This is a genomic window from Halorubrum sp. SD690R (genome assembly GCF_005435035.1).
GTDB classification, from domain to species: Archaea; Halobacteriota; Halobacteria; order Halobacteriales; family Haloferacaceae; genus Halorubrum; species Halorubrum ezzemoulense.
In genome coordinates, this window is sequence record NZ_SGTV01000003.1 from 1 (window position 1) to 57,671 (window position 57,671).

A 57,671-nucleotide genomic window follows, 5' to 3' on the forward strand; every position below is an offset into this window, starting at 1 on the left:
GTCCCCGCCCATTTATATCCCAGTGCGCGGTCTCGCAGTGTATGACGACGCTCGCCTCGGTCCTCGGCGTGACGACCGTCGCCGGGGTCGCGACCGGGATCGGGGCCCTCCCCGTCTTCTTCCGGCACCGCGTGACACACCGGATCTACGACGGTGCCCTCGGGCTGGCGGCCGGGCTGATGGTCGCCGCCAGCGTGTTCGGCCTCGTGATCCCCGGCATGGAGGAGGGGACGCTCCGCGCGGTGATGGCGGGGGTGCTCCTCGGCGGGGCGACGCTGCTTGGCGGGAACTACCTCATTCCGCACCTCCACGCGGAGTACCGGGCGTGGTTCGTCGAGGGCGGCGCGACCGCAGACGACGCCGCGGTCATGGAGCCGCCGACCGGGGACTCTGTCACCAAGGGTTTCGCCACCCGGGGCTCCGCCGCCGAGGGAGGCGACGCGGAACCGGAATCGGTCGACGAGGACGCCGGGACGCTCGCCGAGCGCGAGTCCTCGCTCCGGAAGGCGCTGCTCATCGGCGGGGCGATCACCCTCCACAACGCCCCCGAGGGGCTGGCGATCGGCGTCGCGTTCGCCTCCGGGCTGGAGGAGGTCGCGCTGTTGCTCGCGGTCGTCATCGGCCTTCAGAACGTGCCCGACGGGTTCGCGTTCGCGGTGCCGATGGCGGAGACCGGGATGTCGAACCTCCGGGTGGTCTGGTACACGACCCTCTCGGGAGTGGTCCCGCAGGTCGTCGCCGCGGTCTTCGGCTTCTCGCTCGTGTCGGTCGGGGCCGGACTGTTCCCGGTGTCGTCGGGGTTCGCCGCGGGCGCGATGCTCGCGGTCGTCTTCCGCGAGCTGATCCCATCCTCGCACGGGCACGGGCACGCCGACGCCGCGACCGGCGCGTTCCTCGTCGGCTTCGTCCTGCTCGTCGTCGTCGACGCCGTCGTCGTGGTGTGAGCGGGCGCCGGACGCTGGAAGCGCACGACCGCGGCACAGGCCCGGGTGCGGGCGTCGGTCGCTACTCGTTGCGCGGGCTACTCGGGTGGTAATCGGTGTCGTACTGTCCCGGGTTGCCGTCGACGCGGTCCGGGTTGATCCGGCCGCCGAGCAGCATGAAGTCGAGCACCGTACAGTACAGCATCGCCTCGACGACGGGGACGGCCCGCGGCGGGAGGACGGGGTCGTGGCGGCCGACGACTTGGACCTCCTTCTCCTCGCCGGTCTCCCAGTCGGCCGAGCGCTGCTTCTTCGGGATCGAGGTCGGCGCGTGCCACGTCGCCTCGCCGTAGATCGGCTCGCCCGTGGTGATCCCGCCCTGGAGGCCGCCGTGGTCGTTGCCCACGGGGACGGGGTCGCCCTCCTCGCTCTCGACGTGGTCGAACGACTCGCCGTCGTCGAACGTCCAGTCCTCGTTGCGCTCGCTGCCCGCCACGTGCGTCGCGTCCTTCCCCAGCCCGTACTCGACGCCGGTGGTCGCCGGGATGGAGAACATCGCCTGCCCGAGGCGGGCGGGGAAGCTGTCGAAGCGCGGCGATCCGAGCCCCCGGGGGACGCCCCGGCACTCGAAGTAGATCGAACCGCCGATCGAGTCGCCCTCCTCCTGGTACTCCTCGATCAGCTCCTGCATCTCCGCGGCCGCCTCGGGGTCGGCGCAGCGCACGTCGTTCTCCTCGCTGTGTTCGAGGATCTGCCCGAAGCTCACCGGGGCGGCCTCGATGTCGCCGATGCGATTGACGTGCGCTTTGATCTCGACGTCGTGGTCAGAGGCGTCGAGCACCTGTTCGGCGACCGCGCCGGCCGCGACCCAGTTCACCGTCTCGCGCGCCGAGGAGCGCCCGCCGCCGCCCCAGTTGCGTGTGCCGAACTTCGCGGAGTAGGTGTAGTCGCCGTGCGAGGGGCGCGGCGCGGTGACGAACGGCTCGTACTTCCCCGAGCGGGCGTCCTTGTTCTGGATCACCATTCCGATCGGGGTGCCCGTGGTGTAGCCGTCCTGGACGCCGGAGTTGACGACGACCTCGTCGGGCTCGCCCCGCGAGGTGGTGATCATCGACTGGCCCGGCTTGCGCCGGTCGAGCTGCGCCTGGATCGCCTCCTCGTCGAGCTCGACGCCCGCTGGCACGCCGGAGACGGTGACGCCCATCGCGTCGCCGTGGCTCTCGCCGTAGGTCGTCAGCTGGAAGAGTCGGCCGAACCGGTTCCCGTTCATACCGGTACGTGTGGCCGGGGGCTTATAGGGGTTGCAATCCGCGCAACGAGCGGCGCTCGCCCGGACTTCGAGACGACGCGCCGACCGGCGCGCGACCGACGGCGGTATGTAAGGGGAACGCGTTGGTGGGTGCGTGCGTGACCGCTTCACCTCCGACCTCGGCGTGTACGCCCTTTCGGGGCTGTTCTCGCTCGTCGTCTTCGCCCTCGCGCTCGGCATCCTCTCGCGGACGCTCCCCGGCGGGCTCGCGAGCCGCCAGCTCGGAGGACTGATCGTCGGCTACCTGCTGTTCGTCGGCGTGTACACGACGGCGTGGTTCATCTACACCGGGATCGACAGCCGCGAAGAGGTCTGACCGTCGAGTCGCCGCCGCCCGCGGAGCCCCGCCTCCGACCGAGTCGGATCCGCCTGCCGAACCGTTTTCACGTCGCCGCGAGACGGGGCGGGTATGAGTTGGGACACCATCGCCTTCGACGTCGACGACCGCGGAGTCGCAACGATCACCGTCGACCGACCGGAGCAGCTCAACGCGCTCACCGCCGAGACGCTCGAAGCGATCGAGGACGCGCTCGACGAGGCCGCCGAGCGCGACGCTCGCGCCCTCGTGATCGCCGGTGCGGGCGACGAGGCGTTCGTCGCGGGCGCGGACATCTCGCACATGGTCGACCTCTCGACGCCCGAGGCGCAGGCGTACGCCGAGCTCGGCCACCGCGTCGCGGACGCGATCGAGACGTTCCCCGCGCCGACGATCGCCGCCGTCGACGGTTACGCCTTCGGCGGCGGGTGCGAGCTCGCCCTGGCCTGTGACCTGCGGGTCGCCGCCGAGAGCGCCGTCCTCGGGCAGACCGAGATCGATCTGGGGATCATCCCCGGCTGGGGCGGCACGCAGCGGCTCCCGGCGCTCGTCGGCGACGAGGTCGCCCGCCGGCTGATCTTCCTCGGCGAGCGCATCGACGCGACCGAGGCGGCCGAGGTCGGGTTCGTCGGCGAGGTCGTCGCGGACGACGACTTCGAAGACCGGATCGACGAGCTGGCCGGCGAGCTGGCAGCGAAGCCGACGACCGCGCTGCGCGCGGCGAAGGAGGCGCTGAACGCGGCCGGCGAGGGGTCGGCGGCGACCGGGCTCGCCTTGGAGCGCCGTGCGTGGGCCGGCCTCTTCGGGACGCACGATCAGCGCGAGGGGATGACGGCTTTCTTGGAGAAGCGCGATCCGGAGTTCGAATAACGCGGTAGCGGATCGCTGTCGGTGCTGTGCCGAGATGTGGTGGCGCGCGCCTTCGAGCGGCCGCCCTCGGCGGCCGCGAGAAGCGCGTGCGAGGGAGGCCGCGAACCGCCAACAGGCAGTGAGCGGTAGCGAGGCGCGACGCCTCTGGCAGCCGGCGGCGTGGCCGCCGGCGACGAGGCCGGGGAGGCGTGAGGTGCGGTCGCTGTGCTGGGCGGGACTCGAAGGGGCGGGCGCGAGGCGGGCGCAGGCGACAGAAGGACCGCAGGGCGGGAGCGAGTGACACGAGCGACTGACCGAGGACCGCAGCGAGCGTGCGCCCGCCTCGCGGCCAGGGGTTCGGTGGTGATCGTGTCGATCAGCTGCTTATAAATGATGTTGTCGTACGGCCTCGGAGCCGGGGTTTCGAGCCGATCCGGCGTTGGGTCTCGACCGCGTCTCGCCCGCGGAGAGTCGTCGTGCGATCGACTCACACCGCGATCCCGCAACCGCCACGCTTTATTAATCCGGCCGAGTACCCGCGACATGGACCAGTTGCGGCAGTCGCTCCTCGACGCGCCGATCATCGAGAAAGGCGAGTACCAGTACTTCGTCCACCCGATCAGTGACGGCGTCCCCATGCTCGAACCGGAGCTGCTCCGGGAGATCGTCATCCGGATCATCCGGAAGGCGGAGCTGGAGAACGTCGACAAGATCGTCACCCCCGCGGCGATGGGGATCCACATCTCCACCGCGCTCTCGCTGATGACCGACATCCCGCTCGTCGTCATCCGGAAGCGCCAGTACGGCCTCGACGGCGAGGTCCCGCTGTTCCAGGAGACCGGCTACTCCGAGTCGGAGATGTACATCAACGACGTGGAGGAGGGCGACCGCGTCCTCGTCCTCGACGACGTGCTCTCGACCGGCGGCACGATGAAGGCCATCCTCGACGCGCTCACCGACGAGGTCGGCGCGGACGTCGTCGACGTCGTCGCCGTGATCAAGAAGGCGGGCGAGAACGAGCTCGACGAGACCGACTACAACGTGAAGACGCTGATCAACGTCACCGTCGAGGACGGCGAGGTCGTCGTCGTCGACGCGCAGGGCGACGAATAGGTCGGTAACTGTCGACCCGGGGGGACCACCTCGAAGTTTCTACTCGCAGGTTTATTAGTAGTCGACGGCGGACCGGCGGTTAACACCTCCAAAGCCCCGCCCGCCACCGCACCGCGCCTCACGCCTCCCCAGCCCCGTCGGGCGCGTCTGTCGGACTCCCTTCGGTCGTCCTCGTCGCGCCAGCGACTCCCTCGCACGCGCTTCTCGCGGCCGCCGAGGGCGGCCGCTCGACGGCGCGCGCCGGTCGCGACCGTGACGTTTGCTTATAAACCCGACGCCGCCCTTTGGCGCTGCCGGGCGCGGGCGTCTTTTATATCGAGGTCCTCAATGGCGGACTACACATGACTGACGCGTTGTTCGTCGTGAGCGAGGAGGGGTACTGGGCCGAGGAGTGTATCGAGCCGCTGACGACGCTCGAATCGGAGGGCGTCGACGTGACCGTCGCGACGCCGTCGGGGTCGCCCCCGGTCGTCGACGAGCGCTCACTCGACCCCGAGGCCGCGGGCGGCGAGGAGCGAGTCGCGGAGCTCCGCGAGGTCGACGAGGAGCACCCCGAACTGAACGATCCGGAACCGATCGCGACCGTCGACGCCGACGGCTACGAGGCGGTCGTCTTCCCCGGCGGCCACGGCACCGTCTGGGACGTGAACCAAGACCGGCACGCCCGGCAGTTGCTGCTCGACGCGGTCGCTGGCGACGACGGCGTCGCCCTCGTCGTCTGTCACGCCGTCGGCATCCTCGCGTTCACGCGCGAGGCCGACGGGACGCCGCTCGTCGAGGGGCGCGCCGTCACTGGCTTCCCGAACGACTGGGAGGACGGGATCGTCGACGACCACGACGTGATGCCGGACGGTCGGAAGCTCCCGTACTGGGTCGAAGACGAGGTCCGGCTGGCGGGCGCGGAGTGGGACGCCGAACTCGACGCCGACACCAGCGTCACCGTCGACGGCGACCTGATCACGGCCCGCGGCCCGGGCTCGTCGGCCGAGGCGGCGGAGACGCTGCTCGGCGAGCTCTGAGCGTGCCCGATTCGATCACGCCGAGCCGAGCCGGTCGGTGTCGGCCAGCGACACCGCGACGAACGCGGCGGCGCTCGCGATGACGCCGGGGATGACCGGGTCGACCGCGGTCAGCGATCCGAGCCTGTCGACCGTCCACACTTCGGTGAGGACCTGCCACGCCGTTGCGGTGACGAACCCGACCACGACGCCGGCGAAGGCCCCGTCGCCCGTGGCCGCGTCCCAGTGAAGCCCGCCGAGGACGGGAACGAACAGGGTCGACCCGAGCACGGACGTGTAGAGCGCGACGATGAGCTGGACCACCCCGCCTAACGGACCGGGGTTGACGGCGAGAGCGGCGGGGACGACCGCCGCGCCGACGGTCGCGATCCGGCTGACTCGCCGCACGCGCGCCGGCGTCGGCTCCGGGACGAGGCCCAGGGCCGGCAGCGTCCGCTCGTAGATGTCGTGGGCCACGGCCGCCGACGTGACCAGCAGCACCGAGTCGACGGTGCTGAGCACCGCCGCGACGACCGCACCGAGCAGCAGCAGCCCCACCGCGGGACCGAACAGGTCGAGCGCGAGCCGGACGACGGACGCGTCCGGGTCGGCCAGCCCGGGGAACCGGACGCGCGCGAGCAGCCCCAGCGTCAGGATACACACGGCGATGACGGCCTGGATCGCGATGGAGATCGGGATCGCCCGCTTGACCGTCTCCGGGTCTCGCATGGCGTAGACCCGCGAGAGTTCGTACGGGGCCACCGCGATACCGAACCCGAACGACAGCGCCAGCCCGGTCGTGAGCGCTGGCGCCGAGGTGCCCGACAGCAACGCCGGGTCGATAGCCGCAGCCGCGTCGATGAGCGCCCTCGCGCCCCCAGTCTCGGCGACTCCGACGACGGCCGCCGCCGCGACGCCGAGGAGGAGGGCCGTGACCTGAACCGCGTCCGAATAGATGCTCAGCCGCATCCCACCGACGAGCGTGTACGAGAGCGCGACCGCGGCGAACGCCGCGATGCCGAGGACCCGCGGCACTCCGAAGACGGCGTCGAGGATGACCGCCCCGGCGACGTACTGGGCGGTCGTGTACACGAGGTAGATGACGCTGACGAGGGCCGCGGTCGTCCCGCCGACCACCTCGTTGTCGCCGTCGAAGCGCGCCGAGAGGAACTCCGAGACGGTGATCCCGCCGCGGGCGCGCAGGTGCGGCCCTACGAACAGCAGCGACGCGACCCAGCCGGCCCAAATGCCGAGCCACACCAGGCCGAAGCTCACGCCCACGGCGTAGTGGATCCCGATCGTGCCGATGAGCGTCCCCGCGCTGACCTGCGTCGCGGTCAACGACATTGCACCGAACACGCCCCCGATCCGGCGGTCGGCCGCGTAGAACGACTCGGCGTTCGACGGGTCGGCCTCGCTGTGCGCCTCCGAGGAACCGATCACGCTACCAACCTGCCCGAGCGAACGAATAAGCGATGTCCTCAGTTTCGCGGCAAAAGCGTCCGATATTATATACAACAGTTATTATGCGATCGCGTCTCGTGTGAACGCATGTCTATGGCCGACCGGCCGCCGATACGCGTCCTCTGCGTGGACGACGAGCCGGGGTTCGCGACGCTCACCGCGGACATCTTGGACCAACAGCACGATGACATCAGGGCCGTCGGCGTCACCTCCGCCGAGGCGGCGCTGGACCGGCTCGACGAGTCGACGTTCGACTGCGTGGTCAGCGACTACGACATGCCCGACGTCGACGGCCTCGAACTGCTCGATGCCGTGCGCGAGCGCTACCCGTCGAAGCCGTTCATCCTGTTCACCGGGCGCGGCAGCGAGGCCATCGCGAGCGAGGCGATCTCGTCCGGCGTCTCCGACTACCTCCAGAAGAGCGGCGGCCAAGAGCAGTACGAGCTCTTGGCGAACCGGATCCGAACGTGCGTCACGCGGCTCAGGGAACGACGGGACCGCGAGCGCGTCGAGGACTGGTACTCGCAGCTGTTCGAACAGCGGCTGATCGGCGCGGGGCTGTCACAGGACCGGAGCTTCGAGCTGGCGAACCGCCGCCTCGCCGAGATGCTCGGGATGCGGCGCGACGAACTCGTGGGCGAGCCGGTGTCGTCGATCGTCGCCCCGCACGATCGGGACCGAGTGGTCCGGGCGATCCGACGGCGAGAGTCCGGCGACGACGACCGCGTCAGATACACGATCGACCTCCTAGCGGCGGACGGCTCCACGTTTCAGGCGACGGTGGTCGGGAGCCGCGTCACCTACCGGGGCGAGCCCGCGATCCTCGGGCTCATCCAACCGACCGGCGCGGACGAGGCGGCGGCCTCGCAGGCGGTCCGCGGCCGCATCGAGGCCGCGAGCCGGATCCTCTCGCGCCCGCCGTCGGAACTGGACGCGCCGCTCCTGTCGACCGCGAACACGCACCTCGCCGAGGTCCTCGGAGCGCTCGACACCGGCGACTCGTCGCCGACTACCCCCGATCCGACCCGCCCCGTACAGCTCTCCGACGCCGTCGGCGAAGCGGTGTCACAGGCCGGCCTCTCGGCGACGGCGACCGTGACGGTGGACCCGGACGGGTCCATCGACCGCGACCGCGGGACCGTCGTCCCCGCCGTCCGGAACATCCTCCAAGCCGCGCTCGACGAGGCGGTCGACGCGGTCGCAGTCGACGCGCGAACGACGGCCGACGGCTTCCGAGTGCTCGTCCGCGACCCGCGGTCCGAGTCCGCGGAGGAGTGCTGCGTCGCCGAACTGCCGTTCGACGTCGGCCTCGCCGGCGACGCGATGTACGGGATCGACCTCTTCATGCGGCGGATCCCGGGTGGCGTTCGCTGCGACGCGGTCGTCGCGGAGGGGTGAGTTGCCGGGCGACCGCTCAGCGGATCACGAACGCAGGCTCTTCGATCCGTTCGCTCTTACACTCGGGGCACCGTGACGGCTCGTTGACCGGATCGTCGAAGCCGTCGAACCCGCACTCGCGACAGGTCGGCGGCGCGACGAGGAACTCCTCGTCGGCCCCGCCGTCGCTTTCTTCGGATCCGCTCTCGTCGGTAACGGACCGCGAGACGTGTTCGAGGTGTTCGTACACCGTCGGCGTCGGCAGCGACAGCGTCGCCGCGAGGTCGCTCGCGGTCCGCGGTTCCTCGCGGAGGGCGTCGGCGATCCGCTGGCGAGTCGTCTCCATACCCGACGTTCGGCACGGGCGAGTAAAACCGCCCGGTCGGCGTCCGACGCCGACACGGGCACAAGAGGTATGTCACCGGAGTGAGAGCGGGGGAGTATGAAAGCCGTCGTACTCGCGGGTGGCTACGCGACCAGGCTCTGGCCGATCACCGAACACCGGCCGAAAATGTTCCTCCCGGTTGGGGAAAACACCGTCATCGACGAGATATTCGAGGACTTGGAGGCCGACAACCGGGTCGACGAGGTGTTCGTCTCGACGAACGAGCGCTTCGCCGACACCTTCGCGGAGTACCTCGACGACAGCCCCTTCGAGAAGCCGACGCTCTCGGTCGAGGAGACGGTCGAGGAAGACGAGAAGTTCGGCGTCGTGGGAGCGCTCGAACAGCTCGTCGAGCGGGAGTCGGTCGACGACGATCTGATCGTCGTCGCCGGCGACAACATGATCAGCTTCGATCTGGGCGACTTCGCCGATTTCTTCGAGGACAAGGGAACGCCGACGCTGGCGGCCTACGACGTGGGCGACCGCGAGCGCGCGAAGTCGTACGGCCTCGTCCAGCTGGACGGCGACGAGGTGGTCGACTTCCAGGAGAAGCCCGACGACCCGGAGTCGACGCTCGTCTCCATCGCCTGCTACGCGTTCCCCGCCGAGACGCTCCCGAAGCTCACCACCTACCTCGAAGACGGCGAGAACCCCGACGAGCCCGGCTGGTTCCTCCAGTGGCTCCAAGAGCGCGGGGCGGTCAACGCGTACACCTTCGACGGCGCATGGTTCGACATCGGTACCGCCGACAGCTACCTCGACGCGGTCGAGTACGCGCTCGACGGCGGGACGCTCGTCGACGACGACGCGACCGTCGAGGGGAGCGACCTGGGCGACGTGGTCCACGTGATGGGCGGCGCGACGGTGACCGACTCGACGCTCGACCGCGCCGTCGTCTTCGGGGACGCGACGATCACCGACTCCGAGGTCCGCAACTCCGTGATCGACACGGGCGCCACCCTGGAGGGAGTCGACCTCTCTGGCGCGCTGATCGGCTCGCACACCTCCATCACCGAGGGCGACGAGTTCTGACCGCTTCGGGGCGACCGCCGTCTCAGTCGTCGACGCCGGCCTGCGCGTGCGTGTGGTGATAGCAGTCGAACGCGGGGTCGCTGCCGTCGGTCGCGGGGTAGAAACAGACCCGTTGGTAGCGCTCGTTGTCGAGCAAGTTCGCCACGAACCCGCCGGTGTGTCGGGAGACCGAGTCGTACGGGTCGCCGCAGGCGGGACAGTTCGCCGGCGGATCCTCGGGAACGTACATGCGGCGCGGTGGTCGGAGGTACGTCCCCGAGCCGGAAAACGACCGCGCCGAGCGGCGGCGGTCGGAGCGGCTCAGGACCCGTTCGAGGAGTCGCCGCTCCCGCCCTCGACGCCGAGCGCGTCGAACAGCTTCCGCCGGACCGCCTCCTCGGTGAGGTGGAGGAGCGTGTCGCGCTTGTCGCCGCTTGCCTCGATGCCGGTGAAGATCCCGAGCGGGATCTCGAGCGACCCCTGCGTGGAGTGGCCGGCGGCGTCGCCCATCTCCGAGAACGCCTCGTCGAGCACGTCGCCGATGTTCAGCCGGATGTCCTTCGAACGCGCCGCGAGGTAGATCTTCTCGTCTGCGATGCCCAACACGGCCGTCGTCGTGATCCCCTCTAGGTTGAGGAGGTGTTGCGCGGCCTGCGCGAGCGCCTCGCGGTCACGGATGAACCCGGCCGTCGAGAAGAGGTGGCTCCCCTGGACCTCGCGGTTCTGGATCGCCTCCGCGAGCACGTCCAGCGTCTCCGGACTCATCGACGGCGACTCCACCTGTTCGAGCGTGTCGTGGTTCGCGAACGGGTGGAGGTACGCCGCCGCGGTCAGGTCGGCGGGCGTCGTGTCCCGCTTGAAATCCAGCGTCTCGGCGCGGATACCGTAGAGGAGCGCGGTCGCGACCGCCTCCGAGGGCGACTGGTCGAACTCTTGGAGGTACTTCGTGAGGATCGTCGACGTTGAAGAGACGTTGGTCCGCACGTCGACGAAACGGGCGTCGAACGGCACCTCGGCCTCCAAGTGGTCGAGGTAGATGTCGACCGACACGTCGAGATCGAGGTCCTCGGCGGCGGCCTTCGCGAGGTCGACGGCCGCGATCGTCTCGTACTCGGAGAGCGGCGAGGCCTCGCCGCGGGCGAGCAGGTCGATCCCGAGGAGGTTGACGAACGCCCGGTTCTCTTGGTGGCCCACGTCGCCGGAGTAGATGATGTCGGCGTCGACGCCGAACGCCTCCGCGATCGCCTGGAGCGCGGTCGCGGACGCGATCGAGTCCGGCTCGGGGTTGTCGTGCGTGAGGATGGCCATCCGGTCGCCGCCGTCTTCGATGATCTCCGCCAGCTGGCGGGCCATGTACTCCAGCTCGCCGGTCTCCAGCGACTGGAGGGCACTGTCGGCGATCACCGTCGAGGGGTTGATCACCACGTCCGCGCCGCGCTCGCGCAGCTCGTCCTCGCTGACGGGGTCGGAGGCCCGGGCCACGAGGTAGTGGTCGCCGCCGGTCTCTCTGACCGCCGAGACGGCGGCCTTGTTCGCTTCCACGTCGCTGGCGAGGATCAACACGATGTCGCGGTCGGCGAGCTCGTCGACGACGTCCGGCTCGGCGATGTCCTGGACGCGCGCGTTGAGGTCCTGGTCGCGGAGCGCCTCGACGCGGCTCTCGTCGCGGTCGAGGATGAGGACGTCCTTCCCGCGCTCGGTCAGTTCCTCCGCGACGGCGTGACCGACGCTTCCACAGCCGAGGATGGCGTACCGGGTCCGCGCGGATCCGGATGCCCCACTACTCATTGGAGGGATTTCCGCGGCACGACACTTAACGAGTGCGCTCTCGGCGTCGTCCCCCGGCCACGAGGTCGCCGAGTCCGGCGGCTTCGCTCCCGAGAGACGCGTTCGGGTCCGAACGCGATACCGTCGCTTTCGTGCGATTGTACCGGCGTCCGCCGAGCGCCGACGGGGTCGAATGAAAAGGCCTTTTAGCGTGACCCGGGTACAAACTTGCGAGGGCCGGTAGCTCAGTTAGGGAGAGCGACGGACTCTTAATCCGTCGGTCGCGTGTTCAAATCGCGCCCGGCCCGTACACCGGCTGAACCTTCTTGATTCGACGGAATCGCATGATTGCGAGCCGATCATACGCGATTTGTCACTAACCGACGGTTTATTTCGTACACTCACTGTACGCGCCCCCGTGCCGTCTGGCATCTAGCATTATTTATCGCCGAGATCATGTCAGTGTTACGCCCTGACATGGCACGCGTCCGTCCGCACCGATGTTCAGTGTTCTACATGTGCGCGCGAAAAGTGCGACTCAACGGATCATGATGACAACCCCTATGTGCCGACTGCGGTATGACTTCGACTTCAGTCCGCTGCCATCCAAGCTGACGCACGTCCAAGTCAACGAATGCCTCGCGAATATCGCCTTTCAGTGAACGAAAGCGCTCTTGTTACAATCGCTCTCGGAGTTGCCTCGGAGTGTCTTGGTTCGCGTCGGACCAGTGGTTTCCACGGGTGTGGTTTGGCGCGTCGCAGTCGGTTCGAAGTCGCTACAGTAGTGCGACAGAACAGGTACGCCGGCTGTGAGTCGACAGGGAAGTTAGTCTGCCATCGTCGGCTCGGATTCGGCGTCACTGTCGGCGGACGTATCCAGCTCGCCGTCGCCTCCAGCATGGAGGGACCACTGATCGTTGCTTCGGAGCCGGCCTACTCGGCTGCCAGCTCGTCGAACTTCTCAAGCACGAGATCGAAATACTCGTCTGACATCCGGCGTGGATTCCGAACCTGATGGAAGTCGTCAAGGACAAACTCCGTCTGTTCGCGATTGAATCCGTATGCGTGAAACACGCCAGCGTCAAGTTCTGCCTGGATCCGTTCTCTCATATCGGGATCAGTTGCTGCTTCGATACCCAGACTATCTCGCATTTCGGCGAACGTATCTCCGTAGCAATTGAGCCTGGCAGCACGCGTCCAAATGTGCTCGAACCAGTCGTCCCCCTCTGTGAGATGAGGAATCTGTGATTCCTTGAATTTGTACATGACAACTGTATTATCAACTTTTGTACGCATTAGGAAGTCAAATGGAACGCTATTCAACATGCCAGCAACTACAAACAGCTCTTTATCAGTGAATATCCGCTCATAAGCGCTATGGAGGGTGTCAGTTGAAAGGTCCTCCTCGTTGGGGTTGATCTGATACGGACGGATAGTGTGAAGTTTGTTGTGGCAAACAACTCCTTTCGGGATTACAGAGGCAATAAGAGTCCGTTCATTCATTCTATCAGCAATATCTCGATAGACTATACGGTACTCTGAACAGTCGAGTTTCACATCTTCCTCAGAGAGTGGCTCTCCCCGGTTATCCTCCAACAAACTGTTTACGAAGGACTTCTGCGAGCCAGTACCGTCGAATTCATCATAGATCGCCCGTTTCAATTTTCGGTGATTCTTTTCCCGAATCCGCCTCTTCGCGCTTTCATCTGGATTCTCGTCCTCATCAACACTCCAAAACTCTGGGGAGTCAATGTCAACAAACGTTGGATCGTGACTGAATTGATATATGTTGCTACCACCGTACACTGGGTAATCTCCTAGCTCACGACTCTCTACGAACCTATCAGCGTCGCTTGTACGATGTAACTCAGCGTACGGGGTACAATACCACTCATCACCTATTTGCTCGCTGACTGGTTTGTGTTTGATGTATGTCCGTAGCAGCTCAACCTGCCGTTGAGATTCGAGGTGAGGGAAAACTCTGGCTTCAGGAGAATACCCAAGCAGAACCTCTGTTGGAATACTAAGTGCCACGTCGTCAAGATTTGTGAGAACATCTATCGACTGTTGATGGAATATACCCCGCAGATCGCCTGTACTACCTCCGTTCTTGAATGTGACTACTCCGAATTTGTACTTGTCCTCAATATTCGAGAAAATACCTCTGTTTTCGAATGTAACAATTGAGTCTACGTTTGTTTCACTCATTAGATGTACTCGTAGATCTTTCGTCGATGCTCCGCTAAATATTGCTCCAGGAAGTACCTGTGCGACTCTCCCGCCGTTTTTTGCTAACTGAAAAATACGCTCAAGGAACAACGCAGATAGATCGTTCTCTGTTCCCTGTGTTTTCCCATCGATCTTCGGCGTCTGTTTCGTATATTCGCCTGAATTATGGAAATATTCAGTTACAACCTCAATCTCGTGCTGATACTCGTCCCAACCACGTGCTATTTCATCGTCCTTGAGTAACTCTTTTTGTCGTGTCTCTTTCTCATCCGGTAATAGCGACGGGAATTTCTCGTCGTACCTAACAAAGAATTCGTCCCGTGTCGGACGCAACCGATCCCACGGCGGATTTCCAACGATGACGTCGAAGCCACCACCCGCGTACACCTCAGCAAATTCGAGCACCCAATGGAACGGCGTGTAGCTGTCTAGATCGTCGTCGGTGACACCATCGACGATATCCCGGAAGTCAGCGAGAATCTCTTCGTCAAGCTCCGCGCGGTACTCACGGAGCAACGAGAGCGCGTTCTGCCGGTGTGTCTCCGCTTTCTCTGGGAACGCCTTGTACTCCTCGTGGAGTTCGATCTCGTCAATGACGTCCTCGTAGCGTGAACGGACACTATTGTCCGTCCACTGTTCGAACGTTGCGATGCCGTCGTCTGTTTCCTCAGGGAAACCCACGTAGCCGATGAGCGAATTACCCTGTCGAAGATTGAACGTGATGTTCGGGAGTGCCAGCTGTTCGTGGCTCAGCTCATCGACGTCTTCTTCCTCAAGCTCAGACACGATTGAGAGCCATAGACGCAGTTTTCCAATCTCGACAGCAGGATCCATAATGTCGACACCGTAGATGTTGTTCTGGACCGTGGTCTGCTTTAGTCGGTGTCGACTTGGCTGATCGTCTCTATCGCTGTGTGCCCAGAGTTCATCCCGAACCTGTGTGAGTTCCTCGACGACAGACGTCAGGAAGTGCCCCGAACCCATCGACGGGTCGAGCACGTAGAACTCGTCGACGTTGTCAAGGAGCTTGTCAATCAGATCTTTCGAGCGTGGGATCCCGTCGATGAGCTCATAGAGGCCATCGTACTGCTCAACCTCAGCTTCTGGCCACCCACGCTCTTCGACGATTATCTCACCGAACCGCTCTCGGAGTGCTGGGCGAACCGTCTGCTCTGCGCTGAACCTGGTGATCTCCTTGGGCGTGTAGTATGCTCCCAAGTCAGCATTCTGATCGCCTGGATCTGTGGTGAGGTAGTTGATCGTCTTCTCAAAGACGGAGCCGAGTACGGAGGGATCAATATCAGCTGGCCCACCGTCGACGGAGAACTGGTAGCGTTCTAAGAGATTAATGATTGACTCAAGAACACTGTCGCGGACGTTGAACCCCCGCTCGTCAAGCTCGGACTCTGTGCTGAGTTCTGGCCGGAACAAGCCACCGTTCAAGTATGGAATCTCGCTGTAGAGATCGATCTGTTTGATCGAGTCGTCTCGGACATCCGGCTTGACGTTCATCACGTCATAGAAGAGCGGATCGAGGAACGACTTGTACATCGTCTGGGGATAGACGCCGTCTTCGTACGTCTCAACAATGGTACTCAGTAAGTCGGGCCGGACGATACGCTTGTCCTCCAAGAATTTGATGAAAATGAGGCGATTCATCAGCTCCACCGAGAACAGCCGTGTATCGCCACCGTCAGCCTCGTCCGGTGCGATGACGCCGTCGCCGACAAGACTCCGCGCCCGACGGTCCTCGCCGACGTCGTCCTCGTCAACTCCAAAGACGTAGCGAATGTAGTCGTCGTAGAACTCGTCCGTGATGGCTTCCTGTTTTTGTTTGAGTACATCGCGAGCGTCGCCGATGATCGAGCGGAAGTTGTCGAAGTTGAACGACTGGATGAGTTCCGCGACGAGCTCGCGCTGTTCGTCAGGGACAGCGTCGACTGGTGCCTTCGATGACGTCGTCTGATTCTCAAAGAGCGTTAGGAAAACGGGCTGGAGATCGACGTCAGCGACAGTGGTGTGGGTGTACGAGTCGGCGTCGTATCTGATGAACATCCACCGTAGTCCGTCAGTAGCGAAGCCGAAGTCGGATTCAAACTCGCGCTGGCTGAGCCAGGACTTGACTTGATCCGCACCATGTCCGCGATCTTCGAGGTGCTTCTTGAGTGGTTCTGCCTCAATCAGCAGCCGGCTCGACTCGACAGTATCGATGTCCCGGAGTGACACGGCGTAGTCCGCCTGCTCACCACGAGTGGACGAGAAATCGCCTGCCTCAGAACCATAGTCCTCGTAGCCCAGAATCTTGAGCAGCGGTTCGATGACACGATCCTGCGTTAGTGGTTCGGGGTCGAGCTGATCGCGGGTATAGTCCGAGCGGGGGACGTAATCGCCTCGATCCCGGGTAAATGTCTTGTCGAGATCATCGTCATCTTTGTACTGCTCACGGAGGCTGCGGATACACGAATCGATCGCGTTGATTACGAGATCGACGTCGTCGTCGGAAACGGTGGTGTCGAACTCGTCGAAGTTGAACTCCGTTTGGGAGTTCTGGGTAGACATAGCAAAGGCGTCGCCCCCGAACTAAATCAAAGTGTCTCTGTCGTAACGTGCTGTCTGAGGTTTGCTTGGATAGCAAGTGATGATTGTACGCTACTCAAGCATTAATTGCTTCAATTATAATCTCTAGTTCTCCACTAACATCCCCAGCCGGACTGAACCCGTCGAAATAGTCTGTATTATCTACGATCATATTCCATTCCCCGTATGTCTCAGCAAACACACGATCGGGGTTGCCGACTTCATCTGCTCCCTTTCGTGAGAAATATGGATTAAGTTCGCCATCACCGCGATAGCCGTATAGATCACGCTCATGTCCCAGAGCAACCTGTATTGAGCCTGAAACAGGCTGAGCATCAATATAGATCCAACAGTCAAAATCTACGTTATAGTCAGTACCTGCCCATTCTCCTTCAGCTAAATTGACATCATAAGTCAAAATCAGTACTTGGTTTCCCCCTGACGTAGTGGTGTACTCATTTGTCGTTGTCAAGCCGTCCTGGTTTTGTTCGTGGGAATTCCCGATTCCAACACAGCCTGAGAGGGCAGTACCACCGAGTATCGTTCCGAGCACAGCCCGACGCCTTGTCATAGCGTTGTACGATGCCTGATCGCACTTGTAGGTTTGTAACTTATAATTCAATTCTTGCGTTTGTTCGGACAGGGGCACGGTGGGCACGGAGCACACTCACAGCGACGGCGTTACCACGTGGTGGTGTGGGCATCGCGAGCTGTCGAGAACAAGCAGGCTCCGCCAGTAGTCAAGTCGGACAGAGGCCACCCTTGGCGCGGACAGGGGCTGGCCCCGAACGGAGCCCCGCCAGTCAGTAGTCGACGAGCGCTAGTTGGAACAGTATTGTAGATATCTACAATACTACTCCCAACAGATTCATGTAAGAAATAGTAGATAGTCGGGAGAACTGCGACAAGATCGTCGGCCTCGACGTCAGCCCTGTTCGCCACGACTGTAATCACGTTAGCTTTGGTAGGGCAGTCTGCGGTGGGACTAACGCCATGGTCCAGATGCGAGATCCACCGGTTGGACTGCGAGTGGCGCTGTCTACGGTGATACCGAAGCTAGTCACAGTAGGAGTAACGCTAGTTGGGGTAGCAGTTGAATGTGTTACTCCTATACGACTAAGCGTTGTTGGTGGATACTACTGCCTTACTTTACTGTACTGATCACTATACGACACAACCCTTACTGTGGCAACTGCGGTAGCTGTTGCTGTACACAACATCCAGAACTAGTTAGGTACTTACCTAAACAGCACAGCACCGCGCGAGGCAGTTTCGACTGCCGTCGGCTCATAGCCGGCTGTGTCGACGTCGGCTTAGAATAGATAGCAGTCCAATGGTGCTCAGTTCGATTCTAAGCCGGCTAGTGGCGACGCTAGGGCTGCCAGTGTGGGGGTGGATGTAGGTTGTAATCATATCCCCGCCAGAAACCGCTCTGTGCGCTGCTGAGAGGCTCCTGAAAGAGACAACTGTGTTACGTTCAGTCGTATAACGACTGCTTCTTCCACAATAACGCCATAGATAGCGTGTTAAGCGATTTGTGAGCCGAGATGATATGCCCTACTTGGAACCCGCTCAGGTGCCTCTCACGGCGCACTCAGCCGACGTCAAATCGATCTCAGATATAGGCAGAATAGCCACATTCCAGATACACTCAGTAGCCACCGACTGAGCGGAGCTGCGTCGAGTGACATTATGGACAGTCCTAAGTTGTATAAGATATCCGATAGACTGGGGACAGAGCACGCGGTGGTTGTTCAAATATTACACAATTCTTGAAGTTTTCTACAACTTTGCTCAGTTGAGCGGAACTGGCGCACGTTGGTGGACGTCGACAGCGTCAGCGTTGAGGGCGCGCTGTCCGTGCCGGCAAGCTACCTGGCGTTGGTAGACCAACAACCAACAGGGTGTAACGAGCCGTACCGATTCGACCTATGACCGACGACAGCGGTCCTCCACGGCCGGCAGGCGGTTCAAACGACACTGCGGTGTGGTTGCCGAGCGGTCGCGGTGATGGAGGGAAGGCTTCAGAGTGTATGCCTGCCACTGTATTTTCGAGCTACTGATTCGAACTATGACTCCGAATCAGGCCGAGCCCGCAACCACTGGAATTGGTAATCGTTCTAGAGAAAATTGGCACTACCCCCAGGATTACTGAAGCAAATTCATGAAGCGCCTGGCACATCGATTTTTTTACTCGACTGAATCGACGTCGGCTATAACACTGAGCAAACCGCGCGCGAAAATTGGTGGGTCTGTGAGTCAAACATGCCAACTCTTCCGATCCAAATGATAACGAGTCTGTTGCCATCCTACTCTCTGTGTGATCATAAACAGTAGTGGGAATGCTGTTTACAGCACCGGCGATTGTCCCAGCTCTAATGGTAGTTCACCGACATCAAAGCAATACGGATATCGTTTCCCGTGCCAGTTATATGTGTTAATCCTCTACGTATAGCCGAGTTCAGAGTGAGGGTGTACAACCCTCGTGCGGATCGTCGCAATGTCAGCAGAAAATGGCAGTGAAGGTATCGCCGATAGCATCGCACATGTTCCGAGCGGAGTAGAGATAGTTGACGGTGGATCAACCACGCTGGAGAGCTACGTTGATGAGGAGTGCTGGCTCGCCTATGTCGTCACAGACGACAGCAAAGTCCCCTGTGATCCGAACTCTGCTCGGCCAAAATACGTCAACGGACATGAGGCTACCGGGGCAACGACGTATCAAGACGCACTACACACAGTCCACGAGTCCCAGCATCGGTTAGGAGAGAGTCGTCGCCTCAACGGTGTTGGCCTTGCGCTCTCACAGACGGACCTCATCGCGATAGATCTTGATGATGTCGTCACTGATGACGGCTGTATAGCACCGGACGCCTCGGAACTCGTCTCTGATCTTGGTACGTACACAGAACTCTCACCGAGCGGAACTGGGCTCCATCTACTGCTGGCAGATGAGCGTGGGGTTAATGACTCACTGGATCAGAAGGCTCCGCTTGACGGTCAGGGAGAGATCGAACTCTATGACTCACGAATGATGACGTTTACCGGTGGAGCGCTTGAGTCGTTCTCCGATGATGTGGTCGAGTGTACCGGGCTAACGACAGCACTCCAGCGTGAGTACGTCGGCACAGAGGTAGAACAGAACAACTCTGAGACTGACTCAGCTATCGAGACTGTCGACTACACCCCCCGTGAAAACAGACTCTCTGATAAACAGCAGAGGCTTGTCAACGCGATGCTGGCGCATGATGATGACGCTACTGAGCTGTGGGAGCGCGGAAGTACCGCGTGGGATAGTGCCTCTTGGAGCCACGATCGCAGTCGGGCGGACGCCTCGCTCGCCAGCAAGCTGGCTTGGTGGGCATGGAAATCTAGTAAGTTCTCTGATACCAAGTTCACTGAGACTGAACTAATCGAGATCTTCTTGGAGTCGGATCTGGCGCAGAGAAAAAAATGTCAGAACAGGGATGACTATGTTCCGCGGACAATCCGAAGCGTGCGATAGGTACGATCCGTTATATCGTATCTCAAGCGTCGTCGAAGTAGCTCCGCCGTTTTTCCATCTTCTCAGTTTGTGTCATCTCGTTGTAGTGCTCATCAAGAACCTCCGAGCTCACATTGGAGCGATCAGAGACAGCTGGCTTCGGTGCGTCTGAGCGGAGTCGCCACGTGATTGATCCCCGCCGTACTGCGTGGGGCGACACAGCATCGTCGCATTCGTAGATGCGATTATACTGGTGCTCTGAGACGTCACAGCTACATTCCTCACCGACGAATTGAGGCGATGTCACCCAGTACGTCTGCCGGCGGATTCCACTTCGACTGATGCGCCCATAATCTGTCCCCAACAGCGGAGTCCGTCCGTAGTCGTCTTCAGTGTGGGAATGACGATCAGTGATCCAGTCATTGAGAACGTCAGCGGTGCCTTGACTGATGCTGATTAACCGTTCTGCGCGACTCTTATTTTTGAGTGGCGTTTCTGATTTGGGCCGGTGTCTCACTCGGAGATGTCTGTCGTCCAAATCCACATCGTCGACGTCGAGTCCCCGAGCAGTGCCTGTCCGAATGCCCGTTCGCCACAGGATGAGGAATATTACGTGTCGAAGTGTTGCGTATTCGTATTTTTCCAGGCGTTCCTGAATACGCTGCGCCTGCTCGTACTCGATGTGGACGGATCGTGCGTTCTCGCCCTTCTCAATCGTCGGCACGTCTACAGCGTCCGAGAGTCCCGTCTCAACGAAGTCAAATTGTTCGCACAATTGGACGAAGGCCCGGAGCGTGCTCATTTGCGTCCGCACGGAGACGCGGTTGAGATCGCCATCTTCGCGACGCCACAATCGGTACTCGTGAAGCCGACGTCCGGTGAGGGTGTTGAGGTTAGCAATGCCCTCGTTGTCACACCAGCGAACGAAGTGTTTGAGACGGAGTCTGTGCGCGTCCTGCGACGAGTCAGCCAGTTCATCCGCGCGGTGGCGGAGGTACAAGTCGACTGCTTCTTGTGGTTCAATTGGGTCGAGTTCGGACATGTCTACCAAGACGATGCCAGACAGTCCGGGGGCGTACGCTGGTTTTTGTCGGGAGCCACGTTCTCTCGACGGACTCTTAATCCTCGGACGCATCCGCGCCCTGCGGGACGCAGGCGCGGTTATAGAGGCTTTAAGAGCCTCTGAGTGTTCAAATCGCGCCCGGCCCGCTTCTCATAACGGTCCACCGTCTACTGACGAGTTCCCGCGTTGTGCCGCCGTCTCGAAAGGCGGAATCACGAACGGGGTAGAACGGCAGATCGGCGCCATCGAGGTGGCCGACGGCTCGGAGAACTAGCCGAGGGGGAAGAGTCGTGCCGAGACGGTTGATACGAACGTTGAACGGACGGCTCTGCCCGTCGACGGGACTCCTGGCGGACCGCACGGACAAACGGACGAGGGATCGAGCGCCACAGGACCGACACTCGATTCCGGCCCGCGGGGTGGCCGGAGTCAGACTGCGTGTGACACTCCTCACCCGTCTGGGAACTCAACGCCCGTGAACGCGAAGCGAGCGCCGCCCTCGGCGCTCTGCTCGACGCCTATCTCCCACCCGTGAGCGGTGGCGATCTGCTTGACGATGGTCAGTCCGAGGCCCGCGCCCCCTTCGCCCGTGGTGACTCCGTCTTCGAACAGTCGGTCGCGAAGGTCGTCTCGAATCCCCGCGCCGGTGTCTTCGACGTAGAACCCGTTCGGAATGGCTCCGACCCGCACGGTCACGTCCTCGCCGCCGTGTTCGACCGAGTTGCGGAACAGGTTTTCCAAGATCTGTCGCAATCGGCTCTCGTCGGCGGAAATGGCTATCTCTGTCTCGACGCGCAGCGATGCGTCGCCCGTGTCGACGCTCCCCCACGCCGACCGGCTGACCGCTTCGAGATTCGCGGGGGCGACTTCGTCGATCCGGTCGCCCGCCTTCGTCAACGAGACGAGGTCGGTGATCAGAGCCTCCATGCGAGTGAGGGCGGCGTCCGCCGTTTCGAGGTGTTCGCTGTCGGACTCCCTGCGGGCGAGGTCGATCCGCCCTTTCGCGACGTTCACCGGGTTTCGGAGGTCGTGACTGGCGACGTCGACAAACTGATCCAGCTGCTCGTTCCGCATCGTCAGGCGCTCGTTCGCCCGTTCGAGTTCGGAGACCGTCTCCGCGAGCTCCTCGTTCGTACGACGAAGCCGCGCCGCGTACACGCCGATGACCGTGCCGAGCGCCGCGCCGACGCTCAGCGATCCGGTCATCGAGAGCAGGATCGACGAGTCCGCTCGGGAGGCCATCTCCCCGAACCAGGCTCCGAGAATCACGAACGCGAGAAACCCGGTGACAGTCCATTTCAACACCGTCCGCTGGCTCGTCGCGGCGACCCCGTCCGATCGGAGCCGCCCGTACGACACCAATCCGACCCCGATGAGCATCGGAACCGCGGCCTGGAGTGCGAGTATCCCAAAGTCGACGTCCACGAGCACACTCATCACCCCTGTTACGACGATGATCGCCGCCCCCACGATAACGACGGGATTCATCTGAGTGTCGGGAGCCATTTTTGAATGTATTCCAGTATGCGATATTTAAATAATTTCGATATGTACGAGAGCCCTCGGCGCTCCGAGCGCCGGTCGAGGCCGTGATCGAGGGTCGAAACGAGCCCATGTGGCGCACTTATCCGGGCATTCAGCACGGCAGCGACCGAACAGATTATCCCGGCTACCCGCGCTGTGTTCGACGAAACACCCAGAAATAATCAATATAACGTCATTTCATCGAGGCTGACCTCCGGCGCGCGGAGCGGTCGGTCGAGACTGCCGTCTCGCTCGTCGAGGACCTCACGACCGTCCACCCGTTCTCCGTCGAGCCGAGGCGGCTCTCCGAGTCGATGCGCGAGCCGAGCGCCGCGCCGACGGAGCGCGATGAGTGACGCCACGCCGCGGCCGGTCGGGCGGTCGCGCCGAGCGGCCCGCGGTGGGTGATTCCCGTTGCGCTTCTCGCCTCGTCGGTCGTCGTCTGCGAGGCGAACAAGACCCGGGCCGACCTCTCCGGGCTCTGGCTCGACGAGTACGCCCCCGCCGAGGGCTGACGACCGCCCAGTTCGCCGAGGCGTTCGACGGCGGGGTCGCGGTCCTCGTGCCGGACGAGTCGCTCGGCGACGGGGCGGCCGAGGAGATACTGGAACGGTCGCGGTCGGAGGCGTCGCACTGTCGCGTGCTCTGCGTCAGGGAGCGGTCGGCCCCGGACGGGGATGCGCCGTACGACCGCGACATCGAACGCCCGGTGTTCGAGGCGGACCTCGTCGACACCGTCGAGACGCTGTTCCACCGGGCCGACTACCACCTGCTCTTGGACCAGCACTACCGGACCACCGTGCTCATCTCGGCGTACGAGTGGCGGGACGGCGGCGATCCGACGGACGACGGCCGGTACGGCCGACTCGTCGACCGGGCCGAGCGCTTCCAGGAGTAGTTGACTCGGCTGCGACGACGGATGAGCGGCGAGGACGTTCGCGCCGTCGCCGAGGGGTTCGCGGTCGGCGACGGCGACGGCGTCGCCGAGGAGGAGTCCGTCGAGAGCAAGTACCGCCCCGACGAGTGCGCCCGGCGAAGGAGCGACCGGACCGAACGGGTCGACGGCGAACGGGCGGCGGTGAAGACCGGCGCGTACGTGTGGCGGTGCGAGCGCTGCGGCCACGTGGACATGCGGGCGGGCGCGAACCACCGACGCGTCACCTCCTCCAACCGCTGAGGCGGTCGGCGAGCAGTTCGCTCAACCGCCCCTGCGCCGCTCGCCGCGGCGTGGGTGATTTATGTGCTTCGCCGACGACGACGCTGCGTACATGTCGAGTCTCGACGACGCGGCGGCGGTGATAACGGGAGCGAGTTCGGGAATCGGTGAGGCGACGGCGCACGCGCTCGCCGAGCGCGGGGCGAACGTCGTCCTCGTGGCGCGGCGGCGCGAGGCGCTCGAATCGGTCGCGGACGACGTGCGGTCCGAGCACGGCGTCGGGGCCGTGGTCGCGGACGGCGACGTGCGCGACCCGGCGACCTCGCAAGCGGCGGTCGAGGCCGCGGTCGACGAGTTCGGCGACCTCGACGTGGCCGTCGTCAACGCGGGCGTCGCCCGCGGGAGCGACGTGGCGACGATGACCGACGAGGAGTACTCGGTGATACAGGAGACGAACGTCGACGGCGCGTTCTTCCTCACGCGCGCGGCGCTCCCGCACCTCACGGAGAGCGAGGGCAGCCTGATCGCGGTCGGCAGCTTCGCCGGGGAGTACCCGCGGTCGTTCAACCCCGTGTACGCCGCGACGAAGTGGTGGGTCCGCGGGTTCGCGCACAGCGTCGCGGCGCAGGTCGGCGACGAGGGCGTGGCCGTCTCCGTGGTCAACCCCTCGGAGGTCCGGACGGAGTTCGGGAGCGAGGACGGCGAGCCGTTCGAGGAGCGGTTCGAGCCCGGGAGCGTCACCGAGCCCGAGGAGGTGGCTGAGGCGATCTCTTTCGCCGCGTCGCGGCCCGGCTCGACGGCCCAGGAGATCGACCTCTTCCGGCGCGACAAGTTCGCCGACACGCTGTAGCCGCCGCGGTCCGGGCGGACGAGCCGTCGAGCGTCGGGCCCCGACCTTCGAACCGTAACCCCTTTTGAATCACCGGACGGCGGACGCGTGTGAGCAACGCGACGGACGGACCGAAGCGATCGCAGTTCTGGGCGCTCTACCTCACTCGGTTCGCGGAGGGGTTCGGGTTCATCACGTTGCTGACGCTTCTGCCGACGTACATCAACGCGTTGGACCCGCAGGCGGTCACCGTGTTGGGCGTCACGGTCTCGGCCGGCTTCGTCATCGGGATGTACACCACCGGGTTCACGCTCGCGCAGACGGCCGCGGTGGTCCCGCTCGCGTGGGCCGGCGACCGGTTCGACAAGCGGCGCGTCCTCCTCGCCGTTCTCGTGGCCGGTGCGGGCGTGTACGCGCTGTTCCCGCTGGTCGACTCCTCGGCCACGTTCGTCGCCGTGCGCGCGCTTCAAGGGTTCGTCGTCACCGGCGCGGGGCTGATGACGCTCTCGCTCGTCGGCCAGATCGCCGAAGCGGGCACCCGGGCGGACAAGATCGGGAAGGCGAACGCCGCCTCGTTCGCCGCCTCGATACTCGGCTCGCTCGGCGCGGGCGCCATCTACGACGCCGTCGGCTTCGGGCCCGTCTTCGGGGTCATCACGGCGCTGATGGTGGCCGCGTGGCTCGTCACGTGGGGCGTGCTCGACGACGACCCGACGCGGATCGAGGGGTTCCCCTTCACCGACCTCGCGGTCAACCGCAAGCTCCTGACGATATCGACGTTCCGGGCGCAGTACGCCTTCGCGGTGACGATGGTCCGGACGTGGGTTCCCATCTACGCGGGGACGGCGGTCGGCGGCGGGGGGCTCGCGGTCGGGGCGACCGCGGTGGCGGTGACGGTCACCGCCGAGAAGGCGACCAACATGGTCGGGCAACTGTTCACGGGTCGGCTCTCAGACGCCTACGGGCGGTCGCTGTTCGTGTTCGGCGGCGGCGGAGCCTACGGGGTGATCGCGATGGCGATCCCGTTCTCGGCGCCGATCGGTGCCGCCCTCGGTAGCGGCGTCACGGTCCCCGTACTGGGCGCGCTCCCGCCGGCGTACCTTCCGCTCGTCTGCCTCTCGGGACTCCTCGGCGTCGCCGACTCGTTCCGGGAGCCGGCCAGCATGGCGCTGTTCGCCGACGAGGGGACCGACGACGGCGGCGTCGCCTCCAGTTTCGGCATCCGAGAGCTGGTGTGGCGGCCGGGGTCGGTGGCCGGCCCTCTCATCGCCGGCTGGCTCATGGTCGAGGTGAGCATGGCGTCCGTCTTCTACGTCGGCGGCGCGTTCGCGGTCACCGGCGTCCTCGCGTTCCTCGCGATCCTCGCGCGGGACCACGGTCGCGCGGCGCTGACGACGTGGTAGGACCGCGTGCGGCCCGCACACCGAGCGGCCACGTCCGCTTACCGCTTCCGCAGCGCGGCGCGGTAGTGCGGGCCGTCGCCGGAGCCCTCGCGGTCGACCGCGTCCACGACCCAGTCGGTCCCAACGGCGGCCTCGCGGAGTCGGTCCGGCGAGAACAGCCGGAAGTGGAGCGTCGGGTCCGTCTCCCCGTCGTACCGGAACCACATGAGGCGGTGCGCGAGCCCCGGCGTCGGGTCCGCGCGGTAGCCGAACAGGTCTGCCGCCTCGGAGTGCTCGGGATCGTAGCAGTCGACCACCGCGGTCGCGTCGGGCGTCGTCACGAACGCGAGGTCGCTGAGGAACGCCGAGAGCCCGCGCATCGACCCCGCCAGCCCGATCTGCGTCCCGATCGCGAGCGCCGACGCGAATCGGTCGCGCTCGAACGACTCGCGGAGGGCGAACATGTCGCCCTCCCTCGCGTCGGCGACGCCGCGGTCCCGCATTGTCTCGACGAGCGCCGGGCTGGCTTCGACGGCCACCGTCTCGAACCGCTCCTGAAACCGCAGCGCGTGGCGGCCAGCGCCGGCGCCGAGGTCGACCAGCGGGCACTCCAGCCGGGACGCTAGCCACGACCCCGCCTCGTCGTCGGGGTCGAACTCGGTGAAATAGAACGCCTCGATCGGATGTTCGCGGACCGCCTCGCCGTCTCCCTGGTAGAGCGGCTCCGTCCGGTCGCCACGGTTGTGGTCGCGGAGCGCGCGTCCGAAGGCGTCGGCCATACGCCGGACTGTCCGCTCACGGTGAAAAGCGGTCCGTGATATCGTCACGCAGTGACGCATCGGGTCGCACCTCGTGTCCGCCGGCGACGGGACCGGACGCAGTTGACCGTTCAGTCGTCGCCCTCGGCGGCCGACCCGCCGGTCGAGTTGGCGACCCGCTTCGTCTCGCTGTCCACGCTGATCCCCTCCCAGTCGTCGTCGGTGTGGAACCCCTCGCGCTCCTTCGCGCCGGGGGCGACGCGCATGAACTCGGCGCGCTCCCGGGCGCCTTCGAGCGTGTGCCCGCCGCAGTACGAGAGGCCCGAACGAATCCCCTGGCAGAACTCCTCGGCGACCGTCCCCACCGGGCCCTTAAAGGGCGTCAGCGCCTCGACGCCCTCGTCGGCGCCCACGTTCGCGCCTTTGTCGTCCCGGTCCTCGGCGGCGGCGGTCGTCGCCATCCCGCGCGACCGCTTGTACCGCGTCCCGTCGACCTCGACGACCGCCCCCGGGGCCTCCGCCGTCCCGGCGAAGAGGCTCCCGAGCATCACCGTGTCGGCCCCCGCCATCAGCGCCTTCGCCGCGTCGCCGGAGGTCCGAATGCCGCCGTCGGCGCAGATCGTCACGTCGAGGTCCGCGGCCGCGGTCGCGCAGTCGTCGACCGCGGTGAGCTGTGGGACGCCGGCCCCGGCGACCTTCCGCGTCGTACAGTGCGAACCCGGCCCGATGCCGACCTTCACGCAGTCGGCCCCGGCCGCCGCGAGGTCCTCGACGCCCGCCGGCGTGGCGACGTTGCCGGCGACGAGGTCCGTCTCCGGGAACTCCGCAGCGATCTCCTCGACGGCCGCGATCGTCCGGTCGAGGTGGCCGTGCGCGACGTCGACGACGATCGCGTCCACGCCGGCGTCGACCAGCGCGGCGCTGCGAGCGAGGTGGTCCTCGTTGATGCCGACCGCGGCCGCGACCCGCTCGCCGGCCGCGGCCACCCGCTCGACCTGCGCCGACTGCTCGTCGACGGTGAGGAAGCGGTGGAGGACGCCGAGCCCGCCGGCCCGCGAGAGCTCGATCGCCAGTTCGGCCTCCGTGACGGTGTCCATCGCCGCCGAGACCAGCGGGGTCTCCAGTTCGACGTTCGGCGTGAACCGCGTCGACAGGTCCACGTCGCTCCGGCTGTCGACGGGCGACCGCTGCGGGACGAGCAGCACGTCCCCGTAGCTCAGCCCGGTTCGTAGATCGTTCATACCCTTAGCGGGACGGGGGACGGACGGTGAAAAACCTCTCGATAGCCGGAGCGGGCGCGGTCGCGCTGCCGCGACGCGTCAGTACCCCTGCTCGGCCAGGGCGCCCTCGAGCGCCGCGAGGACGTACTCGACGTTCTTCGGGCGGGCAGAGTGCCCCATACAGCCGATGCGCCAGATGTCGCCCTCCAGGTCCCCGAGCCCGGAGGCGATCTCCAGGTCGTACTCGTCGAGCAGGCGGTCGATGACGGCGGCGTCGTCGACCCCGTCGGGCACCCGGACCGCGTTCAGACTTGGGAGCCAGTACTCGTCGGGAGCGTTCATTTCGAGGCCCAGATCGCGGAGCCCTACCTTCAGGTCGCCGGCGACCTCGCGGTGACGCGTCCACCGCTCTTCGATTCCCTCCTCGGCGACGAGGCGGAGCGCCTCGCGGAGCGCGTACACGTTCGTGATCGGCGCGGTGTGGTGGTACGCGCGCTCGTCGCCCCAGTACCCCTCCAACAGCGAGAGGTCGAGGTACCACGAGCGGGCCGGCTCCTCGCGGTCGAGCACCTTGTTCATCGCGCGGTCGTTGAGCGTGAGTGGGCTCGCCCCCGGCGGACACGAGAGGCACTTCTGCGGGCCGGAGTAGGCGGCGTCGACGCCCCACTCGTCGACGCGCATCTCGACGCCGCCGAGCGAGGTGACGCAGTCCGCGATCACGAACGCGTCGTGAGCGTGCGCGATGTCGGTCAGTTCGGAGACGTTCGGCTGGCGGACGCCCGTCGACGTCTCCGCGTGGACGAACCCGAACACGTCCGGCTGCTGTTCGTTGAACGCGCGCTCGACGTCGACGGGGTCGAGGGGCTCGCCCCACGGGGCGTCCACCTCGACGACCTCGCCGCCCGCGCGCTCGGCCATCGACTTCATCCGGCCGCCGAAGTAGCCGTTCGTCGGTACCAGCATCGTGTCGCCCGGCTCGACGAGGTTGCCGATGGCGGCCTCCATCGACGCCGACCCGGTCCCGGAGACCGGGATCGTCCACTGGTTGTCGGTCCGGAACGTGTAGCGCAACAGCTCCTGGACCTCGTCCATGATCTCGACGAACGACGGGTCGAGGTGGCCGACGAGCGGCGTGCTCATCGCCTTGAGCACGCGCGGGTGGACGTCGCTCGGTCCGGGCCCCATCAGGGTCCGGTCCGGCGGCGTCAGCTCTCCGACGTCCGGAGCTCCGTCGTCCGCGGTGGCCGTCATCGATCGGTTGCTCATACCCCACGCTCCCGCGGCGGTGACAAAAAACACGGCGGAAAACGAACAGAGCGCGCCGGCGGAGGGCGGCGACCCCGCGGCCGGTCGGGAGTCTACCACCGGTGATCCCGGGAAGTAAAGTGGCAGTAATACAGTCCGTATGTATGAACGATACACCCGGAGCATCGGCGCCTGACGCCGACCTCCGGGTGGTCCTCGATCGGATGGCGGACGGGTTCTTCGCGCTCGACGCCGACTGGCGGATCACCTACACGAACGAGACGGGCGCGGCGATCCTCCGCGAGGCGATGGCCGACGACATCGTTGAGTCCCGCGAATCCGTCGAGGGAGCGAACATCTGGGAGTCGATCCCCGAGGCCGTCGAAACGGAGTTCTACGACCGGTACCACGAGGCGATGGAGACCCAGGAGCCGGTGTCGTTCGACTCGTACTACGAACCGCTCGACACGTGGTTCGACGTGCGCGTCTCGCCCTCCGAGTCGGGCCTCTCGATCCACCTCCGGGATATCACCGAACAGCGGGAGTTAGAACGGCAACGGGAGCGAGACCTCAAAGCGGTCCAACGGCTGTACGCCGTCTCCTCCGACCGGAAGCGACCGTTCGAGGAGAAGCTCGACTCGCTGTTCGAGCTGGGCTGTGAGTACCTCGACGTGCCGAACGGATTTCTCACCCGCATTGACGACGGAACACAGTACATCGAGGCGTCACACGCGACACACGAGGCGCTCCAACCCGGCGAGAGCTGCCCACTGGCCGAGGCGTACTGTAAGCAAACCATCGGGCAAGAAGACCTCCTGACCGTCGTCGACGCGGCGGCAGAGGGGTGGAGCGACGACCCCGCGTTCGACCGGTTCAACCTTGGCACCTACGTCGGCGGCCGAGTCGAGGTCGACGCCGAGCTGTACGGGACGCTCTGTTTCGCCGACACCGCGGCCAGATCGGAGCCGTTTACCGACCTCCAGCAGACCTTCGTGCGGCTGCTCACCCGGTGGGTCAGCTACGAACTGGAGCGCAAGCGGGCAGAAGCGGAGGTCCAGCGCGAGCGCGACCGTCACGAGGAGTTCACGAGCGTCGTCACCCACGACCTCCGGAACCCGCTGAACGCCGCGATTGGCCACGTCGATCTCGTTGACGCCGACGGCGACGACCACCTCCAAGCGGTGAAGGACTCGCTGTCGCGGATGGAGACGCTCATCGACGACCTGCTGACGTTAGCCCGGGAGGACACGCAGGTCGAGGATCTGACGGCGGTCGACGTCGCCGACCTGAGCCGCGAGGCCTGGGGCACCGCCGAGACGAGGGGCGCCGACCTCACCGCCACCGACGACCGCGTCGTGGTCCGCGCCGACAGGTCCAAGCTCCGCCAACTGTTAGAGAACCTGTTCCGTAACGCGGTCGACCACGGCGGGACCGACGTGACGATCCGTGTCGCCCCCCTCGCCGACGCGAGCGGGTTCTTCGTGGAGGACGACGGGCCCGGAATCCCCGCCTCGGAGCGCGAAAAGGTGTTCGAGTCGGGATTCACGACCAGCAAGGACGGGACCGGGCTCGGGCTGCGAATCGTCGAGGAGATCGCGGCCGCCCACGGGTGGACGGTGACGGTCGGCGAGGGGAGCGAGGGCGGGGCGCGCTTCGAGATCGAGGGCGTACAGTTCGTCGACGACTGACCGCGGCCGACGACGGGCCGCTCGGGCCGGTTACTCGTCGACGAAGTCCGGCTCCGTCCGCTTCTCGTCGCGCTCGTCGACGAGGTGGTCGACGAACGTGTCGAGGTCGACGTCGCCGCGCTGGTTCTCGAAGCGGTCGCGCACCGAGACCGTGCCCGCCTCCTGCTCGTCGTCGCCGACGATGACCATGTACGGGAGGCGGTCGTCGTGGCCCGCGCGGATCTTGCGGCCGACGGTCCAGTCGCGGTCCTCGACCTCGACGCGGAAGCCCGCGTCTTCCAGCTCGTTCTTCACGCGGTGGGCGTAGCCCAGCGTCTCGTCGGAGACGGGGAGAATCCGAACCTGCTTCGGCGCGAGCCACAGCGGGAAGTTCCCGTCGAAGTGCTCGATCAGCACCATGAAGAACCGCTCGTAGCTCCCGTACAGCGCCCGGTGGATCATCACCGGCTGGTGCTCCTCATTGTCCTCGCCCGTGTAGGTCAGGTCGAACCGGTCGGGCATGTTGAAGTCGAGCTGGACGGTCGGACCGTCCCAGACGCGGCCGAGAGCGTCCTCGAAGCCGAAGTCGATCTTCGGGCCGTAGAACGCGCCGTCGCCGGGCTCGATGTCGTAGTCGTAGCCGCCCGATTCGAGCACGTCGCGGAGCTGCTCCTCGGCGGACTCCCAGATCTCGTCGCCGCCGACGGACTTGTCGGGGCGGGTCGCTAAGGCGACCTCGACCTCCAGATCGAGCGTCTCCACGACCTCGAAGATCATCTCGATCACCGACTCGATCTCCTGCCGGATCTGGTCGGGGCGGACGAACAGGTGGCCGTCGTCGATGGTGAACGACCAGACGCGCGAGAGGCCCGACAGCTCGCCGCGCTGCTCTTTCCGGTACACCTTCCCGTTCTCGAAGTAGCGCTGGGGGAGGTCGCGGTACGACCAGTTCTGCTGGTCGAAGATCGTCGCGTGGCCCGGGCAGTTCATCGGCTTCAGGCCGTACTCCTCGTCGTTCACGTCGAGGAGGAACATGTCGTCCTTGTAGTTCTCGTAGTGGCCGGACTGCTTCCACAGCTCCGTCCGGAACACGTGCGGCGTCTCGACCTCCTCGTACCCCTTCTCGCGGTTGAGCTCGTTCGCGAAGTCGGACAGCTCGCGCAGCACCGTCTTCCCCGGCGGGTGGTACAGCGGCAGGCCGGGGCCGGTCACCGTCGGGATCGAGAAGAGGTTCATCTCCTGCCCGATCTTTCGGTGGTCGCGCTCTTGGGCCTCCTCGCGGAGTTCGAGGTACTCTTCGAGGTCGGACTCGCTCGCGAATGCGGTGCCGTACACGCGCGTCAGCGTGTCGTTCTCCTCGTCGCCGCGCCAGTAGGCGGCCGACACCTCGAGCAGCGTCGCCGCGCCGATCTCGCCGGTCGACTCGACGTGGGGGCCCTGACAGAGGTCCTGCCAGTCGTCCTGGACGTAGAAGGTGACCTCCTCGCCGTCGGCCTCCTCGTCGAGTATCTGGCGTTTGTACTCGTTGTCGGCGTAGATCTCTTTCGCCTCCTCGCGCGAGCGGACCTCGCGCTCGATGTCGTAGTCGGCGGCGATTATCTTGTCCATCTCCGCCTCGACGGCGGCCAGGTCGTCCTCGTCGACGTCCACGTCGGTCACGTCGTAGTAGAAGCCGTCGTCGGTCGGCGGGCCGATCGTCAGCGTCGCCTCCGGGTGGAGCCGCTGGAGCGCCTGCGCGAACACGTGGGCCGCGGAATGGCGCAACACCGTGAGGTACTCGTCGGACTGGTCGGTGACGATCTCGATCCGCGCGCCGTCGTGGACCGCCGCGTGCTTCTCGACGAGTTCGCCGTCGATCTTCCCCGCGACGGTGTCGCGACCGAGCCCGGGGCCGATCTCGAAGGCGACGTCCTCGACTGTCGAGCCCGCCGGAACGGTGAGTTCTGATCCGTCCGGCAGGACGACCGTCACCTCGGCCTCCGCATCGGTCTCGCTCATACAGTGTCGGAACCGGACGACCGGCATAAGTGTGTTCGATCCGCGGCGCCGAGCGTCACGGTCGACCGGACATCGTTCGGCGCTCGCCGCCAGATCCCGGCAAGTCACGCCGCCGCTCTGGAGCCCCGGATCGGGAGCGAGCGATGGCAACACACAAATCACCCGGCAACGTTTGCCGCCCTATGACCAGTCATCGGGAGCCCCTGTCGTCGGTGTTGGAGGCGATCGGGGAGACGCCGCTCGTCGAGGTCCACGACGCGCCGACCGCGGTGCCGGTGTACGCCAAGCTGGAGTCGTTCAACCCGGGAGCGAGCATCAAGGACCGCATCGGGAGGTACATGCTCAAACGCATGCTGGAGCGGGGCGACCTCGGCGAGGGCGGCACCGTGGTCGAGCCGACCGCCGGCAACACCGGGATCGGGCTCGCGGTCGCCGCCAAGCAGCTGGGGTTAAACGCCGTCTTCGTCGTTCCCGAGCGCTTCTCGGTGGAGAAACAGCAGCTCATGCGCGCGCTCGGCGCCGAGGTGGTGAACACGCCGAGCGAGGACGGGATGGGGCTCGCGATCGACCGCGCCCACGAGATCGCGGCGGAGCTCGACGACGCGGTCGTCCCCCAACAGTTCTCGAACCCGCTCAACGCCGAGGCACACTACGAGACGACCGCCCCCGAGATCGACGAGGCCCTCGACGGCGAGGTCGGCGCGGTCGTCGCCGGCTGCGGCACGGGCGGGACGCTGATGGGGATCGCCCGCTACTTCCGCGAGGCCGACCCGGACACCCACGTCGTCGCGGTCGAGCCGGCCGGCTCCGCGTACCGCGAGTTCCTCGGCGAAGACGTCGACCACGAGGCGTACAAGACCGAGGGGATCGGCACCCACGACACCGGACGCAACGAGCTGTTCGACCCGGACCTCGTCGACGAGATCCAAGCGATCGACGACCGCGACGTCCACGAGGAGATGGGCCGGCTCGCGAGCGAGGAGGGCCACCTCGTCGCCTCCTCGTCGGCCGCGAACGCGATCGCGGCGAAGCGGGTCGCGCGGGAGATCCGCGACGGCAAGATAGACGCCCCGCACGACGCGGTCGTCACCGTCTTCCCCGACTCCTCCGAGCGCTACCTCTCGAAGGGCGTCTACCGGTCCTTCGAGGAGTGGGAGGGGTAGGTGGCGGAGCGGCGCGACGCCGCCCAGACTCCGGCCGGTACCGCGGCCGCCGCCCGGTCCGTTATCCGCGCAGCCGACCGTGTTCGACCTTGAGACAGTGGTCCTGAACGACGTCGATCCCGTCCTCCTCCGCGGCCGCGGCCGCCTCGTCGTGGCTGATCCCGAGTTGGAGCCACAGCGTCCCGGCGTCGCCGCGCGACGCGTGTCGCTCGCGGACGGCCTCGGCGATCTCCGGGACCTCCTCGCTCGGCCGGAACACGTCAACGATGTCGATCTCTTCTTCCACGTCGCCGACCGCGTCGTACGCCGGTTCGCCGAGCACCTCGTCCGCGAACGGATTCACCGGGATCACGCGGTACCCCCGGTCCTGAAGATACGCGGGCACGTCGTGCGCGGCCTTCCCGGGCGTCGTCGAACAGCCGACGACGGCGATCGTCTCGGCGTCGAGCAGGCGGTCGAGTCCGGCGTCGTCCGTGACGGGCATGGTCGACGATTCGATCGCCATGCGATTAAACGGATCCCTAGCCGCTGTGAAGAGAAGCGTGGTCGTCGGCTCCCGGTCAGGGGAGTCGGATCTCGGGGTCGCCGTCCTCGGGGACGGTGACGATGCCGTCGAACAGCTGTTTGAGCGTGTTCATCGCCTGGTCGTCGTGGGCGGTCGAGTCGATGCTGTACAGTCCCAGTCCGTCGACGCTCTGGACGCGGCCCGTGAACACGTGGAGGAACCGGAACACCGTCTGGAGGTCCGAGTACATCAGTAGCGTCGACAGCGAGTGGACCATCACGCGGTTCTGATCGATACCGCGGTCGCCGAACGCCTGGAGGAACTCGGAGAGCTTGATCCCGATCCCGGTCATGTCTACCGGCGAGGAGGCGTACTTGATACGGTCGGACTCGCGGGTCTCGCCCCCCTGCTGGCGGGTGACGCAGTCGACGACCGCGACGGGCTTCCCCTCGTAGGGCGTCCGCTCCTCGTAGTCGCGGAGCACCCGATCGGCGCCGTCCTTGGTGGTGACGACGATGGCGCCCTCGTCGCGATCGGTCCCTGCGGCGAGGACGTCCATCATTATCGACCGCTTCCCGCTGAGCGGCGGGCCGGTCAACAGAATGTTGGTCCCGGGATCGACCTCGGCGTCGAAATGCGGCGTCAGCTCATACATGGACGCACCTCGGGGGCGGCGACGTCGGCGCGATCCACTCGTTCGGCCGCGAGGCCGTGCGACCAAGACACATCTACTACCTGAATATGCCCGCTCCGAATAATATTCTTTTTGATCGGCCCCTGCGACGCGACGGCGCGTCTCGATCGGGCCGTGGACCCGATCGGACGGCGAATTCGGCCGCCAGTGGGGGGCCGAACGCCGCCGGACCGTGGAAATCTATCACGCAGGCGAATCGACCGATCGGCGACGCCGGGCCGGAACCGACGGACTGCGCGGCGCCGGTTTCGAATCGCGGGACTTAACACGCTCTCGGAAGTAAGCCGACGTGAGGGCGCTTAGCTCAGTTTGGACAGAGTGCTTGGCTTCGGACCAAGTTGCCACGGGTTCAAATCCTGTAGCGCCCACTCACTCGCGGTCCGTTGCCGAACTAGTCCTAATTCTACTGTAGAGTCTCGGATCAAATGGTGGGTGTGGAGAGCTTGTCGGATTCATCCCGCGCCTAAAGGCGCGGGTATTCTCCTTGCGTTTTATAAAACCGGCGTCACTCGCTTACCGTTCCGATCGGTTGCCGGTTACTAGAGACTGTGCGGAGCGCACACGAGACTCACAATTTCGGCCGCCGCTCGCGAGATCGGTGTTGAGTAGCGACGGGAACCGGACTCAGTCGGCTTCGAGGTGCTCTCGTCGCGTTCGCCAATGAGGGAGACTCGACCGCGATCGTGATACGACTGTCCCCCTGCGGGTCGTAGCGGTCCACGAGCCCCGCGTCCTCAAGCTTCGGAAGCCGTCGATCGATCGTCTGATCGGAGTCGAATACGTCGCACAACGGCGCCTCCGGATGCTTCCGGACTCGGCGAACCGATCGGCGTCCCCGCTATCTTTTTGTGACTCGTCCGGCTCCCGATAGTCGTGCCTATTCGGAGCGCGAAAGACGCGGCGTCGCTCTACGCGGAGGTCCGGGACTACGACCTCGTCGTGACGCCCGACGCCCCGCTCGCGAGCGCGATCAACCGCCGCCTCGACCGCCCGCACTTCGGAACGTTCGCGACCACGCCGCGCCGCCTCGCGGCCGGTCGCCGCGAGCAGGCGGAGGACCGCCGGGCGTTCCTCGAGATCGTCCGACAGACCGACCACGACTGGAAGGCGGTCGCGTACGCCGTCGGGAACGTCCTCCAGTGTTGGGAACACACCGGCCGGCTCGGCGCGGTCTTAGAGTACGACGCCTACGTCGACGACGCGACCCGCGAGGTCGTCGAAGTCATGCGGACGCTGCGGACGACCTCGAAGCGGCTCACGGAGTACGCGATCGACGACGGTGGGTCCGTCGCCGTCGTCGGGTACGACCAGCTGACCGAACTGGAGCGCGGCGTCCTCCCGGAGGCGTTCGATCGCGTCGACCTCTTCAGCGGGGAGGCGTTCGACCCACCGCCCTTCCACGTCTTCGAGTCGGCGACCGACATCGTCGCCGCGCTCCGCGATACGATCACGGCGCACAATGCGGACCGCGTCGCCGTCGTCCTCGACGGCGGCGGGAAGTACTCCTCGCTCGTCGAGTCCGCGTTCGAGGCCGCGGGCATCCCCTTCTACGGCGGGCCGGGGTTCGCGGACGACCCGCACCACCGGACATTCGTCCGGCTCCTCCGGCTCTGTTTCCGGGGGAGCGACGCGACCGTCGGCGACGCCGCCCCGATCCTCGCGCAACTGGGGATGGACGTCCCGACCGCGGACCGGGAGCGGCGGTTGGCGGCCGTCGACCACCCCGCCACGGAGTGGCTGCGGACGTTCCGCGACGGCGTCGGCGACCGGACGTTCGCGGCGGCGCTCGACGCCTACGCGACCGAGGCCGGCGTCGAACTGGACCGGCTCGACGAGGAGCTGCGGAACCTGGGGCTCGCCGACGCGCAAGTGACCGCCGGCGCGGTCGACCGACTCGCCTACTACCTCCAGACCTACGAGGTCCCCGTCGACAGGGAGAACGAGGGCGTCCTCCTCGCCGACGCGAAGTCCTCCGCGTACGTCGACCGCCCCGTCGTCTTCCACCTCGGAATGGGAGAGGAGTGGACGCACTCGGCGCCCCAGCGGCCGTGGGTGGACACCGAGACCCAGTTCGCGCGCTACGTCGGCGACTTCCAGCGCCTGCTCCAGAGCGGTGACCGACGGTACTACCTCGTTCAAGACGCGGCCGGCGGGGAGCCGGTCACTCCGTGCCTGTACCTCGGCGACCTCCTCGACGAGGAGTTCGAGCGGTTCAGCGACCTCGACTCGGTCGAACACCGGCCGCGACCGCGGTCGACGGGCGCGGGCTTCGACCGTGAACCGACCGGAGTGGACCCCGAGACGGTCGGGACGGTCAGCCAGTCGGACCTGAATAGCTACGTCAACAGCCCCCGGGACTACCTCTTCGGGCGGCTCCTCGACACTCCGGATCGGGAACGGTTCGTCGAGGGGACCCTCTTCCACGACTTCGCGGAGTTCTACGTGAACCACCCCGAGGCGGTCGCCGCGGCCGACACCGACGCCCTCGTCGACGCCATGCTCGCGGAGACCGAGGCGTTCGCCTCGGCCGCCGACGAGCCCCTCCGCCGCCGGAAGTACCGCATCGGACTGGAGCTGATCGCGGAGTATCTCGACGAGGAGGGGCCGGAGTCGGACGACTTCCTCACGGCGGCGTCGGGGTGGGGAACCAATTTCTTCGCGGAACACTTCGACGAGCCGGTCGACTCGCCGCTCACCGAGCGCTGGTTCGAGGACGATGCCCTCGGCGTGAAGGGGAAGATCGACCTCGTGCGGGCACCGACCGCGCTGCTCGATTACAAGAGCGGACGCAAGAAGCGCACCGCACAGGTCGTCGGCGACGCGGCGGTCGACCCGCCGGCGGACGCGCCGAACTTTCAGGCGGCGCTGTACCTGACGTACTACCGGTCGGTCCGTCCGAATGAGCGGCTGGAGTTCACGTTCTTCCACTTCCTCGAGCCGATGGCCGACGTGATCGCGGGCGACGCCGACCTCGGCGACGCGCTCACGACGGTCACCTACCACCCGGTCGCCTTCGACGAGTACGTCGGCTCCCGGGATGCGTACGAGCGGCTCCTCGACGGCTACACCGACTGTCGGGAGACGTTCGAGGACCTCGGCTACTCGGCCTACGAGCAGGTTGTGGCCCCGCTGACGTTCCCCGAGACGACCGACAAGGGCGAACTCCGCGACTCCGAGTTCGCCGAGCGGTTCACCGCCGCGGTCGACGCGGAAACGTCCGCGGCCGTCGACGCCGAGAAGGGCGCGGACCAGGCGATCCGAGAGCTCAACGGCGCCCGCAGGCGGGCCTTCTTCCGCGAGGACCTCGACGCCTTCGAGGCGTTCGTCGACGAGCACCTCGACGAACTCAACGCCCGGCGCGCCGGCGAGGAGCGGTTCCCGGTCGACGGGCTCGCCGGCGAGCCGAACTACCGGCGCGTGGACAACCGCGACCTGCTGTTGGAGGGGGACCGATGAGCGAGCCGACGCCGAACGAGGCCCAGCGGGAGCTCATCGAGAGCACGGCGGGGACGCACCTGGTCGACGCCGGTCCCGGGACGGGGAAGACGTTCGCCGTCACCCGGCGCTACGGACGGATCGTCGACCGGCCGGACGTGGAACCGGACGACGTGCTGCTGGCGACGTTCACGCGGAGCGCCGCGACCGAGATGCGAGAGCGGATCGTCGACCACAGCGCGTACGGCCTGCGGGAGCTGGCCGACGCCCCGATCCGGACGTTCCACTCGCACTGCCACGAACTGCTTCAGGAGCACGGGTACGCCGCGCCGACACACCTCGGCCTCGACGAGCGGATCACGGGGTCGACGCGGATCCTCGAAGACGAGCTGATCGAGGCCGAGCGGTTCCGCGAGTTCTTCGGCGGCTTCCGCGACGACCACCCGGAACACGCGGCGTTTTACCGCGCGCTCGCCGAACCGGGCGAGCTGCTCGACCTGATCGGAGAGCTCGCGTCGAAGGGGATCTTCCCCACTGCCGACGGGTGGTATCGGGGCGGCGAATCATACCTCGACGGCGACTTCGAGGCGTTCAGAGCGCGGTTCGACGCGGCGAACCGACCCCGGAACGACGGCCGGAAACAGTCGGCGCTGCGCAAGGACCTGAGCGACTTCGGCCGCCACAAGACGTACCGCTCGGACGCCCCGTCGAAGTCGGAGCTGCGCGGCGGCCGCGGGACGAAGCGCCTCGACGACGACGTGGCGCGCGCGGTCTTCGACGAGGACCGCGACGGGCTCAAGGCGTTCGTCCGCGACGTGTACTTCGAGTACCTGCGATTTGCGCTGCGCCGCAACTACCTATCCTTCAGCTTCCTCCAGCTGTTCGCGTTCGTCCTCCTCTGCGAGGACGAGCGCGCCCGCGAGGCGGCGCAGTTCGAGTACGTCATGGTCGACGAGTTTCAGGACACGAGTGAGCTCCAGTTCAAGCTCGCGCTGCTTCTGTCCGGGACCGAGAACTTCTGCGCCGTCGGCGACTGGAAGCAGAGCATCTACTCGTTCCAGTACGCGGACGTGCGCAACGTCACCGAGTTCGAAGCGCGGCTGGAGCAGTTCGCCGCCGAACTCAACGACGACGCCGACCGGGTCCCGTTCGACGCGACCGACCCGATCCGGATCGAACTGCGGGAGAACTACCGGTCGACGGCGTCGGTCATCGACCTCTCGGAGCGGGCGATCGCGGCGCCGGCTGCGAGCGGAGATACCGTCGCGGTCGACCCCGACGACGTCGTCGGGCTCTCCTCGAACGCTCCCTTCGACAACACGGTCGTCGAGGGAATCCGCCACGAGGACGAACACGAGGCGGTCCTCTCGAAGGTTCAGGCGATCGTCGGCAACGACGACTACGCCGTCGAGGGGGCGGACGGCGAACCGCGACCGCCGGAGTACGGGGATATCGCGGTGTTCACCCGGACCCGGGACTACGGGCGGGAACTCCTCGGCGCCGCCGACGAGTACGACTTCCCGATGGCCTACGACGGCGGGATCGAACTGTTCCGGACGGATCCGGCGAAACTGCTGCTCGCGTGGCTTCGGATCCTCGAAACCGACGCCGACCGCGGCTGGGCGGTGGTCCTCGAACGGGCCGGGTACGCGTTCGACGAGATCGGTCGCTTCCTGGAGACGGGGTCGTACCCTGACGACCCGGCGGCGTTCCGCGACGGGCTCCGCGATCTGGAGTCGGTCGGCGCGGTCGCCCGCCGCGTCCTCGACCGCTACGGCTTCGCGGGCGACGCGGCGGACGTGCTCCTCCACACGGTCCAGTCGGTCCACGACGCGACGACGGCGACTCGCGGCGAGCTGATCCGGTTCATGGAGCGCGGCGTCGAGACCGGCAGCACGGTCGACGTCGCCGCGTCCGCGGGCGACGACGCGGTGACCGTCCAGACGATTCACGCCGCGAAGGGGTTGGAGTATCCGATCGTCGTCATGGCGAACATGAACGCGGGGCGCTTCCCACCTCGAGCCGGCGGATCGAGCGTCATCGAGTACCGGGACCCGGTGGGGCTCCGACAGCAGAAGGTGTACTCGGCGGAGCGGGCCCACCCGCACGTGTACGACAACTGGCGGCACGACGTGATCCGGCGCTGCCTACCGCGGGCGTACGACGAGGAACGCCGGCTGCTCTACGTCGCGGTCACGCGCGCGGAGAGCCACGTCGTGTTCGCGGCCGGCGAGGACCCGAACACGTTCCTTGAGGAGCTTCCCGTCGCCGTCGAAGAGATCGAACCAGCGGTCGAGTCGCTCGACCGCGAGGAGCCCGCCGACGCGGAACTGCCGTTCTCGGTGACGGCGCCTGACGGCCCGATCGGTCACAGCCCACACTCGCTGATGGACGAGACCGTGTTCGAGGCGGCGGACGAGCGGTCGGAGGCGGGCGCCGAGGCGGCGCCCGAGACTCGCGGCATGGACTTCGGCTCTCGGGTCCACGACTTTGCGGAGGCGTACGCGCTCGGCGACGACGTGACGCCGTCGAACGACCACGAGCGGCGAGTCGTCGACCTACTCGACGGGCTGTCGGGCCAGCGGTACGTCGAGGAGCCGGTGACGCTCCCGCTCGAGGTCGACGGCCGCCGCGTCACGGTCTCGGGGATCGCGGACCTCGTTCACGTGACCGACGACCGGGTCGCGGTCGTCGATTACAAGACGGACTCGACGCGGCGCGCGCGGGCGGAGTACCGGAAGCAGCTCAGCGTCTACTACCACGTCCTCGACGAGTGGTTCGCCGAGAGAGCGGTCGAAACGAGCCTGTTCTACACGAGCGATGGGACGCGCGAGCGGGTCGAGCCACTCGCCGTCGAGGAGCTGCGCGCGCTCGTTCGAGCGACCGAGTCGCCGTCCGGGTGAGGCCCCGACCGGTCCGACTGGCGCTCCCGACTTGCTCCCTCGCTGGCGCCACCCGAGGTGAGTGACCGTCTCGCGCCGGCCCCGTGACGGGGTGGAATTTTTGTCGACGCGAACCGGACGACGCGTATGGCGCTCCCCGAGGCAGGACCGACCCGCGCCGGCGTCGACGACCGCGACCGCTCCGGAACACCGGGGGCGCCCCCGTGAGCGCCGGCGGCGACGACGCGGACGCAGAGGCGGATTCCGGGGCGCTGGACGGGTTTCGGCGACTCTTCGCGCTGGAGCGCGACGTGTTCGTGCTGTCGATCGCGATGTTCGCGTTCAGCTTGGGGTTCCAGATGACGAACCGGTACCTCCCGGAGTACATGGTCGCGCTCGGGGCGTCCGGGTTCGTCGTCGGGCTCTTCGGCACGTTCGGCAACGTTATCTCGGCGATCTACCCGTACCCGGGCGGCGCCGTCTCGGACCGTATCGGCTCGCGGTACGCGCTCACCCTCTTCGGGCTGCTGTCGACGCTCGGCTTCCTCGTCTGGCTGGTCGCGCCCGGGGTCGGCCCGATCGCGGTGGGCGGACTCATCGTGGAGCCGTGGGTCTGGATCTTCGTCGGACTGGTCCTCGCGCAGGCGTGGAAGTCGTTCGGGCTCGGCGCGACGTTCGCCGTCGTGAAGCAGGCGACCGACCCCTCGCGACTGGCCGCCGGGTTCGCCAGCACGGAGACGTTCCGGCGGACGGCGTTCCTCGTCGGACCCGTGCTGGCCGCCGTCCTCATCGGACTCCGCGCGGAGTTCACCGTCAGCTTCCAGTTCGTCCTCGCGGTCGCGGTCGCCTTCGGCGTCCTCGGCACGCTCGTCCAGCACGTCCTCTACGACGCGAGCGGCGACTCCTTCGGCGACTCGTTCGCGGGGCTCGACCGGGTCCGGCGCGACCTGCGGGAGATGCCGGCGCCGCTCCGGCCGCTGCTCGTCGGCGACACGCTCGTCCGGTTCGCGAACGGGATGGTGTACGTGTTCTTCGTCCTCGTCGTCACGCAGTTCTTCCAAGTCGGCCTCGACGCGACCGTCGCGCTGGGCGGGTTCGCGTACGACGTGGACCTCTCGCCGCAGGCGTTCTTCGGCTACCTCCTCGGCGTCGAGATGCTCGTCGCGCTGTTGATCATGGTCCCCGCTTCGCGGCTCGCGGAGCGCATCGGCCTCAAGCCGGTCGTCGCGGTCGGGTTCGCGGTGTACGCCCTCTTCCCGGTCGTACTGATCTACGCGCCGGCCCTCGCGGGGTCGGCGCTGCCACTGTCGGCCGTGATGATCGCCGTCTTCGCGTTCTCGGGGCTGCGGTTCGCGGGCCTGCCGTCGCACAAGGCGCTCATCGTCGGCCCGGCGGAGCAGGGGGCCGGCGGCCGCGTCACCGGGACGTACTACCTCCTCCGGAACACGGTCGTGATCCCGAGCGCGGCGGTCGGGGGGTACCTGTGGGACTTCGTCAGCCCCGAGGTCGCGTTCACCGTCGCGGCCGTCGTCGGGCTCGTTGGCACCGGCTACTTCCTCGCGTTCGGCAAGGAGTTCGAGGCGTACGCGTGAAGCGAGACGCCCCGGATCGGGAACCGGGCGCGGGCGGCCATCGACCCCGGTGCGGGCGGCCATCGACCCCGGCGCGGGCGGCCACAGACCCCGGCGCCGGACCCCGCCCGGTGGCTCGGGTGGCCGGCTCGCGTAGGTTTATTGGAGCGGCGACGCTCGTCGATCCCATGCCGACACCGTACGGCGAGTGGCCGTCGCCGGTCGCCCCGGAGGACGTCGCCGCCGACGTCAGGTCGTTCGCGTCCGTCGAGACCGACGGAGGCCACGTCTACTGGATCGAACGCCGCCCGTCCGAGGGCGGTCGCGGCGTCGTCTGTCGCGCCCCGGTCGACGACCGCGACGCCGATCCGACAGAAGTGACATCGGAGGAACTCGACGTGCGCACGCTCGTCCACCAGTACGGGGGCGGCGACGTGCTCGTCGCGGACGGGACGGTGCTCGCGGCGAGCATGGACGACCAGCGGCTCTACCGACTGCCCGCGGACGGGAGCGCTGCCGGGGGCGACGCGGAACCGACCCCGGTCACGCCGGAGCCGCCGGAGCCGATGGCCCACCGTTACGCCGACATGCGGCTCGCTCCGGACGGGGAGACGGTCTATGCCGTCCGCGAGCGTCACGTCGGACCCGGCACCGACGAGGAGCCCCGGAACGAGCTGGTCCGCTTCCCGCTGTCACCCGACCCGGCTCCGGAGACCGGCATCTCGGACCCGGTCGTCGTCGCGGACGGGCACGACTTCTACGCGGCGCCGCGGCCGGCCCCGGGCGGGGACCGGATCGCGTACCTGCGGTGGGATCATCCGAACATGCCGTGGGATGGGACCGAACTCGTCGTCGGCGCGGTCAACGAGACGGGCAACATCCGCGACGAGCGCGTCGTCGCGGGCGGCGCCGACGAGTCGGTCGTCTCGCCGAAGTGGTCGCCCGACGGCGTCCTCCACGCGGCGGCCGACCCCACCGGCTGGTGGAACCTCTATCGGTTCCCGGTCGCGTCCGGGACCGAGGAGTGGGAGCGCGGCGCCGGCGTCGCGCTCCCGACGACATCGGACGCGGAGGTCCTCCGCGAGATGCCGGCGGCGTTCGGCGTGCCGATGTGGACCCTCGGCGTGTCGACGTTCGCGTTCCTCGGCGACGGGCGGATCGCCACGCTGGTCACCGAGGGCGGCGACCCGAGCCTGCGCCTGCTCGATCCGGAGACGGGCGACCTCGTCGACCCGGGCCTCCCGTACAGCTCCTTCCGTCCGGCCTCGGTTCGGTCCGACGGCGACCGCGTCGTCTTCGCCGGTCACCGGACGGACGCGCCGAGCGCGGTCGTCGCGTGGCGACCGGGGTCGGCGGGGACCGGAGCAACTCGGCTCCGCGAGTCGACGGAGGACGCGCTCGACGCCGCGTACGTCTCGGAGCCGGAGTCGATCGCCTTCCCGACCGGCGACGCGGTCGGCGCCGACGACGCGACCGCGTACGGCCACTACTACCCGCCCCACAACCCCGACGTCGAAGCGCCGGCCGACGCGGCGCCGCCGCTCCTCGTCAGGGTCCACGGCGGGCCGACGAGTCGGTCCGAGGCGTCGCTGTCGTCGACGGTCCAGTTCTGGACGACCCGCGGCGTCGGGGTGCTCACAGTGAACTACCGGGGGTCGACTGGGTACGGCCGCGCCTTCCGCGAGTCGCTGAAGGGGGAGTGGGGCGTCCGCGACGTCCTCGACTGCGTCAACGCCGCCCGGTACGCCGCCGACGAGGGGTTCGCCGACCCGGACCGGCTGGCGATCTCGGGCGGGAGCGCGGGCGGGTTCGCGGTACTCGCCGCGCTCGCGTTCCACGACACGTTCGACGCGGGCGCGAGCTACTACGGCGTCGCCGACCTCCGCGCGCTGGCTGCGGAGACCCACAAGTTCGAGTCGCGCTACCTCGACGGGCTCGTCGGCCCGCTCCCCGAGGCCGACGACGTCTACGAGGCGCGGTCGCCGGTCGCGCACGCCGAGGGGATCACCGCGCCGCTGCTGCTGTTACAGGGCGGCGAGGACGAGGTGGTCCCGCCCGCGCAGGCCGAGGCGATGATCGACGCCCTCGTCGCGAACGAGACGCCGTACGCGTACGTGGAGTTCCCGGAGGAGCGCCACGGGTTCCGCGACGCCGACAACGTCGCCCGGGCGCACGCCGCCGAACTCGCGTTCTACGGCGCGGCGTTCGACTTCGACCCGGCCGGCAGCGTCGCCGACCTCGACCTCCTCGTCGGCGAACGGCCGGAGTGAGTCGCCGGCGACGCCGGGATCAGTCGGCGGATTCGGACCGCTCCCCGTCGGCCCCTCGCTGGCGCTCGGGCAGCGGTCCGTCGTAGCCGTCCGGGACGTACGGGCAGAGCGGGTCGCTGTCGGTCGGATCGCCCGTGACGGCGTAGGCTCGCGACCGACTCCCGCCGCAGACGTGGCGGAACTCACAGGCGCCGCACTTCCCCGAGAAGCCGTCCGGGTCGCGGAGCGACTCGAAGAGGTCGGCGTTCCGGTAGACGTCGACGGCCGACCGCTCGCGGACGTTCCCCGCCGACTCGGGCAGGAACCCGGACGGGTACACCTCACCGGTGTGGCCGACGAACGCGAAGCCGCGGCCGGCCGTGATCCCGCCCCGTCGGTCGGCCCCCGCGTCGGCGCTGCCGGCCTCGGCGCGCTGGATCCCGACACGTCGGTAGAACGGGGCCTCAGTGGTCTTGACGCCGAACCGCTCCTCCTCCGACACCTCGTGGAGCCACGCCATCGCCGCCTCGGCGCGCTCGGGGAAGACCGGGTCGAGGACGCGGCCGCGACCCACCGGAACGAGGAAGAAGACGCTCCAGAGGACGGCGCCGAGGTCGCGGACGCGGTCGCGAATCGCGGGGAGGTCCTCGACCGTGTCCGCGCACACGGTAGTGTTGATTTGGAGCGGGATCCCGGCGTCGCGGGCGGCGCGCGCGGCCGCGACGGTGTCCGCGAAGCTCTCCTCGCCGCGGAACGCGTCGTGGCGCTCGCGGGTCGACCCGTCGAGGCTGAGCGCCATGCGGGCGATCCCCGCGTCGCCGAGGTCGCTGACGCGCTCGGGCGTGAGCGACCGGGTTCCGCTCGGCGTGATCGTCATCCGGAGGCCGAGGTCGTCGCCGTGCGCGACCAGCTCCGTGAGGTCGTCGCGCGCGAGCGGGTCGCCCCCGGAGAGGACGACCAGCTGTCCGTCGCCGAACGCGGCGGCGTCCGCCAGCAGCCGCTTCCCCTCAGCGGTCGTCAGCTCGTCGGGGTGTCGCTGCGGCCGCGCGTTAGCCCGGCAGTGGCGGCACGCGAGCCCGCAGGCCTGCGTGACCTCCCAAACGAGGACCAGCGGCCGCCGGTCCGTGTCGAGGTCGTCGAACATCGCTCACGTCCGGCTACGACCCGGACCCGTTTGGGGTCGTTCCCGAACGTGTTCACCGGACGTAACGGCGAGCGACGGCGGGAGGGACGAGTCGGATCGACAACTGCGATGCGGGATTTAAATACACGTGAGCGACCCCGACAATCGATTATAGATGACAGAGTGGTCGGCGCGTGCCTGCGCGCGGCCGCCGCAGGCGGCCGCGAGGAGCACGCGCGAGGGAGTCGGCCGACCGAAGGGAGGGCGACGAGGCTGGGGAGGCGTGAGGCTGCGGCGCTGTGCGGTCGGGTGGGACTCAAAGGGGCAGTCGCCGGCGGCTTCGCCGCCTGCTGCCAGTGGCGCGTCGCGCCACGCTGCCGCGAGGGCGAAGCCTGACGACGCACGCACCGCAGTGAGTGGAGCGAACGAGCGAAGAGCGCAGCGAGCCATGCGAGCCGTCGCGGTCGGGATTTGTGTCATTCGTCGTTGGAATACCGCCATGGTTGTTCGTACTGTACTCGACTGAGCGAGCGATAACCCTGCTCACGAGCCCCGGGGTCTGGATCGCCTGTGCCGCGATTTGGACGGTTATGTCACTCTCACGCGTACTGGCGGATTCGAAGTAACTCAGGTCGCGTCGCCTTCGCCGGACCGCTCCCTCGCGTCGGTCTGATCGCCCTCCTCCGCTCGCTCGTCCGAAACGGTCCACTCGCCCTCGCCCGGCCAGATCGCCGTGACGACCGCGGTGGGCGCGTCGGTCCCGACCGCGGCGTAGGCGTACCCGCGGTCGTCGAGCCGCGGGAAGAGGGACTGCGGCGTTCGGTCGTTGTACTGGACCAACACGTCATGACCGCCGAGCGACTCGGCGCGTTCGAGCGTCTCGCGCAGCGGTTTCGGCGGCGCGAGGTCCCGCGCGTCGAGCCCCCCACCGCCGCCGATTCGTCGGGCCTGGAACTCATATCCGGTGGCACGGACCCGATCTCTGGGTCCGTTCCGCCGAACATGTTCCGACGCCGACCGCGGAGCCGAAGCTACTTCCACGCCGGCGTCGAAGCCTCCGGCATGGCACAGGCACGTCTCCGCGTGACGATCCCGGACGGTCCGTGGGTCGGCGACGTCTCGCGTGAGTTCCCCGAGGCGCGGTTCCAGGTGTTGACCGCGACGCCGGACGACGGCGCGGGGTTCGCGCTGGTCCGGATCACCGCGGACGAAACGGACCCGATCCTCGACGCGATCGACGACCACGAGACGATCACCCACTCGTCGGTGATGGCCGCGGACGACGGGATGGTCACCGTTCAGGTCGAGGCGCTCGTCCCCCTGCTACAGACGGTCGCCCGCCGGGCGGGCGTCCCCATCGAGATGCCGGTCGAGATCCGCGACGGCGTCGCGCGCGTCGACGTGACGGGCAATCACGAGCGCGTCGCGGAGTTCGGCGACGCCCTCCGCGACGTGGGCGCGGCGTTCGAGGTCGAGTACGTCCAACAGCGGATCAACCCCGGCGGGTCGCTCACGGAGCGCCAGCGCGAGGTCCTCTTCGAGGCGGTCGACCGCGGCTACTACGACGTGCCCCGAGAGACGACGCTCACCGAGGTGGCTGACCATGTCGGCATCGCGAAGTCCACGTGTAGCGAGGTGCTCCAGCGCGTCGAGCGCACGATCGTCCGGGAGTTCGTCGACGACCTCCCGCGCCGCCCCCTCGACTTCGAATCGCCGGAGGAGAGCGGTATCGAGCGGATCCAGTAGCGACGATCGAAAAAGTCCGACCGGTCGCCGCGCCCGGTCTCGCCTCGCGCCAGAGCCGACGGCGACGGACCAACCGCGCCGCGACGGCGGCTTGGACCACGCACCACGCGACGAGCGACGCCGCCAGCGTGACCGTCGAGAGCCCGCTCGCGGCGAGGGCGGCGGTGAACTCGCCGCCGCCGGTCGTCCCGAGCCCGCTCAACACGAACACCCGGAAGGACTCACCGGATTCGACAGCACCAGCGCCGACAGCGCGGCGTCCGGCGGCTCGGTCGCCGCGACGGTTCCGAGCGCGAGCAGGTCGTGGACCAGCACGAACCAGACCCGCACCAGCAGCGCCGCGCCGAGATCGGATTCGGCCTCCGGACGCGAGCGGTCAGCCCCTCAGGCGAGCCACAGCAGGCGCACGTTGCTCGCGGTGAGGTACGTCCCCGTGAGCGTGAGCAGCACCGGCGGGAAGTAGTAGAGGAGCCCGTCGCCCTCGCGCGCGCCCTCGACGCTGATCCAGAGCATCACGAGGTAGACGGCGATCTTCAGCGCGACGAGCCCGGAGAGCCCGAACGACTCCAGGGCGAACCGCACGACCGGGTTCGCCTCCTCGATCGTCGGGACGTACCGGAGGAAGGCGACGGTCGACACGATGTCGCCGACGCCGTACGTCGCCGTCGCCGCGATCCACAGCCAGTAGAACTCGTTGGGGCGCCGGCGGTAGGCGAGGCGACGCCGAGACCGATCGCGGGATCGAACCACGGGCGAAACTGTCGGGCGGCGAACGTGAATCTGCCGATCCGCTAGGGCCGGCGCGCGCTTTGCGGACGGAGACCGACCGGCGTCCGGCCGACTTAATAGGGATCGCGTCGTCTCGGCGGCCGTGACGGGGCCGTCGACCCGCGACGAGAAGCTGGAGCTCGGCGTCGAGCTGCTGGCGCACCTCGAACGCGAGGAGCTCGACCTCGCCGCGGCGGTCGACCGGATCGAGACGATCACGACGAGCCCGGCGCTCACCCGCGACATCCTCGACGCCGCGGAGAAGCGCGGCGTCATCGACCGCGAGGGCGCTCAGCTCCGGGTCAACACCGGCGGCGCCTACGTCGAGTACGAGCGCCAGGTCGTCGCGCGCGAGGGCGACTTCGAGTGTCGGCGCTGCGGCGCCTCGGTCTCGACGGGCCACTTCGTCGAACTTGACGCGGGCGAACTCGGCCCGTTCGGCTCCTCGTGCGTCCGCAAGGTTACGGGCCGCGAGTCGGAGTCGGCGTCGGACGCGGCGTGAGGGCGGCGCCGAGAACGGCCTCCGGCCGGTCGAGCGTCCACCGCGCTCTCCCGCCGCCCGAGCGTCGACCGAACTCGCCGGAGTATTTACGTCCGCGCCCGAAGCGACGGTAATGACCGCGCCGAACCGGAACGCCCTGTGGGCGAACGCGCTCGTCGACGAGCTCGTCGCCGCGGGCGTCGACGCCGTCGTCGCCTCGCCGGGCAGCCGCTCGACGCCGCTGACCGTCGCCGCCGCGGGCCACGAGGATCTCCGCGTGTTCTCGCAGCTCGACGAGCGCTCCGCCGCGTACTTCGCGCTCGGGCGCGCCCGTCGGACCGGCCGCGTGACGCCGCTGATCTGTACCTCCGGCACCGCCGCCGCCAACTACCACCCGGCCGTGATGGAGGCGAGCGAGGCCCGCGTCCCGCTGCTCGCGCTCACCGCCGACCGGCCGCCGGAACTGCGCGACTCCGGCGCGAACCAGACCGCGGATCAAGAGAAGCTGTACGGCGACGCGGTTCGATTTTATAAAGACCTCCCGGAGCCGGCCGCAAACGACCGGGCCCTCCGGTCGCTGCGCACGACGGTCGCCCGCGCCGTCGCGACGGCCGAAGGGGCCGACCCGGGCCCGGTCCACCTCAACGCCCCGTTTAAGAAGCCGCTGGAGCCGACGCCGGTCCCGGGCGACGTGCCGGACGACCTGCCGGAGGCGGCCGAGCACGGGCGCGACGGCCCCTACGTCGACGTGACTCACGGGGCCCCCGAACCGGGCGACGACAAACTCCGGGCGCTCGCGACCGCGCTCGGGGAGGCGGACCGCGGCCTGATCGTCGCCGGCCCCGCCGACCCGCCGGGGATCGACCCGGAGTCGGTCACGGCGCTCGCGCACGCCACCGGGTTCCCCGTGCTGGCCGACCCGCTTTCCGGACTCCGGTACGGCGGTCACACTCGCGTCGCGCCCGTGATCGGCGCCTACGACGCGTACCTCTCGGCCGACCTCGCGGACGGCGGGAGCGACGCGGGCGACGCCGCCGCGGCGGGCGACGCGTGGGCCGACCCCGACCTCGTCCTTCGGTTGGGTGCCTCGCCGACCTCCAAGCGGCTCCGGAAGTACCTCGCCGCGACCGGCGCCGACCAGTACCAGGTCGACCCCGCCGGCCGCTGGCGCGAGGCCGAGTTCGCCGCGACCGACCTCGTCGTCGCCGAGCCGAGCCGGCTCTGCGCCCGACTCTCGCGGCTCGTCGGCGGCGGGAGCGGAGACCAAGGCTGGCGCGCGCAGTGGGAGGAGGCCGACCGGGTCGCGGAAGCGGTTCACGCCCGCGAGGCCGACGCGCTTGACGGCGAGGGGGGCGGCGAGGAAGACGCGGAGCCCGCTGCCGACGAGGGTGACGCCGGGTTCCACGAAGGGGACGCGCTCCGCGCGGTCGCCGGGGCGCTCCCCGATCCGGCGACGCTGTTCGTCTCCAACTCGATGCCCGTCCGCGACCTCGACCGGTTCGTCGGGCCGACGACCGCGAACGTCACCGCGCTCGGTAACCGCGGCGTCTCCGGCATCGACGGGATCGTCTCCAGCGCGCTCGGCGCGGGGAGCGGGACGACCGACGACCTCACGCTCGTCGTCGGCGACCTCGCCCTCTACCACGACTCGAACGGCCTGCTCGCGGTCGACCGGTGCGACGTCGACGTCACGGTCGTCGCGGTCAACAACGACGGCGGCGGCATCTTCCACAAGCTCCCGATCGAGGAGTTCGAGCCGCCGTTCACCGAGTCGTTCAAGACGCCGCACGGCCTCGACTTCGGGTCGCTTGCGGAGCTCCACGGCCTCGAACACGTCCGGATCGATGCCCGGCCCGACGCGCACGCCGACCGCGGCGACACCCCTGCGGAGCGCGCGGATGTCGTCGGTGAGGACCTCGCCGCCGCCGTCAGCCGGGCCCACGAGGCGACGGGCTCGCACCTGATCGAGGTCGACACGGATGCGGAGGCCAGCCACCGGACGCGCGAGCGCTTGGCGGCCGCGGTCGACGCCGCGGTCCACGGCGGCGCGGCGGGCGAGGCGGACGAGTAGGGTCAGGGGCGCGTCGAGATCGGCCCGTCGCCGCGGCTCTCGCCGAGCGCGACCCCGGCGTACGCGACGACCGCGAACTGGATCCCGACGCCGAGGCTCGCGCCGAGGGCGAAGACGGCGGTGGCGACCGGGCCGCGCTCCGGACCGAGGTACCAGAGGACGGCGGCCGAGCCGAGCAGGAACGCGGCGGTCGCGCTCGCGCCCGTCGCCAGCGCGGTCGACGCCGCGGAGGCGTCCGCGTCGCGCAGTCCTGCGAGGAAAGCGACGCCGAACAGGAGCCCGTACACCAGCAAAAACGCCGTGAACCGGGCGCTCAGGAGGTACGTCGAGAGCGCCTCGGTCGACGGCAGCGAGACCGACGACTCGAGCAGTATCGGCGCGAGGCGCCTGATGCCGCTGACCGCGAGCGCGACGACCGCGGCGACGACGGGGGGGAGGGCTGCCGTGCGCATGCCCGAGAGGCGACGCCGAGTTCACTTATAAAATCCGATTCGAGGGGGTATCGGGCCCGACGAAGCTCATAAGTCTCGGCTTCGCGTACCGCTCGGCGTGCAGGTCGTCGGCTACGAGACGGACGTCGCGCGCGACTCGGCCGAGTCGGAGGCGGACGGCGCTCAGACGGTCGAGACGAGCGGCCCGATCGGCGGCGGACTCTACGTCGCGAGCGGCGGGAGCGTCGAGTACGTGGACGCGAGCCCGGGCACCGAACTCGCGTTCGGGCTCGGCGAGCGCCGCTGCGCGGGAACGGTCCACGATGGCGACCACGTCGCCTGCGACGCCGCGGACGCACCGTACTGCGACGACCACTCGGGGGTCTGGGTGTGTGCCCGGTGTACCGGGACGTGTCTGAAAGACGAGAGGGACTGCCACGAGACGCACGCGATGTACCTCGCGGCGTTCGCGCCGGACGTACTGAAGATCGGCGTCACCCGCGAGTGGCGGCTCGGGACCCGCCTCCGGGAGCAGGGCGCGGACCGCGCGGCCCACATCCGGACGTTCCCGAACGGCCGGATCGCGCGCGAGGTCGAGGCGGAACTGGCCGCCGGGGACGACCTCGTCGACCGCGTCCGCGTCCCGACGAAGCTCGACGGGTTCGGGCGCGCGGTCGACGAGGCGGCGTGGGAGGCGCTCCTCGACCGGTTCGACCCGATAGCGCGGTTCGACTTCGACTACGGGCTCGGCCTCGACGACCGGCCCGTCGCCGAGACGATGGCGGCGGGGACCGTCCGCGGCTGGAAGGGGCGGGTGATCGTACTCGACCGCGGCGGCTCCACGTACGCCGTCGACGCGCGCGACCTCGTCGGCTACGAGCTGACCGACGCCGTCCCGGAGCGCGAACTCCAGTCCAGCCTCGGGGCGTTCGGCGGATGACGGGCGGCGCTCTCGCGGTCCTCTTCGGCGACCCGTTCGCGGTGATGAACACGGTCGGGCTCGTCGCGTTCGCGCTGGTCGGCGCGAGCAAGGCGGTCCGCGAGGAGTTCGACCTCTTCGGCGTCGCCGTCGTCGGGCTGGCGATGGCGTTCGCCGGCGGCGTCACCCGCGACCTCCTCGTCGCGCGCGTCCCCCTCGCGCTGCGCTCGCCGACGGAGATACTCCTAGGGCTGATCGGCGTCGCCCTCGCCGTCGGGCTGAGCGCGTGGCTCGCCTCGCCCGACGAGCACCCGGTGACGGTCGTCGCGGACGCGGTCGGGCTCGCCGCGTTCGCCACCGCCGGCGCCATCGTCGCGACGGACGCCGGGGTGTCCGCGTTCGGCGTCGTCGCCGTCGCGACGATAAACGCCGTCGGCGGCGGCGCGCTCGCCGACATCCTCCTCGACCGCTCGCCGTTCATCCTCTTCGAAGACTTCTACGCGAGCTGCGCCGTGTTGGGCGGCGCGACGTACTGGGCCGTCGGCACGCTCGGCGGGCCCGCGGGACTGGCCGTTGCGGCGTGCGCGGCGGTGACGGTCGGCCTCCGACTCGTCGCCGTCGCCCGCGGCTGGCGGCTCCCGACAGCGAAGCGGTTCGGCGATCGCTTCGCCGACTGATCGATTCGGGGGGCGGGCCGCACAACGGGCCGAGCCCGAAGCGATCCGCCCCCTCAGCGTCCGAGCCCGTCGACCGAGACGACGCGGCGGACGCCGAGGTACGCCGCCGCGGCGATGGCGGCGTACGCAACCACGAGGACGCCCGTCGTCGGGCCCGCGCTGTCGATCGCCAATCTGGCGACCGCGTTCGCGGGGCCGCCCGCCATCGCCGTCGCGCCGCCGAACAGCACGAGGACCGCGACCGAGTAGAGCAGCTGCGCCGCCCGCCGGTCGGGCGCGACCGCCGCGATGCCCACCGCGACGGCGACGACCAGCGTCGTCAGCGCGGTCATCAGCGCCAAGATCGGGCCGACGTTCGCGACCGCGGTGCCGTTCGCCTCCAACAGCAGGAGCCACAGCAGCGCCTGCGCGGGGGCGATCCCGATCGCCGCGGCCGCCTTCCCGTCGACGATCTCGGCGAGCGTCACGGGCGCGACCCGGAGCAGCTCCATGGTCCCTTGATCCAACTCCTCGGTGATCGAGTCGACGACGAGCGAGCCCGAGATGAACACCGGGAGGAAGACTAAGAGCGGGATCAACACGGTGTAAGTGAAGGTGAAGTACGGGCTAGTGTCGCTCCGGTCGGGCAGGGGCAGCGGCGACTCCTCCAGGTACGAGGCGCGGCGCTCACGCTCGTTCAGCTCGTAGGTTCGCAGCAGCTCGCGCAGCTGTACCACGATCACGGTCGTCTCAACGGTGGCGTCCGGGGCGGTGACGGCGGCGGACACCCGCCCCGACTCCGTGCGAGTCGCGACCACCACCGCGTCGGCCGCGTTCCGCTCGAAGGCGCTTCGCGCGGCGTCAGCGTCGTCGTAGGGCGTGACCGAGGCGCCGGGGACCTCGCTCGCGGCGCGCTCTAGGTCGTCGACCGCGTCGCCCGCGGCCGCGACTTCGATCTGCGCGCCGTCGAGCGCGCCCGGGTCGTACATCGAGACGAGCCCGACGACGAGGAATGACGAGAACGCGGCGATGAACAGCTGGATCCCGATCGCCAACAGGATCGTCTTCTCGGCGCGGAGCCCCGCGAGCTCCCGGCCGGCGATCGTCAGGCGGCTATCCAAGGCTCACCACCCCGACGTTGTACGCGGCGTGCCCCAGCGTGGCCAGCGTCAGCGCCAGGGCGTAGGCGGTCCGGCCCCTCCTCGCGCCGAGGCTGGCCGCGCTCGTCGCGGTCACGTGGAGGACGAGCGGGGCGAAGAACAGCGCCACGAGCGCGACCGGCGGCAGCCCGGAGAGCCCGGCCACGTCGGCGAACGCGGCGCGGCCGAGGAAGAGCTCGGTGAGCCCGACCGCTTGGACGACCGCCGTGGCCTTCTCCGCGAGGAAGAAGCCGGTCCCGGACGCGACGCCGACCGCGAACGCGACGCGGTCGCTCCGCCCGAAGACGCCGCGCTCGAACCCGGCGTACAGGGCGACGCTCTTCGCGACCTCCTCGATGAACGCGATCGTCACGAGCAACACCGGGATCGACACGGTGACTGGCAGCGCGAACAGCACCGCGACGGCCAGAAGCTCCGCGACGAACACGAAGGGAATCGTACAGGCGGTGAGGAACGCGACCGAACCGAGCGCGCGGAGCCGCTCGCGGTCGAAGAGCGCGCCCCCGACGCCGCCGGGTCCGCCGCCGGTCCGCACCGCCGAGAGCCGGACCGCGAGCGCGTCGAGGAACTTCCGCGTCACGGGCTTCTGGGAGAACATGTCCTCCTCGCGGTAGACGCCGAGCCCGAGGCCGAAAAGCAGAGTCGCCCCGACCGCCATCGGCGCGGTCGAAAAGAGAACTTGGCCCGCCGACACCGCCTCGCCCTGGAGGTCGAAGACGACGAGGGTCAGTGGCGAGACGAGCGCGACGGGCGTCACGTTCGTGAAGATGGCCGGGACGAACGCGTAGGTCGTCAGGAGGACGCTCACGCCAACCGTGACGAAGGTGAGTTCCTTGAACGACCGCGCGAACATCGCGCCGACGAAGGTGGCCCCGAGGAACGTCGCCGCGACGGGCGCCACCGCCACCACGGAGAGCGGTCCGCCGCCGATCACGAGCGCGATGAGGGTCGTGACGACCGCGGCGGCCGCCGCGTACGGAAGCGTCTTGCCCGCGACGATCTCCGCCGGCGCGAGCGGCGTGACGAGCAGTGGTTCTCCGCGACGGTTCGTCCGCTCGTCGAGGATAGAGGAGCCGTACGCTTGTATCAGGAAGTTCATCGGTACGAGGAAGGCGAACGCCAAGAGCAGCGAGGTGAACGGGAACGGCGGCGTGATCGAGGCGGGCGAACCGGTCGTGTCCGCGCCGAACGCCCCGCCGCCGATCGACGGGATCGCGAAGCCGCCCTCCCCGTCCGATCCCGTCTCGCCGCCATCAGAGCCCGGGTCGGCGGTTCCGCCCGCTCCCGAGTCGGGAGCGGACCCGCCGCCGGACTCCCCGTCGGTCGACGCGTCTCCGGAGGAACCGTCGCCCGAGTCGGCCCCACCGGAGTTGCCGGCGGAGTCCCCGTCCGACCCGGAACCGCTCGTCTCTGTGCCGTCGCCGTCCGTTCCGCCGTCGGCCGCGGTGCCGCCGTCGTCCCCGTCGCTCGCGCTGCCGCCGCCCGGATCGCCCGTCCGACTGCCGTCGCTCCCGCCGAGCGTCGCGCCGTCGTCGAACCCGGTCGTCCTGCCGACGTACCGGAGCGTAACGGTGACCGGGAACGCCGCGGTCCGGTTCGGCTCGGCGCGCAGCAGCCGCTCGTTGTGCGCCTCGACCGCCTCGCGAACCGACGCGGCGGCCGCCTCGCCCTTCCGCGTGTCGGTCGCGCGGACGACGACCGAGTCGACGTCCGCCGGATCGATCGCCCCGTCGTCGACGGAACCGGGCCGCACCACGGTCACCACCACCGCGTCGGCGGAGTCGCCGAGCGACGCGGTCTCGGCCGGGACCGGTCGCAGCGACGCTTCCTCCTCGATCGCCTCCGCGTACGGCGAGCCGGCGTCGACGCCGACCCGGTACACGTCTTGGTCGACGTCGAGGCCGGCGACGCCGGTGGCCACGCCGACCCCGACGACGCCGCCGGCGACGAGAAGCAGGGCGACGCCCGCGGCGAGCGTCCGGCGGTCGACGCCGCCGGACGCCCGCGCCGACTCCCACTTGGCGACGCGAAGCACTCGGCGGCCGGCGACGGCGAGCCGTCGACCGAGGCGACGCAGCCGGTCGGTCACTCGGTGGCCTCCGTCGCGGTCGCCGCCGTCTCCCGCTCTGTTCCGTCGGTCGATCGGTCGTTTTCCGGCCCGTCAGGCTCTTGCCCGTCGACCTCGCCGTCGTCGAGCCCGTCGCCGGTGTAGCGGCCGGGCATCGGCCGGCCGACGATGTCGAGGAACACGTCCTCCAAGCTCGGCTCGCGGCTCCGAATGTCGACGACCTCGCCGCCGGCGTCGGCGGCGGCCTCGCGGACGGCCGCGACCGCGTCCATGCTCGGGACCGCCGTGCGGTACCGGTCGCCGACCTCCTCGGGCGTCGCGTCGAGGTCGTCGAGGGGCGGCGTCGCGGTCGGCTCGACGTCAGTGAACACGCGGTAGGTCGTCTCGCCGTGTCGCTCGCGGATCCCGTCGACGCTCCCGCGGGCGACGATCCGCCCCTCGTTCATCACCACGACGCGGTCGCAGACCGACTCGACGTGGTAGAGGTTGTGCGCGGAGAAGACGACGGTCTTCCCCGTCTCGCGGAGTTCGCGGGTGAACGCCAGCACGGAGTTGGTCGTCACCGGGTCGAGCCCGGACGCGGGCTCGTCGTACACCAGCACGTCCGGGTCGTTGACCAGCGAGCGCGCGATTGCGACCTTGCGTTTCATTCCCTTCGAGACGTCGCCGAGGCGACGCTCCCGGTGGTCGAGTTCCAACCGGTCGAGCGCGGCCTCGATCCGCTCGTCGGCGACCTCTCGGGGCACGTCGTAGAGGTCGGCGAAGAAGCGGAGGTACGACCGCGCGGTCATCTCCTCGTACAGCGGCGAATCCTCGGGCAGGAACCCGAGGTGGCGACGCATCTCGGGGTCCGAGGCGTCGAACCCGGCGACGGTCACCTCGCCGTCGGTCGGTTCGACGAGACCGGCGATCACCTTCAGCGTCGTCGTCTTGCCGGCCCCGTTCGGGCCGACGATCCCGAACACCTCGCCGTCGTCGACGGAGAAGTCGCTGTCGACGACGGCCGCGAAGTCACCGTAGGTCTTCCGCAGCCCCGACACCTCGATCATGCCTGCGCCTCCGCCGGCGCGTGGGTTAAAGCCACGCCCGCGGTTATCGGCCCCGA

The 57,671-nt window shown here is 67.7% G+C and carries 45 protein-coding genes, 2 tRNA genes and 1 pseudogene; 25 read left to right on the forward strand and 23 right to left on the reverse strand.

Going from position 1 to position 57,671, the window contains the following annotated elements; all coding sequences use genetic code 11:
* Positions 1-41: 41 nt before the first annotated feature.
* The gene (locus tag EXE41_RS02500) at positions 42-944 is read left to right on the forward strand and encodes a ZIP family metal transporter (RefSeq protein WP_137690211.1); all 903 of its coding nucleotides are present in this window, start codon (positions 42-44) and stop codon (positions 942-944) included.
* A gap of 61 nt (positions 945-1,005) precedes the next feature.
* Here EXE41_RS02500 and aroC read toward each other — a convergent pair whose 3' ends face one another.
* Complete coding sequence (gene aroC, locus EXE41_RS02505; RefSeq protein WP_049929688.1) at positions 1,006-2,193, reverse strand: chorismate synthase; 1,188 nt, start codon at positions 2,191-2,193, stop codon at positions 1,006-1,008.
* Between the two features lie 133 nt (positions 2,194-2,326).
* On the opposite strand from aroC, the gene EXE41_RS02510 reads away from it, so the two are divergent.
* The 4 genes from EXE41_RS02510 to EXE41_RS02525 all read left to right on the forward strand — a co-directional run bounded on the left by EXE41_RS02510 (position 2,327) and on the right by EXE41_RS02525 (position 5,529).
* On the forward strand, positions 2,327-2,548 hold the full coding sequence (locus EXE41_RS02510) for a hypothetical protein (RefSeq protein ID WP_049929687.1): 222 nt from the start codon (positions 2,327-2,329) through the stop codon (positions 2,546-2,548).
* A 93-nt stretch (positions 2,549-2,641) separates the two neighbouring features.
* Entirely contained in the window at positions 2,642-3,418 is a 777-nt protein-coding gene (locus EXE41_RS02515) for an enoyl-CoA hydratase/isomerase family protein (RefSeq protein WP_137690212.1), read from the forward strand.
* 522 nt (positions 3,419-3,940) lie between these two features.
* Complete coding sequence (gene hpt / locus EXE41_RS02520; RefSeq protein ID WP_008446308.1) at positions 3,941-4,510, forward strand: hypoxanthine/guanine phosphoribosyltransferase; 570 nt, start codon at positions 3,941-3,943, stop codon at positions 4,508-4,510.
* Positions 4,511-4,851: 341 nt separating this feature from the next.
* Positions 4,852-5,529 (forward strand): type 1 glutamine amidotransferase domain-containing protein, encoded by a 678-nt coding sequence (locus tag EXE41_RS02525; protein ID WP_049929685.1) that lies wholly within the window; start codon positions 4,852-4,854, stop codon positions 5,527-5,529.
* 15 nt (positions 5,530-5,544) lie between these two features.
* Here the strand turns inward: EXE41_RS02525 and EXE41_RS02530 are convergent, their stop codons facing one another.
* The gene (locus EXE41_RS02530; RefSeq protein WP_137690213.1) at positions 5,545-6,951 is read right to left on the reverse strand and encodes a sodium:solute symporter; all 1,407 of its coding nucleotides are present in this window, start codon (positions 6,949-6,951) and stop codon (positions 5,545-5,547) included.
* A gap of 108 nt (positions 6,952-7,059) precedes the next feature.
* Here EXE41_RS02530 and EXE41_RS02535 point away from each other — a divergent pair, with 108 nt between their 5' ends.
* Entirely contained in the window at positions 7,060-8,370 is a 1,311-nt protein-coding gene (locus EXE41_RS02535) for a response regulator (protein WP_137690214.1), read from the forward strand.
* 16 nt (positions 8,371-8,386) lie between these two features.
* On the opposite strand, the gene EXE41_RS02540 is transcribed toward EXE41_RS02535, so the two are convergent.
* Positions 8,387-8,695: a transcriptional regulator gene (locus EXE41_RS02540; RefSeq protein WP_094579844.1), complete on the reverse strand. Its 309-nt coding sequence runs from the start codon at positions 8,693-8,695 to the stop codon at positions 8,387-8,389.
* A gap of 96 nt (positions 8,696-8,791) precedes the next feature.
* Here EXE41_RS02540 and EXE41_RS02545 point away from each other — a divergent pair, with 96 nt between their 5' ends.
* A complete protein-coding gene (locus EXE41_RS02545; protein WP_137690215.1) occupies positions 8,792-9,766 on the forward strand; it encodes a sugar phosphate nucleotidyltransferase in 975 nt (324 codons plus the stop codon).
* 22 nt (positions 9,767-9,788) lie between these two features.
* On the opposite strand, the gene EXE41_RS02550 is transcribed toward EXE41_RS02545, so the two are convergent.
* Both EXE41_RS02550 and EXE41_RS02555 read right to left on the reverse strand, forming a co-directional pair.
* Positions 9,789-9,995 (reverse strand): hypothetical protein, encoded by a 207-nt coding sequence (locus EXE41_RS02550; RefSeq protein ID WP_049929680.1) that lies wholly within the window; start codon positions 9,993-9,995, stop codon positions 9,789-9,791.
* A gap of 71 nt (positions 9,996-10,066) precedes the next feature.
* On the reverse strand, positions 10,067-11,533 hold the full coding sequence (locus EXE41_RS02555) for a DHH family phosphoesterase (RefSeq protein WP_049929679.1): 1,467 nt from the start codon (positions 11,531-11,533) through the stop codon (positions 10,067-10,069).
* Between the two features lie 213 nt (positions 11,534-11,746).
* Here EXE41_RS02555 and EXE41_RS02560 point away from each other — a divergent pair.
* Positions 11,747-11,820, forward strand: a tRNA-Lys gene (locus EXE41_RS02560).
* Positions 11,821-12,445: 625 nt separating this feature from the next.
* Here EXE41_RS02560 and EXE41_RS02565 read toward each other — a convergent pair.
* Both EXE41_RS02565 and EXE41_RS02570 read right to left on the reverse strand, forming a co-directional pair.
* On the reverse strand, positions 12,446-16,300 hold the full coding sequence (locus EXE41_RS02565) for an Eco57I restriction-modification methylase domain-containing protein (protein WP_137690216.1): 3,855 nt from the start codon (positions 16,298-16,300) through the stop codon (positions 12,446-12,448).
* 94 nt (positions 16,301-16,394) lie between these two features.
* A complete protein-coding gene (locus EXE41_RS02570; RefSeq protein ID WP_137690217.1) occupies positions 16,395-16,889 on the reverse strand; it encodes a hypothetical protein in 495 nt (164 codons plus the stop codon).
* A gap of 1,914 nt (positions 16,890-18,803) precedes the next feature.
* Here EXE41_RS02570 and EXE41_RS02575 point away from each other — a divergent pair.
* Positions 18,804-19,823 (forward strand): hypothetical protein, encoded by a 1,020-nt coding sequence (locus tag EXE41_RS02575; RefSeq protein ID WP_137690218.1) that lies wholly within the window; start codon positions 18,804-18,806, stop codon positions 19,821-19,823.
* 22 nt (positions 19,824-19,845) lie between these two features.
* Here EXE41_RS02575 and EXE41_RS02580 read toward each other — a convergent pair whose 3' ends face one another.
* Positions 19,846-20,844, reverse strand: a complete 999-nt coding sequence (locus tag EXE41_RS02580; protein WP_137690219.1) for a tyrosine-type recombinase/integrase — start codon at positions 20,842-20,844, stop codon at positions 19,846-19,848.
* A 471-nt stretch (positions 20,845-21,315) separates the two neighbouring features.
* Positions 21,316-22,371 carry a sensor histidine kinase KdpD gene (locus EXE41_RS02585; RefSeq protein ID WP_241987181.1) on the reverse strand — a complete coding sequence of 352 codons (1,056 nt, stop codon included), beginning with the start codon at positions 22,369-22,371 and terminating at the stop codon, positions 21,316-21,318.
* A gap of 580 nt (positions 22,372-22,951) precedes the next feature.
* Here EXE41_RS02585 and EXE41_RS19560 point away from each other — a divergent pair.
* The 4 genes from EXE41_RS19560 to EXE41_RS02600 all read left to right on the forward strand — a co-directional run bounded on the left by EXE41_RS19560 (position 22,952) and on the right by EXE41_RS02600 (position 25,777).
* Positions 22,952-23,287 carry a hypothetical protein gene (locus EXE41_RS19560; RefSeq protein WP_241987182.1) on the forward strand — a complete coding sequence of 112 codons (336 nt, stop codon included), beginning with the start codon at positions 22,952-22,954 and terminating at the stop codon, positions 23,285-23,287.
* A 21-nt stretch (positions 23,288-23,308) separates the two neighbouring features.
* A complete protein-coding gene (locus EXE41_RS19565) occupies positions 23,309-23,566 on the forward strand; it encodes a hypothetical protein (RefSeq protein WP_241987183.1) in 258 nt (85 codons plus the stop codon).
* A 91-nt stretch (positions 23,567-23,657) separates the two neighbouring features.
* Positions 23,658-24,395 (forward strand): SDR family oxidoreductase, encoded by a 738-nt coding sequence (locus EXE41_RS02595; protein ID WP_137690300.1) that lies wholly within the window; start codon positions 23,658-23,660, stop codon positions 24,393-24,395.
* 89 nt (positions 24,396-24,484) lie between these two features.
* Positions 24,485-25,777: an MFS transporter gene (locus EXE41_RS02600; RefSeq protein ID WP_086216275.1), complete on the forward strand. Its 1,293-nt coding sequence runs from the start codon at positions 24,485-24,487 to the stop codon at positions 25,775-25,777.
* A 38-nt stretch (positions 25,778-25,815) separates the two neighbouring features.
* Here the strand turns inward: EXE41_RS02600 and EXE41_RS02605 are convergent, their stop codons facing one another.
* The 3 genes from EXE41_RS02605 to EXE41_RS02615 form a co-directional block, all read right to left on the reverse strand.
* A complete protein-coding gene (locus tag EXE41_RS02605; RefSeq protein WP_049929676.1) occupies positions 25,816-26,535 on the reverse strand; it encodes a class I SAM-dependent methyltransferase in 720 nt (239 codons plus the stop codon).
* A 110-nt stretch (positions 26,536-26,645) separates the two neighbouring features.
* Positions 26,646-27,755, reverse strand: a complete 1,110-nt coding sequence (locus tag EXE41_RS02610; RefSeq protein ID WP_086216276.1) for a guanosine monophosphate reductase — start codon at positions 27,753-27,755, stop codon at positions 26,646-26,648.
* A gap of 78 nt (positions 27,756-27,833) precedes the next feature.
* Positions 27,834-29,000 carry an alanine--glyoxylate aminotransferase family protein gene (locus EXE41_RS02615; protein ID WP_137690220.1) on the reverse strand — a complete coding sequence of 389 codons (1,167 nt, stop codon included), beginning with the start codon at positions 28,998-29,000 and terminating at the stop codon, positions 27,834-27,836.
* Positions 29,001-29,143: 143 nt separating this feature from the next.
* Here EXE41_RS02615 and EXE41_RS02620 point away from each other — a divergent pair, with 143 nt between their 5' ends.
* The gene (locus EXE41_RS02620) at positions 29,144-30,667 is read left to right on the forward strand and encodes an ATP-binding protein (RefSeq protein WP_137690221.1); all 1,524 of its coding nucleotides are present in this window, start codon (positions 29,144-29,146) and stop codon (positions 30,665-30,667) included.
* A 30-nt stretch (positions 30,668-30,697) separates the two neighbouring features.
* On the opposite strand, the gene thrS is transcribed toward EXE41_RS02620, so the two are convergent.
* The gene (gene thrS, locus EXE41_RS02625) at positions 30,698-32,671 is read right to left on the reverse strand and encodes a threonine--tRNA ligase (RefSeq protein WP_199240853.1); all 1,974 of its coding nucleotides are present in this window, start codon (positions 32,669-32,671) and stop codon (positions 30,698-30,700) included.
* Positions 32,672-32,826: 155 nt separating this feature from the next.
* On the opposite strand from thrS, the gene EXE41_RS02630 reads away from it, so the two are divergent.
* Entirely contained in the window at positions 32,827-33,807 is a 981-nt protein-coding gene (locus tag EXE41_RS02630) for a PLP-dependent cysteine synthase family protein (protein WP_086216280.1), read from the forward strand.
* A gap of 61 nt (positions 33,808-33,868) precedes the next feature.
* Here the strand turns inward: EXE41_RS02630 and EXE41_RS02635 are convergent, their stop codons facing one another.
* The gene (locus tag EXE41_RS02635; protein ID WP_137690223.1) at positions 33,869-34,291 is read right to left on the reverse strand and encodes a CoA-binding protein; all 423 of its coding nucleotides are present in this window, start codon (positions 34,289-34,291) and stop codon (positions 33,869-33,871) included.
* A 76-nt stretch (positions 34,292-34,367) separates the two neighbouring features.
* Positions 34,368-34,967 (reverse strand): recombinase RecA, encoded by a 600-nt coding sequence (locus tag EXE41_RS02640; RefSeq protein WP_086219755.1) that lies wholly within the window; start codon positions 34,965-34,967, stop codon positions 34,368-34,370.
* Between the two features lie 332 nt (positions 34,968-35,299).
* On the opposite strand from EXE41_RS02640, the gene EXE41_RS02645 reads away from it, so the two are divergent.
* From EXE41_RS02645 to EXE41_RS02670, 5 genes are all read left to right on the forward strand, one after another.
* Positions 35,300-35,374: transfer RNA gene (locus EXE41_RS02645), tRNA-Arg, on the forward strand.
* 505 nt (positions 35,375-35,879) lie between these two features.
* Positions 35,880-38,462 (forward strand): PD-(D/E)XK nuclease family protein, encoded by a 2,583-nt coding sequence (locus tag EXE41_RS02655; RefSeq protein ID WP_137690224.1) that lies wholly within the window; start codon positions 35,880-35,882, stop codon positions 38,460-38,462.
* Positions 38,459-41,344: an exodeoxyribonuclease V subunit beta gene (locus tag EXE41_RS02660; RefSeq protein WP_137690225.1), complete on the forward strand. Its 2,886-nt coding sequence runs from the start codon at positions 38,459-38,461 to the stop codon at positions 41,342-41,344. The genes EXE41_RS02655 and EXE41_RS02660 overlap by 4 nt, the downstream gene beginning before the upstream one ends.
* Positions 41,345-41,547: 203 nt before the next feature.
* Positions 41,548-42,915 carry an MFS transporter gene (locus tag EXE41_RS02665; protein ID WP_137690226.1) on the forward strand — a complete coding sequence of 456 codons (1,368 nt, stop codon included), beginning with the start codon at positions 41,548-41,550 and terminating at the stop codon, positions 42,913-42,915.
* Positions 42,916-43,082: 167 nt separating this feature from the next.
* Positions 43,083-45,164 (forward strand): prolyl oligopeptidase family serine peptidase, encoded by a 2,082-nt coding sequence (locus EXE41_RS02670; RefSeq protein WP_137690227.1) that lies wholly within the window; start codon positions 43,083-43,085, stop codon positions 45,162-45,164.
* Positions 45,165-45,183: 19 nt separating this feature from the next.
* Here the strand turns inward: EXE41_RS02670 and EXE41_RS02675 are convergent, their stop codons facing one another.
* On the reverse strand, positions 45,184-46,287 hold the full coding sequence (locus EXE41_RS02675; RefSeq protein ID WP_137690228.1) for a TIGR04053 family radical SAM/SPASM domain-containing protein: 1,104 nt from the start codon (positions 46,285-46,287) through the stop codon (positions 45,184-45,186).
* 606 nt (positions 46,288-46,893) lie between these two features.
* Complete coding sequence (locus EXE41_RS02680; RefSeq protein WP_137690229.1) at positions 46,894-47,307, reverse strand: DUF2249 domain-containing protein; 414 nt, start codon at positions 47,305-47,307, stop codon at positions 46,894-46,896.
* 21 nt (positions 47,308-47,328) lie between these two features.
* Here EXE41_RS02680 and EXE41_RS02685 point away from each other — a divergent pair, with 21 nt between their 5' ends.
* On the forward strand, positions 47,329-48,012 hold the full coding sequence (locus tag EXE41_RS02685; RefSeq protein ID WP_394348104.1) for a helix-turn-helix domain-containing protein: 684 nt from the start codon (positions 47,329-47,331) through the stop codon (positions 48,010-48,012).
* Positions 48,013-48,064: 52 nt separating this feature from the next.
* On the opposite strand, the pseudogene EXE41_RS20000 reads toward EXE41_RS02685, so the two are convergent.
* Positions 48,065-48,360: pseudogene (locus tag EXE41_RS20000) on the reverse strand (ABC transporter permease); the annotation flags it as partial.
* 36 nt (positions 48,361-48,396) lie between these two features.
* Positions 48,397-48,762, reverse strand: coding sequence for a hypothetical protein (locus tag EXE41_RS02695; RefSeq protein WP_049929663.1), 366 nt, complete (start codon positions 48,760-48,762; stop codon positions 48,397-48,399).
* A gap of 121 nt (positions 48,763-48,883) precedes the next feature.
* Between EXE41_RS02695 and EXE41_RS02700 the strand changes: the two genes are divergently transcribed.
* Entirely contained in the window at positions 48,884-49,282 is a 399-nt protein-coding gene (locus tag EXE41_RS02700; protein ID WP_137690231.1) for a DUF5830 family protein, read from the forward strand.
* Positions 49,283-49,394: 112 nt separating this feature from the next.
* A complete protein-coding gene (gene menD, locus EXE41_RS02705; RefSeq protein ID WP_137690232.1) occupies positions 49,395-51,332 on the forward strand; it encodes a 2-succinyl-5-enolpyruvyl-6-hydroxy-3-cyclohexene-1-carboxylic-acid synthase in 1,938 nt (645 codons plus the stop codon).
* A gap of 2 nt (positions 51,333-51,334) precedes the next feature.
* On the opposite strand, the gene EXE41_RS02710 is transcribed toward menD, so the two are convergent.
* Positions 51,335-51,784 carry a hypothetical protein gene (locus tag EXE41_RS02710; protein WP_049929660.1) on the reverse strand — a complete coding sequence of 150 codons (450 nt, stop codon included), beginning with the start codon at positions 51,782-51,784 and terminating at the stop codon, positions 51,335-51,337.
* A gap of 97 nt (positions 51,785-51,881) precedes the next feature.
* Between EXE41_RS02710 and EXE41_RS02715 the strand changes: the two genes are divergently transcribed.
* Positions 51,882-52,703, forward strand: a complete 822-nt coding sequence (locus tag EXE41_RS02715; RefSeq protein WP_199240852.1) for a DUF2797 domain-containing protein — start codon at positions 51,882-51,884, stop codon at positions 52,701-52,703.
* A complete protein-coding gene (locus EXE41_RS02720) occupies positions 52,700-53,359 on the forward strand; it encodes a trimeric intracellular cation channel family protein (RefSeq protein WP_137690233.1) in 660 nt (219 codons plus the stop codon). Before EXE41_RS02715 ends, EXE41_RS02720 begins: the two co-directional genes overlap by 4 nt.
* Before the next feature lie 53 nt (positions 53,360-53,412).
* Here the strand turns inward: EXE41_RS02720 and EXE41_RS02725 are convergent, their stop codons facing one another.
* From EXE41_RS02725 to EXE41_RS02735, 3 genes are read right to left on the reverse strand one after another with little or no spacing between them, the layout of a single operon-like run.
* Complete coding sequence (locus EXE41_RS02725; RefSeq protein WP_137690234.1) at positions 53,413-54,459, reverse strand: ABC transporter permease; 1,047 nt, start codon at positions 54,457-54,459, stop codon at positions 53,413-53,415.
* The gene (locus EXE41_RS02730; RefSeq protein ID WP_137690235.1) at positions 54,452-56,587 is read right to left on the reverse strand and encodes a PrsW family intramembrane metalloprotease; all 2,136 of its coding nucleotides are present in this window, start codon (positions 56,585-56,587) and stop codon (positions 54,452-54,454) included. Before EXE41_RS02730 ends, EXE41_RS02725 begins: the two co-directional genes overlap by 8 nt.
* Positions 56,584-57,615, reverse strand: coding sequence for an ABC transporter ATP-binding protein (locus tag EXE41_RS02735; RefSeq protein ID WP_089307692.1), 1,032 nt, complete (start codon positions 57,613-57,615; stop codon positions 56,584-56,586). Before EXE41_RS02735 ends, EXE41_RS02730 begins: the two co-directional genes overlap by 4 nt.
* Positions 57,616-57,671: the final 56 nt, after the last annotated feature.

What these genes read in the sequence shown, in the direction of transcription:
- EXE41_RS02500 (WP_137690211.1), top strand. Translation starts at nt 42, where the DNA reads ATGACGACGCTCGCCTCGGTCCTCGGCGTGACGACCGTCGCCGGGGTC.
- aroC (WP_049929688.1), bottom strand. Translation starts at nt 2,193, where the DNA reads ATGAACGGGAACCGGTTCGGCCGACTCTTCCAGCTGACGACCTACGGC.
- EXE41_RS02515 (WP_137690212.1), top strand. Translation starts at nt 2,642, where the DNA reads ATGAGTTGGGACACCATCGCCTTCGACGTCGACGACCGCGGAGTCGCA.
- hpt (WP_008446308.1), top strand. Translation starts at nt 3,941, where the DNA reads ATGGACCAGTTGCGGCAGTCGCTCCTCGACGCGCCGATCATCGAGAAA.
- EXE41_RS02525 (WP_049929685.1), top strand. Translation starts at nt 4,852, where the DNA reads ATGACTGACGCGTTGTTCGTCGTGAGCGAGGAGGGGTACTGGGCCGAG.
- EXE41_RS02535 (WP_137690214.1), top strand. Translation starts at nt 7,060, where the DNA reads ATGTCTATGGCCGACCGGCCGCCGATACGCGTCCTCTGCGTGGACGAC.
- EXE41_RS02540 (WP_094579844.1), bottom strand. Translation starts at nt 8,695, where the DNA reads ATGGAGACGACTCGCCAGCGGATCGCCGACGCCCTCCGCGAGGAACCG.
- EXE41_RS02545 (WP_137690215.1), top strand. Translation starts at nt 8,792, where the DNA reads ATGAAAGCCGTCGTACTCGCGGGTGGCTACGCGACCAGGCTCTGGCCG.
- EXE41_RS02550 (WP_049929680.1), bottom strand. Translation starts at nt 9,995, where the DNA reads ATGTACGTTCCCGAGGATCCGCCGGCGAACTGTCCCGCCTGCGGCGAC.
- EXE41_RS02555 (WP_049929679.1), bottom strand. Translation starts at nt 11,533, where the DNA reads ATGAGTAGTGGGGCATCCGGATCCGCGCGGACCCGGTACGCCATCCTC.
- EXE41_RS02565 (WP_137690216.1), bottom strand. Translation starts at nt 16,300, where the DNA reads ATGTCTACCCAGAACTCCCAAACGGAGTTCAACTTCGACGAGTTCGAC.
- EXE41_RS02570 (WP_137690217.1), bottom strand. Translation starts at nt 16,889, where the DNA reads ATGACAAGGCGTCGGGCTGTGCTCGGAACGATACTCGGTGGTACTGCC.
- EXE41_RS02580 (WP_137690219.1), bottom strand. Translation starts at nt 20,844, where the DNA reads ATGTCCGAACTCGACCCAATTGAACCACAAGAAGCAGTCGACTTGTAC.
- EXE41_RS02585 (WP_241987181.1), bottom strand. Translation starts at nt 22,371, where the DNA reads ATGGCTCCCGACACTCAGATGAATCCCGTCGTTATCGTGGGGGCGGCG.
- EXE41_RS19565 (WP_241987183.1), top strand. Translation starts at nt 23,309, where the DNA reads ATGAGCGGCGAGGACGTTCGCGCCGTCGCCGAGGGGTTCGCGGTCGGC.
- EXE41_RS02595 (WP_137690300.1), top strand. Translation starts at nt 23,658, where the DNA reads ATGTCGAGTCTCGACGACGCGGCGGCGGTGATAACGGGAGCGAGTTCG.
- EXE41_RS02605 (WP_049929676.1), bottom strand. Translation starts at nt 26,535, where the DNA reads ATGGCCGACGCCTTCGGACGCGCGCTCCGCGACCACAACCGTGGCGAC.
- EXE41_RS02610 (WP_086216276.1), bottom strand. Translation starts at nt 27,755, where the DNA reads ATGAACGATCTACGAACCGGGCTGAGCTACGGGGACGTGCTGCTCGTC.
- EXE41_RS02615 (WP_137690220.1), bottom strand. Translation starts at nt 29,000, where the DNA reads ATGAGCAACCGATCGATGACGGCCACCGCGGACGACGGAGCTCCGGAC.
- EXE41_RS02620 (WP_137690221.1), top strand. Translation starts at nt 29,144, where the DNA reads ATGAACGATACACCCGGAGCATCGGCGCCTGACGCCGACCTCCGGGTG.
- thrS (WP_199240853.1), bottom strand. Translation starts at nt 32,671, where the DNA reads ATGCCGGTCGTCCGGTTCCGACACTGTATGAGCGAGACCGATGCGGAG.
- EXE41_RS02630 (WP_086216280.1), top strand. Translation starts at nt 32,827, where the DNA reads ATGACCAGTCATCGGGAGCCCCTGTCGTCGGTGTTGGAGGCGATCGGG.
- EXE41_RS02635 (WP_137690223.1), bottom strand. Translation starts at nt 34,291, where the DNA reads ATGCCCGTCACGGACGACGCCGGACTCGACCGCCTGCTCGACGCCGAG.
- EXE41_RS02640 (WP_086219755.1), bottom strand. Translation starts at nt 34,967, where the DNA reads ATGTATGAGCTGACGCCGCATTTCGACGCCGAGGTCGATCCCGGGACC.
- EXE41_RS02660 (WP_137690225.1), top strand. Translation starts at nt 38,459, where the DNA reads ATGAGCGAGCCGACGCCGAACGAGGCCCAGCGGGAGCTCATCGAGAGC.
- EXE41_RS02670 (WP_137690227.1), top strand. Translation starts at nt 43,083, where the DNA reads ATGCCGACACCGTACGGCGAGTGGCCGTCGCCGGTCGCCCCGGAGGAC.
- EXE41_RS02675 (WP_137690228.1), bottom strand. Translation starts at nt 46,287, where the DNA reads ATGTTCGACGACCTCGACACGGACCGGCGGCCGCTGGTCCTCGTTTGG.
- EXE41_RS02685 (WP_394348104.1), top strand. Translation starts at nt 47,329, where the DNA reads ATGGCACAGGCACGTCTCCGCGTGACGATCCCGGACGGTCCGTGGGTC.
- menD (WP_137690232.1), top strand. Translation starts at nt 49,395, where the DNA reads ATGACCGCGCCGAACCGGAACGCCCTGTGGGCGAACGCGCTCGTCGAC.
- EXE41_RS02710 (WP_049929660.1), bottom strand. Translation starts at nt 51,784, where the DNA reads ATGCGCACGGCAGCCCTCCCCCCCGTCGTCGCCGCGGTCGTCGCGCTC.
- EXE41_RS02720 (WP_137690233.1), top strand. Translation starts at nt 52,700, where the DNA reads ATGACGGGCGGCGCTCTCGCGGTCCTCTTCGGCGACCCGTTCGCGGTG.
- EXE41_RS02735 (WP_089307692.1), bottom strand. Translation starts at nt 57,615, where the DNA reads ATGATCGAGGTGTCGGGGCTGCGGAAGACCTACGGTGACTTCGCGGCC.